Source organism: Arthrobacter ginsengisoli, assembly GCF_031456935.1.
In the GTDB taxonomy this organism is placed as follows: domain Bacteria; phylum Actinomycetota; class Actinomycetes; order Actinomycetales; family Micrococcaceae; genus Arthrobacter; species Arthrobacter ginsengisoli.
Genome location: NZ_JAVDVQ010000004.1, coordinates 1 through 55,760 on the forward strand (window position 1 = coordinate 1; position 55,760 = coordinate 55,760).

Sequence of the window (55,760 nt, forward strand, 5' to 3'; positions counted from 1 at the left end):
GATCCGGCAGGACGTGGTCATCCAAGTAGACGTAAAGTGTGGTCAGGAGAGTGTTTAGTTGAGTGTTCACAAACCCGGCTTAACACTCTCCGCCTAACTTTAAAAGCCTCCACGCCCGTTCCCAGCAATAGGACTTACTCATCTAGAACAGTTGGTGGCCATCAAGAAGACGAGTGATGTTGCCGTCAGGCCTGATGGCTTGTTGGCTGCAGCGCTGGTCGATCCTTCCAACAACAAGGTGGCGGTCGGGTGGCCGCACGAGAATGCCGAAGAAAACGGAACCCCCGAGTCATTCATAATCAAGGGCCGGGCTCCAGGACGGTGCGCGCCGGCATTCCAAGTCTGGCGCCAAAAATGTCCTAGTCAGCCCGCGAAACCACCTCATTCACCATCAACCCATATTCTCATCCATTTACGCATGCGTGCGTTCCGCCAGGGCGGACAATGGGATCCGCACTCCTCACACTCCGGTTCGTCGACAAGATCACCCCTGAGTACTGGCCGGCTCAGTCTTCCTGCAAAATCCCGTGCCCCCACCGAAGTCGGCGCCACGCAACCAAAGTGACCGATCACATCGCTGCCGCGCAAATTTGCGGTTCAGGAGGAGGAATGCTGTCGAAAGCCGGAACGATTATCAGTCTCGCAACACATTCTCCGGACTCCAGTTCTCACGTCTTGGAAAATCCAATTTCGGCACTCAGCCCCTCGAAGTTCCCGAGTGCCTTGCTTTCTGGCCTCAGCACGCCGCTCAGGAAGTGGCATCCCATAACTGGCTTTTCACCGCGGCTATTAGAGTCAGAGCCGCGTGCGTCAATGACGGATGGGCCGATGTACCACTCGGTCGGGGGCGGGAAGCCGCCAGGTCACCTCGGTTGAATCAGCTGCCTTGCAGTGAAGGTCCCGAGAGCGAATCGATGAGTTTTAGCCCTCGCTTGCCCCATTCAATTTCTGTTTCCGCGCGTGCGATTAGACCCTCGTAGGTGAAGATCTTGTATTCAATGGTTCGCCTACGGTCCGCTTCAGGGGTGGCAGCCAGGCGTTTATTCAACATCTCGTTGGTGCCGGCCCGCAGCCCGGCGATCATCTCTGCCCATTGATCGCGGCGCAGTGTGTGATAGTCGATATGCGCCTGCATGTGCTTCCGAGCGGTGACCGGCTCGGTCCACTCCAGGTATGCGGCCTTCAAGTGGACCGGATCACGCTCGCGGGAATACTCCACCGGGGCATTCATCCATTCACGGAAGGCCGCCCGCCCCTCCTGGGAGATCCGGTACTGCGTCTTCTTGCCGCGTTGGCCCCAGGAAACTTCTTCCGCCCGCAGCAGCCCCTCTTTGGCCATCTTCCGCAGCTCCGGATAGATCTGGGAATCCGGGGCATGCCACACGAAGGCCACGGAGGACTCAAAACGTTTTGCAAGGTCGTAACCGGTCATCGGCTCGACGGCCAGCAAAGCCAAGAGCGCGTAACGAAGACTCACGGAGAAGTTTCCTTTCTAGGTCTTGCCAACTAACTATATCTATAGATAGTCTGTGATCCAAGCCACCATCTATGAACATAGATAGTTGAGGGTTCCCAATAATATCTTCATGCGTATGGCATGCAGCGTCAGCGGAGACGTCGCCCAGCCACCGGAAAGAGGTCAAAGATGACTGTGCTTCAGTCCAGCAATTCCACCACCAACAAAGTCCTCGGCCATCCACTGAATGCCTGGTACGTCGCCGCCTGGGACCTCGAAGTGACCCGCAAACCTATGGCCCGCCGGATCGCTGACCGCCCGCTGGCGCTGTACCGCACCGAGGACGGCAAGGCCGTGGCTCTGGCGGACGCGTGCTGGCACCGATTGGCCCCGTTGTCCATGGGGAAGACCGTGGGCAAGGACGGGATCCAGTGCCCGTACCACGGCATCGTCTACAACTCCGCGGGGCGATGTGCTTCGATGCCGGCGCAGGAGAGCATCAACCCCTCCGCCACCGTCCCGTCCTTCCCGGTGGTCGAGCGCTATCGGTTTGTCTGGGTTTGGCTGGGCGATCCGACCAAGGCGGACCCCGACCTTGTCCCGGATATGCATCAAATGGACAGCCCGGACTGGGCCGGCGATGGGGAGACCATATTCGCTCCGTGCAATTACCAGTTGGTCCTGGACAACCTGATGGACCTTACCCACGAGGAATTTGTTCACGCCTCCAGCATCGGCCAGGAAGAACTCAGCGAATCCGACTTCGTGGTCACGCACGATGACCGCACGGTCACCGTGTCGCGATGGATGCTGAACATCGATGCCCCGCCGTTCTGGCTCAAGAACCTCCGCGACAAGTTCCCCGGCTTCGAAGGCAAGGTGGACCGTTGGCAGATCATCCGCTTCGAGGCGCCCTCCACTATCCGCATTGACGTCGGCGTTGCCAAGGCCGGCACGGGCGCCCCGGAGGGCGACCGGAGCCAGGGCGTCAACGGCTACGTCATGAACACGATCAGCCCGGAAACCGCCAAAACCTGCCACTACTTCTGGGCCTTCATGCGCAACTATTGCCTGGACAGCCAGCTGATCACCACGCAGCTTCGCAACGGCGTCCACGGCGTGTTCGGTGAGGATGAAGCCATGTTGACGGCTCAGCAGGAGGCCATCGACGCAAATCCGGATTACGAGTTCTACAGCCTGAACATCGACGCCGGCGGCATGTGGGTCCGCCGGCTGATCGAGCGGATGCTGCAGGCAGAGGGCCGCCTGGTGGCGGCACTCTGAGCGGCCCCGGACTCCAAGGGAAAGACAATGGCAGCAACCAACAACGAAGTCTGGCAGTCCGCAACGGTCGTGGCTGTCTCTGATGTGGCCGCAGGCATCCGGCGCATCGAACTGGAACCGGCATTGCCGAAACACGCAGAGCCCGGATCGCACATCGACCTCACCGTAACGATTAACGGCCAGCAGGAGAAGCGCTCCTACTCGGTAGTTGAATCCATCGACGGCGGAAAAACCCTGGCGATCAGCGTCTTCAAGGCTCCCGTTTCCCGGGGCGGATCCGTCGTCATGCACACGCTCCAGCCCGGTGACACACTGCGCATCACCCAGCCCCTTCAGAATTTTCCGCTGCGGGTCGGGGCAGAGCGCTACGTTCTGCTGGCAGGTGGCATCGGAATCACCGCGATCATGAACATGGCGGCGGTGCTTCGCAACGTCAAGGCAGACTACACCCTGGTCTATGCCGGCCGGACCCGACCGGCGATGGCCTACCTGCAGGATCTGCAGGACCTCCACGGGGCCCGGCTGCAGGTCCACGTCGACGACGAACAAAGCAGCTTAGACGTAAACGCCCTGATTGGCGGTCTCGACCCGGAAACCGAACTGTATATGTGTGGACCGATCCGGCTGATGGATGCGGTCCGCCGTGCCTGGACCGAACGTGAACTGGCGCTGCCTGATTTGCGCTACGAAACGTTCGGGAACTCCGGCTGGTACGACCCGGAAGAGTTCCTCGTCCGCATCCCGCGGCTGGGGGTCGAGGCCAGGGTCGGGCAGGGCCGCTCCATGCTCGAGGCGCTTGAGGACGCCGGCGTCGACATGATGTTCGACTGCCGCAAGGGTGAGTGCGGCCTGTGCGAGGTCCGCATTTTGGACCTGAAAGGTGCCGTTGACCATCGCGACGTTTTCTACAGCGAGCGACAGCAACATGCTGAAGAAAAGATGTGCTGCTGCGTCTCGCGGGCCGTCAGCTCCGCTACAGTCTCTCGGACCAACGTTGATTCTTCAGGCTCCCCTGCGGTCGTCACCATCGACGTGTCCTGAACTCCCCTGCTTGGCACCACACGCGCTGCACACATCTGTTGCAGCCCGAAAACAGCATTAGCTCCCCAAGGGAGCTCCTGAGTCTTCAAGGAACACTTCATGGATCTACGCGAACGTATAAACAGCTCCAGGATGTCGCCATACCAATGGGCAATCATCGGAATGTGCGTCCTGCTCAATGCCCTCGATGGCTTTGACGTACTGGCAATGGCCTTCACCGCCAACGGAGTCACCAAGGAGTTCGGCCTTACCGGCTCCGAATTGGGCGTCCTGCTGAGCGCGGGCCTGATCGGCATGGCCATCGGATCCCTTTGCCTCGCCCCACTGGCTGACATCATCGGACGGCGCCCAATGATTATCGCCTCAGTCGGCGCAGCCGGCGCCGGCATGCTGTTGGCAGCAACGGCCGGCAACATGGCGCAGCTGGGCATCTGGCGCTTCCTGACAGGACTGGGCGTCGGCTGCATCCTTGCCTGCACCAACGTCATCGCCAGCGAATACTCCTCCAAACAACGCCGAGGACTGAGCATCAGCATCTATACCGCCGGTTACAGCATCGGGGCGACCCTTGGAGGTGCGGCAGCCGTCTACCTCCAAAGCCAGTACGGCTGGCGTTCCGTCTTCGTTTTCGGCGGCATCATCACCCTCAGCATTCTGGTTGTCCTGCTGTTCCTGCTACCCGAATCCGTTGACTTCCTCGTTACGAAGCGGCCCCGCAACGTCCTGGACCGCCTCAACCGGATCGCCCGCAAGACGGGGCACCCCGAAGTCACTGCCCTCCCGGATGTCCAAGCCGTCTCCAAGTCAAAAACCAACCCCATTTCCGATCTGTTGTCCCCTACCAACCGGCGGTCCACCCTTCTGCTCTGGGTGGCGTTCTTCACCACAATGTTCGGCTTCTATTTCATCAACAGCTGGACCCCACGGCTGCTGGTCACCGCAGGTATGACGGAAAGCCAAGGCATTACCGGCGGGCTGATGCTGACCCTAGGCGGAATATTTGGAGCCGTCCTCTACGGCGTCCTCGCGACCAAATGGAACAGCAAGATCGTCCTCGTGGGATTCACCGTTCTCTCGGCCGTAATGATGGTCGTCTTCATTTCTTCCGCCTCTGTGATCGTGCTGGCCTTGGGTGCAGGCGTCCTCGTGGGCATGCTGATTAACGGCTGCATCGCCGGCCTCTACACGCTTGCTCCTTCCCTCTACCCCGCGTCCGTCCGCAGCACAGGCGTCGGATGGGGCATCGGCATCGGACGAATCGGAGCCATCATTGCCCCGCTGATCACCGGGGCCCTGCTAGATGTATCCTGGTCAGCCGTACAGCTCTACCTCGGCGTCGGTGTCGTCGTGCTAATCAGCGCCGCCGCTGTTGGAATGATCCGATCCAAAGAAGCGGTCAAGAGTGTGCCATCCGTAGAAGAACTCACAGAAGCTTGACCACTATTGAGGATCCGGGACACAAATGAAAAGCCGCCGACTGAGCTCGATCGTCGTGCCCCGCGTGCCCCAACCCTGGTCGGACATGCCGGCAGGTCATTCATCAACCTGCCACCTAAATCCCAGCCACCGTTGCGGCGCTGGCTCTCGATGCATCCACTCGCGTCGAGAGCCAGCACCGTTAGCTGTGGGAAGTCTGCGCTTTGCCCTCGCTCACCGATCTCGAACCGACCATGGCCGAATCGAGGACGTCAGTTTGAGTTCTAGCGGTCGACTCTTCTATGTCTGTCAAGCCGCTTTCATCGCCGTTGCCGAGGTGTTGAGCGTGCGGTAGATACGGCGAGCCAGGTAGCGTTTGATGCAGCGGCGGATTTCCTTGTCGGTACGTCCTTCGGCGCGTCGCTTCTCCACGTACTCGCGGGTTTCGCCGTCATGGGTCATCCTGGTGATCGCGACCAGGTGCAGGGCGCTGTTCAGGGTCCTGTCACCGCCCCGGTTCAACCGGTGCCTGACCGTGTTCCCGGAGGACGCCGGGATCGGATTCACCCCGGCGAGGGAGGCGAACGCGGCCTCGTTACGGACCCGGCCCTGGTGTGACCACGCGGCGAGGCACTTCGCGGCGCTGATCGCCCTGAACCCCTTCTCCTCCAGCAACGGTGCGGCCTCGCTGACCTTGACCAGCTCATCCAACTGCTTCTCGTTGGCCGCCAGCTGCTCATCGAGCTCCAGGACGTGTTTGGCCAGCCGCACGGCCTCGTCACGGGCAATGGACAAGGAGATTTCCTCGTCGCGGGACCGCCACTTGGAGACCTCGGTGATCTGGGCGCCGGTGAGTTTCTTGCGGGCGTCGATGCCCAGGTCGTTGCTGCGCACCAGGGCGTTGAGCGCGTTGACCGACCGGGTGCGGTCCTTGGCCATGGATCCCCGCGCCGTGACCAGGATCCGCACGCCCTGGCGGACCCCGTCATGCAGGCGGGGTCGGCGCAGCTTGTCCACCGGCAGGGGCAGAACGGCCATGGCGATCTGGTGGGCGTCCAGGGCATCGGTTTTGCCCACGCCACGGCGCTTCTTGGCGTCCATGCCCGGCGCCTCGGCGACCGGGAATCCGTGGGTTGCCACGGTGCCGGCGAGGATCGCTCCGTAGGATGCGGCGCCTTCGATCACCCAGAGGGTATCGGCATTGCCATCGGTGCGGCGGGCGACCCAGGCAATGGCCCGGTTGATCCCGGCGGCGGTGGTGGGGAACTCGCGGGTTTCCAGCAGGGCGCCGGTAGTCGCGGCAAGGATCGCGTAGACGTGGTTGCGGGCGTGAGTGTCGACACCCACGACAAATGGGTGGGCATGCGCGACGATAGACATGGCGGTCATTCGTACCTTCCTCTTCACGGATGTGGTCATGGCCGCTGTCGGCCGGCACCAGTCCGGGTAGAGGTCACCAAGGGAACAGCACTGTGATGGGTCACGCCCCGCAAGGGGCGGACAATCTTCTGATCAAGCTACCGAGGTGGGCCGGACGGGTACCGGCCGGCCCACCACCGTGGACGGACAAGTCGATCGAATGACACCTGAGGGTCAGTTGCAACATGAGTCACGTCCACGGGGTGGAAGGGCCGGTACCTATCCTGCCAGCCAGTCCCAGACCAGCTAAGAAAAGTCTCACAGTTGCAACACACCGAGATTTGCGAGTTGCAACGACCCTGTTGTTTTTACGAATGAACCGTCCGGAAACAGGAAGTACGCGCCTAAGTAGAAAGTTCACATTATTCGGATTCAACCGTGGCGGCAGCGCGTCTGATGAAAGACACTCGGGACCCGGTGCTTGTGGGGTGTACGTGTCTCAACCGATCGTCTCGCAGTCCTCGGCTTGCGAGACGAGGTGCAATCCGATGAGGTTGCCTAAAGCGCATCTGCCTTGGGGCAGGTGTGGCTGCGGAACGCATCAAGAGCGGTCCCTGCCGCTAGCGGAAGCCTGATGCGAGACAGGGCAGTAGGGGCCGTCCAATTGGACCGCCCCTACTGGCATCTGATCACCGCTGCTTTGGGCGGCGGAGGAGAAAATACTTCCCAGCTCCACGTCATAGGCGGAACGGGCTGTCCTTGCCGAGCTTGGCGCCCACCTGCGCCCGGGCGCAGCTTCACGCATTGACGGAAGAATTGGTGAGGTTGCTCTAGCGCCTCCTTCCCACCATGAAAGGCGAACCCGGTGTGGCCCGCGGAGGTAGTTCAACCAGATCCCGGATACAACGGGCCTAACCTGGATTGAAAAAGTTGTGATTGAGTGGAGCATGGCTTCCCCCATAGAGGACTATGCGTTGCTATCGGATCTTCAGACTGGGCCTCTCATCTCCCGGGATGGCAGCGTGGACTGGCTCTGTTTCCCGCGCTTCGACTCACCGTCCGTGTTTAGCCGAATCTTAGGCACCGATGAGCACGGCCGCTGGCTGTTGGCGCCCAGCGAAGCAGGCGCTGCCGTTGTCGATCGGCACTATATTGACTCGACATTTGTACTCCAAACCATCTGGAAGACCAGTCGCGGAATCGTCCTAGTTACCGATTTCATGCCGTTGGGGGATAACGGTTCCTCCCTTGTCCGCCGTGTTACCGGGTTGGAAGGCAGCGTTGAAATGCGCCAGGAGCTTCGGATCCGCCCAGGATATTCAACGGTCTTGCCGTGGATGAGTCGTGTACGCGATAACGCGCAGACGGCGGCGCCAGTCCTGTTGGCCATGGCCGGTCCGGATGCTCTCGCACTGAGAGGACCTCATCTTCCGCATGCCCACGCGCACGGGCACGAGGGAGAATTCCCCATTTCTAAGGGCGAGCAGCTTGATTTCGAACTAACGTGGTTCCCTTCGCACCGCCCCTTGCCAGCAGCGGTTGACGTTGATGCCGCCCTCGAAGAAGCCACAGACTACTGGAGCCGCTGGGGAAGTCACTGCCGGCAGGACGGCGCCTACGGGGGTGCGGTAAAACGTTCGTTGTTAGTGCTGCGGGCCCTCACACATTTTGAAACGGGCGGCATAGTCGCAGCGCCCACGACGTCCCTCCCCGAGGATTTCGGCGGGCCGCGGAACTGGGACTACCGATACTGCTGGCTGCGCGACGCGGCCCTGACACTGGAATCGATGCTGACCCACGGCTACGAAACGGAGGCACTTCAATGGCGCAACTGGCTCCTGCGGGCACTCGCCGGCGATCCCGAACAGATGCAGATCATGTACGGGGTGGGGGGAGAGAGGGAACTTCCTGAACGCGAGCTGGCCCACCTCCCCGGCTACGAAGACTCCAAGCCTGTGCGGATTGGAAATGCCGCCGTATCCCAGTTCCAGGCTGATGTTGTGGGCGAAGTGATGGTGGCATTGGAAAGACTGCGTATGGCCGGAGGTAAAGAAGACCATTTCTCCTGGGCCCTTCAGCGGGCACTCTTGGGATTCGTCGAAAAACACATCGATGACCGGGACTTCGGTCTTTGGGAGATGCGCGGCGCCGCACAGTACTTCACCCACTCCCGAGTGATGATGTGGGCCGCGTTCAACAGCGGAATTCGGGCGGTTCGCATCCACGGATTATCTGGAGATGCTAAGAAGTGGGAGCACCTCCGTGAGCGGTTACGTGAAGAGATCATGCGCGAGGGCTTCAACCCGAGCATCAATTCCTTCACGCAGACCTATGGCGGAACGCAAACAGACGCGGCCCTGCTCGTTATGCCCCAGGTCGGTTTTCTCCCCTACAACGACAAGCACATGCTCAGCACAGTCACGCGGCTGGAACAGGAACTCCTGACGGACGACGGCCTGCTGCTGCGCTACCGGACTGAGAGCGGCGTGGACGGCCTGGAGCCGGGTGAGCATCCTTTTCTCGCCTGCTCTTTCTGGCTCGTGGAGCAGTATGCGCGCACAGGTCGACAAGTCGAGGCAAAGATCTTGATGGACAAGCTCGTGGGGCTTGCCAATGAGCTTGGTCTGCTTAGCGAAGAGTACGCAACGAACGAAAGGCGGATGGCTGGCAACTTTCCACAAGCATTCTCACACTTGACTCTGGTCAGGGCGGCCGATGCGATGCACGGGATCGACCGCCTCAGTCTGGCCGTCGACGCTCCGGTTTAGTGGCACATCGTCGGAGGTGCCTCGTTTTGGAGTAGAAACCAGCTCACGTGTTGCCAGCATTCTCGAGACAGAGTAGGAGCCAGCAGCGTGGTTGCCCGCAGGCTTGGGTACGACCGGCCCACCTACCGGGTTCTGCAGGGAGCGGCCACGATTGTGTTGATGTCGAGTTCTTCAGCTAACGCCTAGGCCAGCGCCAGAATGTGGTCTCGACTCAGACGCCCCCTCTTGTTGCCACGCTGCCTGGTCGAGACCTTCCAACACCAGGGTGTGTTCGCCCATGCGTATGAAGTGGTTTTCGCCCTTGACCTGGTGATGGATGGTGTCCTGTCCGAAGTGATGCTCTTCCAGGACCGAGTCCTCCTCCAGGAGCCCGAAAGGATTGTCAAGGTAGATCCGGCCGCCGTCGTTGGCGTCACGGTAGTTGCCAAAGGACACGACATGAGCCGGCTCCTGCCCGGTGACCATCCGGCTCATGTTGACGCAGTAACAACCAGCATCGAAAAGTGCGCCGCCGCCGAGCCCGGCATACCAGCGGATGTTGTCGTCACCGGCCGTATCGAAGGAGTGTGCGACGTGGACAAACGTTAGTTGGCCCACCGCGCCGGCTGCGAGCAGCTCCTGCAGTTTCTCGAACCGCGGGTGAAAACGGTACATGAAGCCTTCCAGGACGTGGAGCCCGGTCTCGTCGGCCTTGCGCGTAATCTCCTCGCACTCGGCGGCGCTCATCGCCAAAGGCTTTTCAGAAAGGACGTGCTTCCCTGCGTCCAGGGCTTTAAAAATCCATTCGAGGTGGAGCGCGTTCGGCAGCGCAATGTAGACAGCGTCGATGTCCGGGGAAGCGAGCAGCGCCTCATACGAACCAAACGCCTGTGGAATGCCGTGCTTATCAGCGTATTCCCTGGCCTTTTGCTCCGTGCGGGACGCAATACCTACAACCTCACCGTTTTTCGTTTCCTGCAACGCCGGAATTGTCTTGCGGACGACGCGGGCGGTGCCCAAGACGCCCCAACGCAATTTCTCGCTCATTGAACTCTCCATTTTTACAACCGACCCCGCCTTCGCAGCGTGCTGCGGCTGCCAAGCACAAAGTCCGCACCGCATTGCCGCGATCTCCAATGGATTGGGGTTTCGCCTGAACCTTTCGCAACGTACTCGCCGTGTACTTACCCAGCGTCAGGGCAGACTTCATTCGCTACCGACCGCCGCCACCGCAACCTGAACCCCCGCGTCGCCAAGACGTGAACATTGTTCCCGCGCCGGGCCATGAGTTCCTTGAGCAGGGTCTGTGCGTGGTCGGCCTCGCAGATGCCGTCCACGGCGGTGACGGCATCGAGGCATCATCCGCTCCAGGGCGGCTTCGGGAGCGGTCCAACGAAGCTCTAGCTGACGCTGCGCGGCTGGCCGGCCAGGTGTCCACTTCGATGCCCTCGGACCAGTTGGGCTGTCATAGCTGCCCACATCCGTGCAAGTGCATCCTGGCCATCATTGAGGTTAGATCAGGCCAGAGCATGCTCCATTTTGCTGGAGCCGGTGGTACGACGAACCCTTCGACGGCTGGTTGTCCACAGTGCAGGCTATGTGTGGAGCGATCATTCGAGGCGCGCGGTCGCGGTAGAGGTGCCCACGAAGAGTTTCCAAGGCATGGCTTGGAGGGCTATCTGCTTTCCGGCATATTTTGTGGGTGAGTAGATCCCCCCCATGAAGCGGCCGGTGTTAGTTGCGATGATCACATCGTTCTGGTCGACGAGGCACGTATTCGGAGGTAGTGCCCGAAGGGGCGATTCGAGCTGGCTCTGGATTCCTCGGACAAGTACATCTGCAGCCACGATCCCGACCATTTGCTCCCCCACGAAAGCCGCTTTGCTGAAGGTGATGATGTTTTCGTTGCTCCCATTGGCGTCCAGATATGCATGGCTGATGTGGATGGCGCCGTCGCCGTAGTCCTCGGGCCGCCAAGTCGCGGTACCACCCTCATATAGGTCCCAGTCAATCACGAGCCGCTGAAGTGAGTGAGGTCCTGTCGGCGCGTGGCACCACGCGGCGCCCGCAGGGCTGAATGAGGATTCAGGCAGGAAGCCTGCTCCGTACAAAAGTGGAACAGCCCCCTCGAGAGTCCGTCGCGAAGCGTCGTAGATAGCGTCCAGGTCAGAGATGTCCCCTTGGCGCTGTGAGCCGAGCTGAACGCGAACCGCGTGTTCAATCGAACGGATCGAAGATGAGGCCGTATCTGCCAGTAGCTCAGTGAAGGATTCGATAGACGCTACTTCATGTTCCTCCCTGTCGGGGTCAGGAAATGATTCTTCGCGTGATGCATCGGCGCCCATGCGCAGGTCGAGAACCCGGTTCATATCCGAACGTACATGCTCCTCGGCCAGAGCCCGGGCGAGAATCCCATCTCCGGACCGAATCGCCTCCACGATTGCGACATGCTCTGCTGCCGCGCTGCTGTGTCCGCCAGGGACCGCCCAGATCAGCGGCCCGACCTCGGATTGCATCGCCATCTCCTCGCGTGTGAGCCTCACGGAGCCCGAGCTTGCAGCAAGCTCGATGTGAAACCTGCTGTCAGCGCGAGTCGCATGCGCAGAATCTTCAGACGACTCGACCTTTACCGCCATGGATGCCAGGCGCCCAAGAGAAAGCCGCCCACTCCGCTCCGCAGCGGCAGCAGCTGCCGAGCCCGCCAAGAAGGCCCAGTAGTCACGGATGTCTCGCAGGTCATCAAGAGAATAGGCCATGAGCGACTCGCGCTCCGCCTTGATGATGTCGCCGGTATTGGCCTTGACGAAGCTTCCGCCGCCCTTGCCCCGCCGCGTCTCGAGCAAGCCGCGCCCCCGCAGCTCGGCCAACGCCGCGCGAAGGGTTAGAGTCGACACGCCCATCTTGGCTGCAAGCTCGCTTTCGCTGGGCAACTGGGTCCCGTCTTCAAGCACTCCGAGCTCGATGGCATGCCTGAGGCGCCTCCCGACCTCCTCCCCTCGATCAAACGTGGCCAAGGGCGCGAATGCGAGTTGCTCTCTCCACGTGGTCATGGACCACTGCTCCTTCGTCTAGGCACGCTTCGCTCCGCCACCTTCATTATCTGTCCTTTAACCGCCAATGTCCATTGACATGTAAGGTTAAAGGTATGATAGTTAGGGTATAGCCGCAGAATCGAGACCAACCTTCACCGGGTTTGAAAGGAATGTGATCCGCATGACGCGAGACGAAGCCTATGCCGGTTGTCCTTCGGACTCCTACGTGGAGTTCTACGGAGGCCAATGGCTTGTCGTTCCGCTCGAGCCTGTTGAGCAGCCCTCCTTTTTCACCTGTCTGCCTGGCAACAGGCGGGGCGCGCGTTACTAAATCTGACGTCTTTGACCAACCGACCAACTCGGCCTGTCAGCGGTAAGTGCAGAAAGCCCCGTCTATCCGTCACACTTGCGGATTGAACGGCTGCGGCCTTTGGTCGAACGCTCAACGCCATGATGCTGTCTACCGGAGTGGCTCCGGGACCGAAGCCAGCGAAGAGACCGTCCCCGCGGAGTCCTACCGGAGTCTTCCGAATGCGGTGACAGCCTCGATGAATCCGCTAGCAGGGCATGTGCGAGGTCGGCGACTAACGTCTCATCGTCCCAAAAACTGCGTCCAATGAGGTGGTCAGATCGATGAACACCACAACCATGCGTGTGGTGACGCGTTCGCCCACGCGAAGGTTTTCAAATGTGGGATGGCCGGGGGGTTTGGTTTCAGGAAGTGCGGAAGTGCGGGACGGCGCCGGCTCTGAGGCCGCCCGGCTGCACATCGCCACTCCCATGCAGCCAGAACTGTGGCCCTAGAGGAACTCAGCTCGGCCTTCCATTGCAGAGGACGCCAGTGCATGCTCGCGGCGCGGGATCCGCCCGGCCGCTTTCGCCTGCCTGCCGGCGATAACGGCGTGTTTGAAGGCTTCTCCCATGAGCGCAGGGTTCTGCGCCCGGGTCACTGCCGTGGCCAGCAGCACGGCGTCACAGCCCAGTTCCATCCCAAGGGCGGCATCAGAGGCGGTACCGATGCCCGCATCCAGCACCACAGGCACAGAGGCGCGCGACACGATCAGTTCGATGTTGTGCGGGTTGAGAATTCCCAGGCCCGCACCGATCGGGGAGCCGAGCGGCATGACGGCTGTGGCTCCCAGGTTCTCCAGACGCAGCGCCAGGACAGGGTCGTCGTTCGTGTAAGCGAAGCCTATGGAGCGGCGCCGTCCCTAGTCAGGAGCCTGATGCGGGTTCAAAATACGCGCAAGAAGTCAACCAGCCCCGTAAGCGTTGCGTGCGTAGTTCAGACGCCGGCCTTGAGGAGAAGTGCGTCAATCATCATGAAGAACTGGGCGCGGTGACCGGTGGCCTTCGGGTCGGTCATGTATTGGATGGCGGCGCCGTCGTAGATCATGAGAAAGAGCCTCACCAGCGTGGGGAAGTCGATGAGGCAGTTGTCACCGTTGCTTTGGGCGGCGGCGGAGAAGATGTTTCCCAGTTCCACTTCATAGGCGGGATAAATTTTCGCGGCCAGCGGGCTGACGGCGGCATTGCGTGTTGCCCACAGAATGAGTTCGATCTCGGACAGTATGCTTGCGGGCTCTTCCTCCAGTGCGCGCCAGTAGCCTTCGGCCACCTGTTCCAGGGCCTTACGGAGTCCCAGATGGATCGCGGCGTCACTGGAAAAACGGCTCAAGTTCTTAAACCAGGCCTCTGCGGCCGCGTCCATAAGTTCTTCTTTATTGCTAAAGCAATAATACGCCGTAGCCAAGGGAGCGTTAACCTCCTTGGCGATAGCCCTAATGGTCACCGACTGAACACCCTCACGGCGCATAAGTTCGACCGTCGCTGCAATCAGCTGTTCTTTTCGTTCTTCAGCGGATACCCGCATAGCTCACTCTCCAGTCTCCCGTTTTGACCCGACAGGGACACTTCCTTAAAGACTATTGCTTGAGTGTCAAAAAGATGTTCAAGATCTCTGTTCAGAACGATTGACTTGAACATTCGTCCATGGAAAAGTAAGCACACTGCAGTGATCTACATCACGATGATGCGATGTCACTTAGATCCAGCAAAGCATGTAGTAGTGCAGACTCCCCACTGAAGAAACGGTGAAGACACAATGGCCACAGCCACCCCTCAGCCCCCGACGATGACGACGGGGGAAGCGATAGATTTCTGGCCAGCGCAGGCCCTGGCTCCTATGAAGGACCGGTGGCAGGGCCTCCGCTGCAGGTTCATCAACTCCCATCCTGAAGGCCCCTGGGACGACTTCATACTTTCGGAGTGGGAGCTGGAGGCCTGCGCCTGGGAAGACTTCCACCCCCACACCGAGACAAACTACGTGCTTGAAGGTGAACTCCACATCGAGAGTGGAGGAGAGGTCGTCATCCTCAAGCCGGGCGATTCGGCACGCGTAAATCCCGGACGAAAGGGCAGATACTGGGCACCCGTCTATGCGCGGATGGTCACCATCTACGGCCCCAACCCCGAAGGTGCGGAATCGCATTCCTTCCAATACCTCGAAATCTGAGCCCGGGCAATTATCTCCGACCTCATTGGTCACTACACCTACAGTAACTACACCTGCCCCGCGATAAGAACAAGCTAAAACCTCTTAGCCGGCAACTGGGACTGTGGCGCACCACCCCTCTCGCTGGGTGCTTGAGACAAACGTGTTCACGCCAACCGAAAATAGAGCCAGCGACCATTGTGGAAGCACTCGATGCGGTAGCTCGTCAGGATCGTGGGTGTTTCCCGCGGAGCGGTTGATCAGGCGCCGAAGTACCGGCGGGCAGCGGGTGTGTCGAGTTTTGATGCATTTTCTCCCGGGGTTCGGGAGTTGTTGGTGAAGACGCCGACGATGCCGGCCGCGACGCGGACGGAGCAGGTGGCTGCTCTGGTTCCGCCGGTGCTGTGAATGAGAACCCGGTCCCTGCGGCGCGGCGTTCTTCCGGGTTCCGTGCATGCGGCCGGGCTGCTGGTGCATCAGGGCAAGGGCTGTGAGCGTGGGGGCAGGCTAGTGCGTGCGGCGAAGAGGCCTCCCATTGCTCTGGATCCTGGCCAAGTGACCGATTCATCGCCGATCTGCTGACCGCCCGCGATCGTTCGATGGCGCTGTCGATGCAGCTGGGCGGACTGCGCGCGTCAGAGGTACGACTGCTGCCACTGCCTAGTTGATTTTGGTCTGCGGCGGGTCAGGGTTACGAGCAAGGGCGGAAAGGAACGAGTCGTGCCGGTCGAACCGTCATTATTCACGGAACTGGCGTCTTACCTGGCGCCGAGCATCCGGCCGGCCGCACTGCCGGTGAATGCTTTGAGATGTTGAGCGGACCCACCACCGGCCATGCCCTGACCGAAGACGGGTTGCTGCTGACCTTCCGCACCCACCGGCTGAGGCCCGACACCCCGCACGGGCGTCGGCCGGCTGCACTATACCCATGGCACGGAACTCGCGTGCCCGGGGACCGAACTGCTGGTGCTGCGCGATCTCATGGGCCGCACCAGCTATGTCCATCCGTCGGCAACAACGCTGGCCGACGAGTACGCGGCGCCCAGATCTCGATTGAAGTCATGATGTCTACTGCCAGAAAACCCGTCCTCTCGCCGGCGCCCGGAGGACAGATCTGTGCGAGGACCACTTCCGGTTCGTCGCGCCCATACGGAAACCTGCCCGGAGCGGCGATGACCAACTTGTTCCGTGTCGGGGAGCGTGCTTTCCGCGCTCTCAGGCCTTGGGCTGGTAGCCATGAAACGGGGTGAACATCAAAACGCAAAAGACGAACAGGGTGGGCGACTTCGTCGCCCACCCTGTTCGTCTTGCTGTCGACACTCCGTGGCGCGGACGACCGTCCTGCCGCCATCTCCACAGGTGCTACATCGCAGGCTCCGCCTATACGGGGGAACCGGTCGCCGGTGGTACCGGCGGGGTGATGAGCGAAGGGTGGTCGTACTCGTTCGAGAAGGCCAGGAAGCCCAGGTGGGCCTCGTAACGGACGAGGACGTCTTCCATGATCTGCTGCTGGGTCACGCCCATCAGGTCATAGCCCTCGGAGCCAGTCTGCGCGAAGACTTCCACACGGTAGTAGACGTCGGATTCACGGTGCATGCCCCGGCCGAATTTCGGCACGGAAGCTTCTACAGCCTGGAGCTGATAGTGGAAATCGCGGTGGTCCGGGATGGTGACCACGAGCACATGGCTTGAGACACCCGTGTTTTCGTCCGGGATGGTGTCCAAGGTTGCGTCATGGCCCTGCTTGGTGAACTCCTCGAGGGCTTCGGCCAGCGCCGGCTGCGCCGTGACTTCGATGAACCGTGCGGCCTCGTCCTTGGACGGGTAGGAACGAATCCGTGCCAGCCGCTGGCCCCAGGTGCGGTCCGCCACATGGCCGCCGTGCACCGCCATCGACTGCCGACGCAGCACCCGACCCTCACGTTCGGTCCGCTCCATCCGCAACGCCTTGGTGAAGGAGACCATGACCAACCAGGCGATGATCGTCACTGGCAGGGCGAAGATCAGGGTGGCGTACTCCATGGTGGTCACGCCGCCGGCCACCAGCATGGCGATGGTCAGCAGAGCGGTGACCAGCGCCCAGAAGATTCGCAGCCACTTGGCGCCGTCCTGGGACGGATTCTGGATGGTGGACGAGAAGTTGGACATCATCATGGCGCCGGAGTTGGCGCTGGTGAGGTAGAACAGCATGCCCGACAACGTGCCAAGCCCGATCAGGAGAGGGGCGCCGGGGAACATCCCGAGCAGCGCGTACCAACCCTGCTCCGGGCTGTCCACCGCCAGTTGGGCGAACGCTGTGTTGCCGCCCAAAACCTCGTGCATGGCGCTGTTCCCGAAGATGCTCACGACCAGGAAGTCGCACAGCACCGGGAAGGTGATGGCGGCGATGACAAACTCCCGCAGCGTCCGGCCCCGCGAGATGCGGGCCAGGAACAGTCCCACAAAGGGACCCCAGGCCAGCCAGAAGGCCCAGAAGAACAGGGTCCAGCCGCCCATCCACTCCGAGCCGCCTTCCTGGTACGCGAACGTCTGCAGGGTGCGTTCGGGCAAGGTGAAGACAAAGCGGCCGATGTTTTCCACCAGGGAGTTGAGCAGGAACGAGGTCTGGCCGGTCACCAGGATGTACAGCAGCAGGGCCGCCGCGCTCCAGATGTTCAGCTCAGCGATCCAGCGGATCGCTTTGTCCACGCCGGACGTGCACGCCGCGATGGTGAGCACGACGGCGACAATCACCAGCGCGATCTGCAGGGCCAGGCCCTGCTCGAGACCGAACATAATGGCGAAACCAACGTTCAGCAGCACGACGCCGATCCCCATGGCCGTGGCCACACCAAAGACGGTGCCCACCAAGGTGACGATGTCGATCGCGTCCCCGAGCCCGCCCCGGACCCGTTTGCCCAGCAGCGGATACAAGGCCGACCGGATGGACAGCGGCATTCCCCACCTATAGGCGAAATAGCCCATGGCCATGCCAAGGAGCGCATACATGGCCCAGCCCGCCACGCCGTAGTGGAACATGGTCCACACCACGGCTTCGTGGGCTGCCTCGGCCGTCTGGCCTGCGCCCGCCGGCGGTTTCATGTACTGCGTGATGGGTTCGGTCACGGAGTAGAACAGCATGTCGATTCCCACACCAGCGGCGAACAGGTAGGCCACCCAGGTGAAAAGCTTGTACTGCGGACGCGAGTGGTCCGGGCCCATCCGGACCGAGCCCACCTTTGACAGCGCCACCCACAGCACAAACCCGATCACCGCAGTGACGGTGACGACGTAGAACCAGCCGAGGTTCTCCGCGATCCAGAAAACCACCGTCTTCATGGTTCCCTTCGCACTGGTGGGCGCCAGCATCGCCCAAATAGAGAAAGCGATGACGATGGCTGCAGCAATGATAAGGACGCGCCAGTTAACCCTGGGGCCGCGGTCCTTATTCAGTTCGGCGGGGGCCGTGTCAGGTTCTTGGTCGATGATGCTCATACAAAGGTCCAACTCCAATTCTTGGTCTCTGCTGCGTGAAACGCAGCACATCATGATGGTGTTCGCGGCCTTTTGCTGGTCGGTCAGGTTGAAATCCCGAGGCAGAGGTGCCGCTCGAAGTACTGGCAGGGAGCAGCCACCCGCAGATGCCTTCAAGGCACAGGCCGGGGACGCCTTTCCTGCTTATTCGAGGGTCTCCAGCAACGAGACTTCGGCCGGAACTTCCAATCTGATGCCGCTACGAGCCAGGTTCACAGCGAACCGTTGGCCCTCGTCCATTTCGGCCACGCCGAAGGCGTATATATGCAGCGGGCCAGTCAGCCAACCAAAATCCCGGACATGCGGGAGGATACTGTCCAGGAGGGCAGGCCAGCCCACAGACGTAGAAGTCGGTTCCGTCCGGGTCGCGAAATCTTAATGCGGGAGGTGAAAACTGAACCCGGTCACCGACAACAGGATGCACCGCCAGGGAGCGGCCAGCACCGCCTTTGGTTTGACGACGGAGCTGACCTATTCGGAAGGGGCGCTGCCTGAAGCGTGAGCGAGTGGGCAGTTAATACGGAACAAAAGAAGGCAGCGGATAACGGCCACCCGATTCGGGCACCGCGCCTGTTGCCGGCGGCATGGACGCGGAACGCATGGGTGGTCCTTACGGGTTGAAGGTGCGGTCGCCGGCGAAGAACCCCAGGCCGTACTCGGGGGTCTCGAACTTCACGGTGGTGCCCTTGGGGAAGAACAGCACATCGCGTTCCTTGGCGTGCGTGACTTCTCCGGTGGTCTGGTCCGTGAGGATGAATTCGCCCTTGATGACAACCTTCATCTCGTCGTAGGTGTACGTGTACACCAGCGGCTCGGACGCCTTCAGCTCGAAGAAGCCGGCGCACATGACCGAGCCCTCAGGGTTGTGCAGGGAGTCGCCGATCGCGGCGACCGTCCCCGGCTCGTTCATCGACGGCAGGCCGATGAAGCCGTTCTCTACCTTGTGGATGGATCCGGCCTTGCTCAGTGTTCCTACGAGCGTGGTTTCCATGGTCTCTCCTACTAAGAGTGTTGTGAAATATTCGTCAGCGCTGTTCGTCGTCGTCAGAGCTGGTCAATCTTGGTTGATATAAGACTGCGTTGAAGAACGGGGCTGGAACGCCGCTGGGGGGCTCCGTGAGGGATCGCCTGCAAACCCGAAGTTTGGCTTTTGTACCGACCGGCCGAGCTCTGCTTTGAGCCCTGCCGATGTGAGGCCAGTCACTTTGTTCGTCCCACAAACTTTGACATGAACAGAAGTTCAAGTCAATCGTTCAGTGCAAAGATTTCAAACCTCTTTCTGCCCAAGCAATGGCGGCAAAGAAGGCTGCAGATGGTCGCGCCGCATCGCGGATGGGATCCGACTCAGCTCGGCCAGTTGCGCGCAAGGACGCGCAAGGAGCTGCCGCCGAGAGCATTACGTTCCGCAAGAAGCCACCTCCGGACGCTGGCGACAGCAAGGGCAGCCCCGACCCCGGACGAGTGAAGACTCTAAACCTGATTGTCCGGGCGCCTCTTCAGCCGATGTGATGACCTCGCCCCTGTTCAGCTTTTACAGACGAAATCCAGGAGCAGTGGGGGACGGTCCGCCGACGCTCCCGCCGACATCCTTCCCGGCAAGACTCCGAACGATGCTGGAGCAGACTTGACCACTGCAGCATTGAGCAAGGCCGAGCAGAGCGCCGTCCATCGTGGCCCTCACCTTGGGCGAGGGCCACGGTGCGGGACTGAAGGTGGTGGTGGCCGCAGTGCCGGATACGCAGAGCACTGCCGAGTGGCCAGCCCGTGGCGGTCGGGCTGGTGGGTAGCCGAGCAAACCTCTCCAAACGAGGGGGGCCGCGCTGTATTTCGCCGAGCAACTCCTTTCGCCTCGCCGGCAATCAAGAGCACAGCGACCCCTTCACGCGGGCCAACCCAAGCTTTACGGCTGCAGGTCAATTTCAAAAAATCTAACATGAACGCTTGACTAGAACATTTGTCCATGTAACTGTTGTCACAGCACGGTGATCCACCTCACTATGACGCGATGTAACTGACATTCACCGGGCAAGTCTTTAGAGAAGATTTCCGACTATTGAAACGGTTGAAGCCATGAATGATGCAGGCACCATTCAGTCCCCGACAGCGACGACGGGGACTGCAATTGATTTCTGGGCCGCGAAGCCCATGGAGGCTCTGGGCGGCGACTATGGGCGGCTGCGCTGCCGGTTCATAAATGCTCATCCAGTGGGCAGTTGGGATGACTTTGTCCTCTCGGAATGGACGCTGGATTCCTGCGCCTGGGAGGACTTTCACCCGCACAGTGAAACCGCTTTCGTACTGGAGGGCGAACTCCATATTGCGAGCCAGGGCAAGACTGTCATCCTGAGGCCGGGCGATTCGGCCCGGGTCAATCCGGGCAGCCTGGGCCGGTACTGGGCACCCGTCTATGCGAGGATGATCACCATTTATGGCCCCAACCCCGAAGGCCTCGAATCGCACTCCTTCAAGTACTCCGAAGTCTGAGCCTGACGTACCCCTAATGACCGCACGCCCGGCAACGCCGAAACCCTTCAGCGCCGCGTCTCAGGGCGCTCCGGCCTGCAATGCAACAAAACTCTGTCAGCAGCAGAAGTTCCCCTAGCTCCTCGAAAGGCAACAAAATGACACATCAGACAGCCTCAATCTCCGCAACCCTCATCCGCGACGCGCAGAACGTCACGGAGCTGGAGGCCTGGGGCCCCTGCCCCGAAGCGACCGGCCAGCAGATGGACACCCGCGGAATCTATCTGTGGAAAGACGGGAACGGTGCCGAATCCGGTATCTGGGAATGCACCGCAGGACCCTCCCGCTGGGTACTGGAGACGAACGAATTTGTGCACGTTCTTTCAGGCTCGATGACCATCACGCCCGACGGCGGCGAGCCCGAGTTCGTTGGCCCCGGGACTACCGTCTTCATCCCCCGTGGCTGGAGCGGTAACTGGGAGATTCACGAGGCGCTGCGCAAACTCTACGTGATCTTCTAATCACGAATAAAAGCTATCAACAGAGAACCATTCCAAAACAAAGATGAACGGTTCCGGCAAAGATAAAAAGTTCTGACAAAGACTAGTCAGAGTTTCATAACACCACTCACAGGAGAGATCATGGAAGCCACAGCACTAGGAACGTTCACCAAGGCCGGATCCATCCACAAGGTGGAAAACGGCTTTATCGGACTGCCGTCAATGAACGTCCCGGGAGTCGACGCCGCCATCGGCGACTCCCTCACCCACCCCAACGGTTCAGTCATGAGCTCCGGATTCTTCGAGCTCAAGGCCTCCGAGCCCTTGGTCTACACGTACACCTGTGACGAAATGAAGGTCGTCGTGAAGGGCGAGTTCATCCTCACCGACCGCGCGACAGGCGAGGTGACCCACGCCAAGGAACGCGACGTACTGTTCTTCCCCAAGGGAGCAGAGATTACCTTTGAAACCCCCAACTACGGTCTCGGCTTCTTCACCGCTCACGGCTCCATGTCATCTTAAGGAGCCCTACGCGACCGGGGCATAGCCGGGCCATCAGGCGGCGGTTATGAACCAGATCGCAGGCATCGCCACGTTGGCCCTGCAGCAACAGCTATCCATCACGTGCTGTTGCTGCAGGGGCAACGGCGTCCGCGGCGCGCATCTGGCGGTGATCCTCGCTAGGACCACAGAAGAACACCTGACTTGAACAAGTGTCATATCAAAGTAATTACAACATAGCGAGCCACGTCACAAGAAAGTGTTGACCATGAGTAGTCAGACAATCGAGTCCCTGGAAGTCCTCGTCGACAGGCCTGAGGAACTTTACGAGTTGCTCAACGAGGCAGAGGCCCTGCTCCGGCAAGCAGCAATGGCCCGTGGGTCTGCCGGCATTAGGGTCACCCGGCATGATCTTGCCCGGTACACATTCGAACTCAGCGACACGGTTCCGTTTGGCGAGACCTGGGAGCAGACCGGCCGGTGACCCGTCGTCGCGGGCCTCGCTACCCGATTGGTCCGTGCCGCAACGATGACCCCCTCCTAGCGGACACGCCCGGGCTCAGCCTGCGTCCCGTCCACCCTTTCAGCCATCGTCATCGAACTCAAAACAGGCAAGTTCCAGCCTGAGTACGCTGGCTGACTCAACTTTCGCTCTTACGGGGATTGACAGTGGCACAGCCATGACCCATTTCACCGGCAACTCCTCCATTGAGAGGTTCCCCGCCCGCCTTCCGCTTGAGTCAGTCCACTAGATGCTGCAAAACAAACAACGAGGAGAGAATTGTGACTTCAGGGATGAATCGAGTAGAAGTTTCCGGCTGGGACGATGTCCAAGTTGGAGACAAGGTGCAGCTGGTCGGCAGCGGTCGCCCAGAGCATGTCGGATTAGTGGACGCCCGGACAGCGGACGGTGACATCATTTGGGTCCACGACCCTCTTGACGGCCGCCGTCTGTTCCACATACAGGATGGCTACGAATTACAGCTGGCCGCATCATGACCGAACCGTGTTCTGATAACCGTCACTACTGCTCAGGACCGGAAGCCGGCTAGCTGCCATGCCGGTTAACGCAATGCCTCTTTCCAGAATAATTATGGCTTGGCCTAAGGTCAGGCGGCGTCCGCGCCTCCCAGCTTGGGTTTTAAGGGATGATTCGACACTGAAATTCGCGTCTGTGGTGCAGGAACTTATACCGCCATGGCAAATGGCGCCCTCTGACCTCGGCATAGTCAGACGATAGGTCATTTCCTTGCAGGGTGTGGTGTCCCATACGGTGTGACGGGTTTGGCCAGCCAGCCCGCTAATCCCATCATGGCGATTCGGATGGTAGTAAAAATTGCATCTACGGAAACCGGCTGGCCCGTTTGTCTGCGGAAGCAGGTTCCAACAGTACTGTTCTCAGTCAGGATAGTCGTAGAAATGGAGAGTTCGATGAGCGAGAAATTGCGTTGGGGCGTCTTGGGCACCGCCCGCGTCGTCCGCAAGACAATTCCGGCGTTGCAGGAAACGAAAAACGGTGAGGTTGTAGGTATTGCGTCCCGCACGGAGCAAAAGGCCAGGGAATACGCTGATAAGCACGGCATTCCACAGGCGTTTGGTTCGTATGAGGCGCTGCTCGCTTCCCCGGACATCGACGCTGTCTACATTGCGCTGCCGAACGCGCTCCACCTCGAATGGATTTTTAAAGCCCTGGACGCAGGGAAGCACGTCCTTTCTGAAAAGCCTTTGGCGATGAGCGCCGCCGAGTGCGAGGAGATTACGCGCAAGGCCGACGAGACCGGGCTCCACGTCCTGGAAGGCTTCATGTACCGTTTCCACCCGCGGTTCGAGAAACTGCAGGAGCTGCTCGCAGCCGGCGCGGTGGGCCAACTAACGTTTGTCCACGTCGCACACTCCTTCGATACGGCCGGTGACGACAACATCCGCTGGTATGCCGGGCTCGGCGGCGGCGCACTTTTCGATGCTGGTTGCTACTGCGTCAACATGAGCCGGATGGTCACCGGGCAGGAGCCGGCTCATCTCGTGGCCTTTGGCAACTACCGTGACGCCAACGACGGCGGCCGGATCGACACCAGCATTGCGGGCATGCTGCGCTTTCCCGGCGGCGCAACCGCGCTATTTGATACGGGGCTGAACCTCGAGCGCCGCAACTTCCTGGAACTCACGGGCACCGGGGGCCGGCTCTACCTTGACAATCCTTTTGGGCTCCTGGAGGAGGACTCGGTCCTGGAGGAGCATCACTTCGGACAGGACACCATCCATCACCAGGTCAAGGGCGAAAACCACTTCATACGCATGGGCGAACACTTCGCCGACAGCGTCCTCAACGGAACACCGCTCCGCTACGATCTCACGGACGCGGCAAACAACGCGCGGGTGCTGGAAGGTCTCGACCAGGCAGCGAGGAAGCAAGAGGAGGCGTGATCCAGAGCTCCTAGCACTCACCGCTACCGGGATCGGGGCCAGATCGCTGGCCTCAGCGCAGACGCCATTACCCAAGTCTTCGATCTGAGCATTGGCCTGCTCATCCTCCCCGTGCTTGTGCCCAGAGCAGCAAGCGCACCACAGACTCGACTCCCGCGACCTACGCGGGAACCCCAGTTAGCAAAGGACCCACTATGGCGTCTCATGACCACTTCGCCCGGCCCATTAAAGAGCGCACGTCGGAGCTGCGCAGCGCGACGTTCGGGGCCCGCACCGTGACTGTCCTGCACTGCACTGCCGTACTGTTCGACTGCGACGGGGTGCTCGTCGATTCGGACAGCGCCGTTGTGCGTTCCTGGACCCGATGGGCGCATGAGATGAACCTGGACCCAGAAGAAGTCCTCCCTACCGTTTATGGACGACGATCGCTCGATACCGTCGCACAATTCATCTCCCCGTCGAAGCGCTCAGCCGCCGTGGAGCTGATCGACGCACTGGAAATCGAAGACGCAGCTACCGCCACCGAGATCCCCGGCGCCGCCGAGCTTCTGGCAGCAATACCCCCTGGCCGGTGGGCTACAGTGACCTCCGCGTCACGCGACCTGGCCCACGCCCGCCTGTCGGCCGCCGGGCTCACCGCTCCCGAGGTACTGGTAACGGCCGGCGACGTCAGACACGGCAAACCGCACCCCGAAGGCTACCTGGCCGCAGCACAACGTCTTGGCGTGTCGGCAGATCAGTGCGTCGTGGTGGAAGACGCCCCGGCCGGCATTCGCGCGGCGCGCGCCGCTCAGGTGCGACACGTCCTTGGCGTCGGCAGCCGTGACATCGGCGAACACCAGCCGGACGCCTTAGTCCCTGATCTGCGGTCCGTGCGCTGGACCAGTGCCGGCCTCGAAATCCAGTAAAAAAAATATTAGGTACACCCCACCCTGACGTCAGGAAGTCCCGCAAACATCGTCAGAATAGGGTCCAAAAATCGATTCCTGCACACTCATGCTGGGCAGTCTCAGAAGCAAATCTGACAGAAAAGCCCACACGAACATCAAGGGACCACTCCCCTGAGTCCGCTGTCGCGCTGTCACTAGGTCTATTCACCACCTCCAGCCAGCCCCGCCGCCCACCGAAGGACCGCGGCCAACGACTGAGGTACGACCGGGAGACCCTCAAATGGTGAAGCTCCGGTCAAATAGCGGTTGACCGGAGCTTCGGTGCGTACCTGAACCTTATGAATCCCTGTGAAGAAACCGGATAGCACAACGTCCCCTGCAAAGACGATCTAAGCGGCATGCAGCAATGTCGACCGGCGAGGCCTTTCTAATCGCTTTGTATCAACTCGGAGTCCGGTTCGGCCCATTCGAGGACGGCGACAATGGGTCCCTCGTTGGGGAGAGCCTCTTGTTCGGCCGGGGGAAGCTTGTCGTAGGTGTAGGCGGCGACGGCCATCGGTGAGGTGGAACGTCCCAGGCTGTACCGGACGCTCCGGTCATTCTTGGTGCCGCAGATGATATTCGGGCTGGAACTTGCCTGTCTTGAGCTCGATGACGACGCAGCCTGTTAACCGCACTAACGACCCGCGACCCGGGTCGAGGGATCTAGGCGCAGCCTGCCTGGCATGAGGACCCCTGTCATAAGACCGGAAAGTCTGTCACTACCGGAGTCTGTGAGTCCCTTCCTGCAAGCCGATAGCGGTCGTTATGACAGTCGAAGGATGTGGTCGCATCGATCGAGCGAGTCGCCTGGCCGTCCCGGCCCCGTGTAGAGGCACGCTGTCCGATCCGCATCCCGGTCAGTGCGAAGAGAAGGATCGGGGCAGGCTGGCCACATCCGGGGCCGCGGCACAAAACCAACACCGGCAGGCATTGCTTGGATCACATTTCGTCTATGGTTGTCCGGGGCGCCACAGCGTCGTGGCACCCGACTTAGAGCGGAGAGACTTCGTGACGACAGACAAGCTTCGAGTACTGGTCCGGGTGGACCTCGAGTGCGCAACGGCCCAGGTTTCCGCGCAGGGCCATGTCACTTCCAAGAGCGTCCGCGGCCTGTACGACGTGATGAAGCGCGCCAACTCGCTCACTGCGGGCATAACCCTGGAGCTCGATATGACCCGGGCCCGGATCGAGCCCGACGCGTTGGAAGAACTCCGGACCTGCTCGCGGTCCCACCATCTGCCTGCCCGTGTCGATCCGTTCCAGTCCGACTACAGACTGAGCATCCTCGCCCCCGACAATGCTGCGGCCCCGGCAACAATGGCCGCCCAGGCGGCCTGACCCACCACACTGGGATCATCGGAGCCATCCGTTGACTGAACGCACCGCACGCTCGTGGATGGTCCCGGCGCTGGTCCACGCGGCGCTCTCCACGGCGGTCGTCAGTTCGCGGGGCATGCTGCTGGTTCCCGGGCCGGCTGCCGGGCATCCTGACACTTCCCAATCGGATCGAAGTGGCAGTCCCGGCTGACCTGGCCGGGCCCCTCCCCCTGCCTTACCGACCCACCGGGGCCGTCCACCGCCCCGAGCCCCGCAGAAGGACCCATATTGGGCAAGTACTTTCCAAATGGAAAGTACTTACGTAGAGTGATCCCAGTTCCAGGGCCTACTACTGAGGAGAACCCAATGACCAACGAAGCGCACCCCAACCTGCATGAGCAACTGGAGGCAGCCGAAGCTGGCGGAGGCGGGGGAGCACGCATATCGCGCTCGGCCGACCTATTCGGAGGCCGCTTCGCCCTGATGATCGGTACTCTGATGGCGCTGTATCTTCTTGTCGTCGTCTACATCTACCCGCAGCGCAGTGTCTGGCTGAGTGCCGTCGCCACCGCAGCCTTCGTTGCCGGCATGGTGGCGACAGTCCGCTGGCATGCGGTGCGGCGGCGCGCGTCCAGCATCGGCTGGTCCAACCGGTATTCCCTGGCCTTCGCGGTCACGGCCGGACTCTTCGGCGCCGGAATAGCGCTGCTGGAGATGACAGACAACCGCGCCTGGTGGCTGTGGATTCCCTACGCCGCGCTTACCGCACTTCCCCTGGCTACCTCCCGCCTTTGGCGCGGTACAAAGTGAGCCCCGACGGCGCCTCAGTACACCCCCGGCTCGAACTTGACGAGTATTTGAGCTTGCCGGTGCGCCTGAGCATCGTGGCGGCGCTGGCCAAGGTGGACGAGGCCGAATTCGGAGTGGTCCGGGACATCATCGAGGTCAGCGACCCGGTGCTGAGCAAGCAGGTCAGTGTGCTCGAGAACGCGGGCTACGTGAACGCAAAGAAGGGTTACGTGGGAAGGCGGCCCCGCACCTGGCTGAGCCTGACCAATGACGGCCGCGCGGCGCTGGGCCGGCACCTGACAGCCCTCCACGCTCTCATCCGGGACCTCTGACCCAGCACCGTCATCCTCCATTCAACCCGTGAGTCGGAACCCTGCATGACGGAGATCTTCAGTTGGTCAGGAAGTCCATGACCTGGCAGTTTTCCCGACATTCAGGGCGACGGCGTACTCTTCGCCGGGCAGTCGCCGGTAGGACAAGCCTTCCATCCATGGCACGAAGGCCTAACCGGATGACCATGAGACGGGGAACCAGACGACAACTCCCGGATAAAGCCCCTCGAATCCTACGATTGGACGGTCACGACCCGCTGTTGATTTTGCTGTTCCTCCCGGCATCTGGAGCGGGATTGTTCTATCCCTCGCACTCGATGCAGTACGAGTGGCCGTCCTTATCGCGCGCGAGCTGGGACCGGTGCCGGACCAGGAAGCAGGAGTAGCAGGTGAACTCGTCCGAGGCCTGGGGTACCACCTGAACGATCAGTTCCTCGGCGACGAACTCTCCGCCGGGGGTCATCGCGTCATCCAGCGCGTCGGCCTCGTCGAGGTCGCGGACGACGCTACGGGCATCCGGTGCGTTCGCGGATTGCAGCGCCTCGAGGGAACGATCCTGCGATTCCTTAACGTCGGAACGGACTTCGTCGTAATCGGTAGCCACTGCGGTGATTCTCTTCTCTAACGTTCTTACCGGACCGCAATGCAACCTACACCATGGCTTCGGCATTCCCCTGCCGCGGACGTGACAAAGCCTTGATATGACGTTTCGATCGTTGGCGTTCCCTAAGGTGGAATCGTTCGCAGTTCCGCCGGCCTTTGACGGCCAGCAGCAGCCGGACGAACGGCGATGGCCCTGAGACTTTGTCATGAAGGACGAACCCGGAGACCTAATCCAACGGTGTCAGGTCGGGGTCGTGGCCGAGGACCGTGAGCAGATCCCGGAGCGAGATCCTTAATTGCTCATATCCGTGTTGATAGAAAAGCGGAGTCATCTCGTGCAAGCCGGTGCCGTCGAGTTCTTCGATCATTTCCACTGTCTCCAGGATCAAGGCTTCGACCTCAGGTGGCAGCCGTCCCGGCCAGTCGGCAGTGGCGTGGTCTGGTCACGATGTCGTCGTGCCTTTCTCGTTCAATCTCCTCCCATCTCAGGCGTTCAGGCGGCGGGTGAGGGCGGTGTTGAGGCGGCGGACGGCGTCCAGTGCCTTGTCACGTCTGCAGCGCACCCACGGTATCCGGGCAACACGACGTACCGATGGGCCGCGGTTCACCAAATTCACCCAAATTCACCTGCTGGGCTGGCTCCATGTTTTCCGTGGAAACTCCGTTCCGCCCCACTGCCGGGGCTACCCCGCCCGAGGTCAACTAGCACTTTGATCCCCTCGCTGATGAAGTAGAGACCATGATCTAGGCTTCGCCCCGAACGGGACGGTCCCGCTTTCGAAGACCCCACCTAGGCAGGCGCAGTCACACGCTCACCGCCGGCACATGGAAGTATTCACCTATGACTATCAACAATGATGATGCCAACCTTCCGGCACCAACGGACCCACAGGGCAAAGACGCCCCGCTCGAAGAGAGCCGCGGTTGGGACCACATCGGGGCCATCATTGTCGATGCGACGTTGCAGCGACGGCAGAACTACCACGCGACCGTCAAACCCCGCGTTGTCGCCCTGGTTGAGGCGTGGCCGGACGCCGCAACGACCAGCGGGTTCCGCACGCGCCTCGATACTGGCAAACTCTCGGAAATTATCGACTGGCCCTCCCCTGGCCGTCTCGCCCAGGTAGAGGACATCACCGCAGTGTTCGAGCGCCAGGGCATCGAAACGGTATCGGAACTCCGAGACGCCCTCAGCGACCAGGCCAGGCGAACCGTTGTCAGGGAGGCCCTAGCGGCTGTGCGGCACGTCAGTCCCAAAACGCTTGAATACATCGATACGCTGAGCGGAGTTTCCACCGACGCCCCCGGAGCCTAAGGGGTAGCCCGCGACGCCGGCTGGCTAGTCCCCCCGATGTGAGGCCGACAGCCGCCCGCGCAGGGAAGCGATGCCCCAGACCGACAGCAGGCACCCGACCAGCATCAGCCCGGCGTCGCCGAGGTCAATCCCACCGAGCCAGCTGGTCACGGGATCCTCGAGGCCGAAGGCGACGTTGAAGAAGCCGCCCAGCGTGATGAATGAAATGAACAGGGCGGACGCGGCGGAAATCCCGGTGATCAGCGCATTGAAGCCGAGTCTCCGTTGGGGATTGTGGAGAGCGGAGCTGTACATGCGCATCATGGCAACGCCGTTGGCCGTGTCGCACAGCGTCATGGCCGCGGCGAACGCCAGCGGCAGCGCCAGCAGTGCCAACGGTGAGACGCCGGCCAGGGATGCCGCCGTCGCCATAACCAGCAGCCCAATCGTGGTGGCCGTGTCGAAACCCAGCCCGAAAAGGAACCCGATCACGTAGATGTTCCGCGGCCGCCGGACGCCCGACAGGGGTTTCGCCAGCAGCCGGGCCATCAAGCCCTTGGCCTCAAGATCCTCATCCCGCACTGTCCCGCCGGCTCGCACGCGACGGTAGGCCTGCGCCGCGCGGACGAAGGCGAATCCGTTGAACAACCCCATGGACAGCAGGAAGATCCCCGAGACGCCACTGCCGATCAGCCCCAGCACGAGGTTCCCGGCCGTGCCGTCCGCCATAAACTGGCCCACCACCGCGGCACCGCCCACCACAAGAACCCCGGCCAGGATCACCACCGAGCTGTGGCCCAGGCTGAAGGCGAACCCAACGCTTACCGGGTCCTTGTGCTGGGCCACGAACCTGCGGGTTGAATTGTCAATCGCGGCGAGGTGGTCCCAGTCGTAGCTGTGTTTGATGCCCGCCGCGTAAGCAGTCAGCACCAAGCCGAGGGCCAGAGGCTCTCCGGTCGTCATCGCACCGGCGAAAAGAAGCACGACGACGGTGGCGTGCAGGGCCGCCACCGCACCGAAAGTTACAACCAGCCGCGTCCGCAGCGGGAGTTGCTCGCGCCGACGATACAGGTTGGCAAATTCGGCCAGGGTGCTCATCAGTATTTCCTGAGGTTCAGCGGCGCCGTGCCGTGCCACCGCTGACGGAGGAGGGCGCTGCAGGCACCCAGGAGCCGGTTGAGTTCTTCGGTGCTGTTCGAGAGGGAGCGGAGGACAAGTCCGCTGATGCCCTCCACCGTGGTAGTCAGCGAGACTCCCGTATGGGCGTCGTATGCGTCGGTCAGAAAGTGGAGCTCGTCCGCGAGGGCCTGGTCAACACGCGCATCCACCACGATCAGCGATCCCATGTGGCTGAAGCCCTCCATAAACCCCAACCCGGTGACATCATGCAGCGGCGGCCGGATCAGCACGTTGTCGAGAGCCAGCAGTCTGCTCCCCGCCCCGGATTCGACCTGGATTTCGGTCCGGAGCCGAAGTTCTTCGTAACGGAACGAGGCCCCGTCGGGTGACCAGCCCGGGGTGATGACCTCGGACATCACGAGGCTCGACGTCGGGTGCATGATGATGTGGGTGTTCTGCCGGTAGCTGGCCTCGCGGTAGGCGATCAGCTGGTCCGGAGCCAGCTCCAGCTGTGCCCCTGCCCCCAGCCGCAGCCGCATCCGCTGTTCCGCGAACGAGCCCGGCGTCCGGTAGATCTTGGTGGCCGACTGCGTCGTGAGCAGCAGCTTCGCCTCCTCGGCCACCTCCACATCCATGACATAAAGGTCAGCTCCCAAATAGGCCCCGCCAGGATTCACCACGACATAACAAACCTGCCCCGACTCATCCAGGTAATGCGGCCGCAAGACCCGCAATGCGCCCCGATGATACTGGCTCACAGCCACCGATCTGTCCCCGCGCACGGCGACAACGAGTTTGAGTTCGCCCATGGGTGAGTTGACCGGCGCAGCCGCCGGACTCAGCCTGAGACTGCTCATGGCGCCAGGTCGAGCATCAGGACATCATGACGCATCCAGTCGATGACCCGATCCAGACCTTCGTCGGTTTTGAGGTTCGTGAAGCAGAACGGCTTTTCGCCCCGGAACTCGCGGGAGTCCCGTTCCATCACCGCGAGGTCAGCGCCGACGTGCGGGGCGAGGTCGGTCTTGTTGATGATAAAGAGGTCGGACTTGATCATGCCCTGGCCGGCTTTGCGCGGGATCTTCTCGCCCTGGGCCACGTCGATGATGTAGATGGAGAAGTCCACCAGTTCGGGGCTGAACGTGGCTGAGAGATTGTCCCCGCCGGATTCCACAAAGATCACCTGCAGATCCGGGTGCCGCTTCTTGAGCTCCTCGATGGCGGCCGTATTCATGGAGGTATCCTCGCGGATGGCGGTGTGCGGGCAGCCGCCGGTCTCGACGCCGATGATCCGGTCGATGGGGAGGATGCCGTTGGCGGCAAGGATCTTGGCGTCCTCGATTGTGTAGATGTCGTTGGTGATGGCCGCCATGGAGATCTCCCGGCTCATGTGGCGGGTGAGGCGCTCCACGAGCTGGGTCTTGCCGGCACCCACCGGGCCGCCGATGCCGATTTTGATGGGCTCAGACATATTCTTCTCCAGACATATTTCTTGGTGGCTGACTTAGCTCATGAACATGCGGGCGCGCTGGCGCTCGTGCCGCATCTGCGAAATTTCCAGCCCGGGGCTGACGGCCCCGAAGTCGGACCGGCCAAGGCTGCCGGCCCGTTTCGCCGCGGCAGCGACGTCGTCGGCCGCCTTCCGCAGGATCCGCTGGCCGGCGTTCTGGCCCAGTGGGATCGCCCGGACGGCGTTCTGCGTCAGCGACGTGACCGCGGCGAACAGGTAGGAGGCGAGGGCCTCGGGCAGCGGGACCCCCAGCGAACGGGCGACGACGGCGAACGCCAGCGGCTGGTGGCCGGCAGCACCGCCGGCCCCCACCAGCTCCCGGTATTCCGCCAGCTCAGCAGACGGAAAGATCTCGGCGCCGATCTCCAGCAGGCGCCCGCCCATCTTGATGCTGGCCTCGCGCAGCTGCCGCGGCAGCAGCTGTGCGGTCAGCAACGCATCCAGTTCAGCAACGGGAATGTCCGCGTAGAGGAACCGGATGGCGAGGGCGTCCGAGTAGGTGAGCTGCTGGAACACAAACGCAGCCAGCCACACCCCAAACGACTCCTCATCATGCACCTGCCCGCGCTCGATGTAGCTCTCGAACCCCAGCGAGTGGGCAAACGCCCCGGTCGGCAGCGCGGAATCACACAGCTGCTGGAGCGCCAGCTGGTAGGGCGCGGAACTAGTGCGTGTGTTCGGCATGGCGGAAGGGGACGGGCATCACGCGCTCCTGGCGGTCGTAGGGCACCCCGACGTGTAACAGAAAGTCCTCGACCGTGTGGTCGTACTGGCAGACCATAACTTCGGCGCCGTAGTCGGAGGAGGCATCGAAAAACTGGGCCTGCAGATGCCGGTTGCCGAGGGAGTGCGCCACGACGCCCATCTCATGGATGGAGCGCGGTGCGATCACGAGGACGTCGGTGGGCAGCACCGACACCACGATCATGTCCGTCGGGGCCACATGCAGGATGTCGCCGTCGCGCAGGTCCCCGGATCCGGCGGGGAGGCGGATGCCGAGTTCCTTGCCGTGGTCGGTGGTGACGCGCTGGATGCGCTTGACAAGCTGGGCGCTGGGCAGCACAACCATTTCCCGGTGCAGCCCGAAGTACGGGTCCGGCCCGGGAGGAAGGTCGTGGATGTTGCCGAGGACCTTTTCGATGATCATGGCCGTCTCCTCTGGATGGCTAGAAAAGGAAGTAGCGCTGCGCCATCGGCAGCACGTCGGAGGGTTCGCAGGTCACGTCCTCGCCGTCGACGCTTACCCGGTACGTTTCCGGGTCCACCTCGATTTTCGGGGTGGCGCCGTTGTACTTCAGGTCGGCCTTGGTGAGGCTGCGGATGCCGGACACCGGCCGGATGACCTTCTCCAGTCCGAGCTCCGCCGGGACCCCGGCGTCGATCGCGGCCTGGGACAGGAAGGTGATGGAGGACTGCTCCAGGGCCTTGCCGTAGGCGGCGAACATCGGCCGCATGGTGCGCGGCTGCGGGGTGGGTATCGAGGCGTTGGCATCGCCCATGAGGGCGTACGCGATCTGGCCGCCCTTGAGCACCAGCTCCGGTTTGACCCCGAAGAACGCCGGGTCCCAGAGCACCAGGTCGGCGAATTTGCCGACCTCCACCGAGCCGATCGAGTCGGCCATGCCCTGCGCGATGGCCGGGTTGATCGTGTATTTCGCCACGTAGCGTTTCAGCCGGAAGTTGTCGCTCTCCGCGCCCCGGCCGGACGCGGCGCCATGGACTCCCCCGTCCGGGTCGTGGAGTACCCCGCGCTGGCGCTTCATTTTGTCCGCCACCTGCCAGGTGCGGATGATGACTTCGCCCACCCGGCCCATGGCCTGGGAGTCCGAGGACGTGATGGCGAAGATCCCCAGGTCCTGCAGCACGTCCTCGGCGGCGATGGTTTCGGCGCGGATGCGGGAATCGGCGAACGCCACGTCCTCCGGGATGTCCGGGTTGAGGTGGTGGCAGACCATGAGCATGTCCAGGTGCTCTTCGATGGTGTTGCCCGTATACGGCAGGGTGGGGTTGGTGGAGGCCGGCAGGACGTTGGGCAGCCCGGCGATCTTGATGATGTCGGGTGCGTGTCCGCCGCCGGCGCCCTCGGTGTGGAAGGTGTGGATCACGCGCCCGTCGATGGCCCGGATGGTGTCCTCGACGAAGCCGCACTCGTTCAGGGTGTCGGTGTGGATGGCCACCTGGACGTCGTACTGGTCGGCGACCTGGAGCGAGGTGTCGATCGAAGAGGTGGTGGAACCCCAGTCCTCGTGGACTTTCAGTCCGATGGCACCGGCGCGGATCTGCTCGGCGAGGGGTTCGACGGCGGATGCGTGCCCCTTGCCGAACAGGCCGATGTTGATGGGGAGTCCTTCGGCGGCCTGCAGCATGCGCTGGATGTGCCATTTGCCGGGCGTGACGGTGGTGGCCTTGGTGCCTTCGGCCGGTCCGGTGCCGCCGCCGATCATCGTGGTCACGCCACTGCACAGGGCGGCAGGGACCTGGTCCGGGGAGATGAAGTGGATGTGGGAGTCCACGCCGCCAGCGGTCAGGATCTTCCGTTCGCCGGCGATGATCTCGGTGCTGGCACCGATCACGATGTCCACGCCGTCGGTGATCTGCGGGTTGCCTGCTTTGCCGATCCGGAAGATATGGCCGTCCCGGAGCGCAACGTCGGCCTTGTAGATCCCGGTGTAGTCCAGCACGACGACGTTGGTGATCACGGTATCCGGGACGGCTCCCGCCTGGACGTCCCCGTCCCTGGTCACCTGGCCGTTCTGGCCCATGCCGTCGCGGATCACCTTGCCTCCGCCGAACACGACTTCCTCGCCGTAGACGGTGAGATCCTTCTCGATCTCGAGGAAAAGCTCGGTGTCGGCAAGACGGATGGCGTCGCCCGTCGTCGGGCCGTACAAATCGGCATATTGTCTGCGGGACAACTCGAAGCTCATTTGCCTGCTCCTTCGATCGGGGCAAGCGCGCCGTTGACCGCGTTGCTGAGGCCGTACACCTCGCGCCGGCCCGCGAGTTCGATCAGCCGGACCGTCCTGCTGTCCCCCGGCTCGAACCGGGCCGCCGTGCCCGCCGGGATGTCCAGCCGCCGGCCGTAGGCGGCCCGACGGTTGAACGTCAGGGCGGCGTTGGCTTCGGCAAAGTGGAAGTGCGAGCCCACCTGCACGGGACGGTCGCCGGTGTTGGTCACCACGACGTCGATCGCCTCGCGGCCCGCGTTGACCAGCACAGGCTCGGGGTTGAGAACGTATTCTCCGGGAATCATCTCAGCTCCCTAACGGATCGGATCGTGGACGGTGACGAGTTTGGTGCCGTCCGGAAATGTTGCTTCGATCTGGACGTCGTGGATCATCTCCGGCACGCCCTCCATCACGTCCCCGCGGCCCAGGATGGTGGTGCCGTGGCTCATCAGCTCCGCCACCGTCCTGCCGTCCCGGGCGCCCTCGATCAGTTCATAGCTGATAATGGCCACCGCTTCCGGGAAGTTCAGTTTCAGCCCGCGCGACTGGCGGCGGCGGGCGAGGTCGGCGGCGACCACAATCATGAGCTTTTCCTGCTCACGTGGCAGAAGATGCATGACGGAATCCCTTCAACACCGGCGATCGCGGGCCAGACGGCGCCGCGGTGTTGCCAGCGTAGACCCGGAACGTTTCCTGCAGGTTACCGGCGTCACATTGTGGAACGCGGCCGCGGACCCAAGTCCGGGCGCCATCCGGGCATGCTGCCGGCCCGCCGGCTGCCAGCTATCGTTCAGGAGCGGTTGGTAGGGTGGACGGATGAAACTTCGCCTCACCGCCCTGTCCGCAGCCGCCCTCCTGATCGCCCTGACCGGCTGCGGCCAGGTGCAGGACGCCGCGAACAAGGCGGTCAGCGACGGGGCATCCCAGGTGGCCACGGCGGCCGCCAGTGAAGTGAAGAAGCAGGCCTGCACGCTGGTGGCGGACGGCCTGGTCAGCATCCAGGACAAGGAGCTCCTGGGCGGTCTTGTGGCCGGCGCGGAGACCGCAGGTGTTCCCGCCGAGATCACCACCCCGCTGCGCCAGATCGCCGACTCCGGCGACCAGGTTCCGGCCGAATCCGTCAAGGCCCTGCAGGACGCCTGCGCCCAGTAATCCCTCGTGGACCGGGCAGCGGACTAGCGCTTCCCCTTTTTCCGTGATCCCTTGCCACGGCCTTTGTCAGGGTTCGGCGCATAGCGCTGCGCCACCTTGGGCTTCTTGACCGCCGGTCCCCGCCGGTCCGGCTTTGGTTCCTTCTTCGGCTTCTCCTGCTGGGCGGAAGGCTGGCGGGAGCTCGCGGCGGTGCGGCCGCGGACAATCCCGATGAACTCCTCAATCACTTCGTCCGTGCTGTCGCTGGGCCACGCCAGCGCGATCTCCGTAGCGGGCGCCCCGGTCAGCTTGCGCGCCACGGTGTCTTTGACGTTGAAGTGGCGGGCCACGGAAATCGGCAGGATCACCAGGCCGGCCCCGGTGGCCACGAGCTGCAGCGCCAGTTCCGGGCCGCCGAGTTCCGTCACGTCCAGGAACGTCTCCTGGGTGAGATCGGCCAGGTCCACCTCCTCGAACAACGAGATTTCGTGGCCCTTGGGCGCCACCACCACGGGCTGCTCCTCGTACAGCGGGATGACGCTCAGGCCCTCCCGCTCCACCGGCAGCCGGACGAAGCTGAGCTCCGCGGACCCGTCGCGCAGGACTGTGAGCTGCGCGCCGTCTTCGGCCATAAAGGAGTGCAGCGGGACATCCGGCATCCGTTCTTCCCAGCGCCGGGTCCATTTGCCCGGGGTCACGCCGGCCACGTAAGCGAAACGCAACCCGCGCACTTCTGCTTCGGCCGGGACAGCGGCGGTTTCGTCGGGGGTCTGGGATGATTCTTCTGCTGCGGACACATCTTCACAGTACCGTCCGGGCCGGCGTAGGCTTCCGCCCGGCCGGCTGTTTGGTGCTGGTTTCGTGCCCCGCCGGATACCCTTGAAGCATGACCTCTGCAAACTCCCAGTCCATGAAGCCGGCCACCGTTGCCAAGAAGCTTGGCATCTACCTGCCCGCAACACCTCAGGAGTTCCAGGACTCGGTCATCAGCCGCGCCGATTTCGCCGAGCTCCAGGCCAACCCGCCGGAGTGGCTGGCCGAACTGCGCCGCAACGGCCCGCACCCCCGTCCGGTGGTCGCGCAGAAGCTGAATGTCTCCATCAGCGGCCTTGCCCGCGGCGGTGTTGAGGAAGCACTGACGACGGCGGAAATCACCGCGCTGCTGCAGGCTCCCCCGGCGTGGCTGGTTGCCGAACGCTCCACCCACGCCGCCGTCCGCGCCGAGGCCCAGCGGGTCAAGGACGAGGCGGCAAAGAAGGACTCCAAGAAGGCACGCCCCTCGACGGAGTAGCCGTGGCCAAACCTGTCAGGTTCCCCGGCTGTTCCCAACGCGAACATGCCCGGACTAAGCTCGCGGCATGAGTCGGATCCGCCGGGCTGCGCCCGCGACCAAACCGGTCAGACGCAGTGTCGGCACTTCGGAAGGAATCCTCGCATCGGCACCGCCGTGATGCAGTCCTCGTTCCGCAGCGTGCTGAGCTTCCTCGATGCTCCGCAGCTCAATGCCCCTGAGGCCTACATCCGGTTCGTCCCGGAGATCTACGGCGACGACGGCGAGGTCAGCGACGCGTCCACCGCGGACTTCCTGCGGCACTACATGGAGGAATACGCCGCGTTCGTCGCGCGCGTCCTCGCGGCGAACGCCCCCGGCCACATTGGCGACGAGCACCCTGACGAGAAGAAACTGACCCGCTGAGCCGCACCGGCCGGCTCCAGTGGCCGTCAGTCCCGGCTCAGTCCTGGTGGAGCTGGACGAAGTTTCCGCACCCGTCGTCGAAGACCGCCGTTGTGCCGCCTGGGCCCGTCGAGGGCTCGTCCTGGAAGATGACTCCCTTGGCCGTGAGCCGCTCGAACTCCGCCCGGACATCGGTCACCCCAAAGACGATCGCGGGTATCCCGGCGTCGTGGCATCCGTTCATGTAGGCAGCGCCGATCGGATTGTCGCTGGGCTCCAGCAGCAGCCCGACGGTTCCACCGCCGACTCCGGCGGGGTCCTTCACGATGAACAGGTTGTGCTCCGGGAGGGCCATCAGGCTCTCGAAGCCCAGGATTCCGGTGTAGAACTCGAAGGCGGAGGAAGGGTCCTTGACGTGGATGCTGCACATTTTCAGTCGCATGGGGCCTAGGTTACGCCGGTGAGGCCCGTCCGCGAACCGGACACCCCGCAACGGCCGCAGCACCATTGACGGCCCGCGTCCGATGGATTCCAATGGAATCAGCGGAACCGCGCCCGCCCCGGGCGGGTTCCCTGGAGGTGTTGGAATGCCGTCTCTGTTCGAATCCGTCCCCTTCCCGCCAGTGCAATTACTTGCCCTGGCCGCCGTTGTCGCCTGCGCGGCGGGGTCCTGCGTCTATTTGCTCCGGAAGCATCTGGCCGACGACGACGGCCTGCCGGACGCCGTCTTCTGGGACGGTTTCGCCGGATTCGCGATCATTGCACCGGCCATCATCCTCCCCGCCCTGGTCGCACCGTGGGCAGGGCTGTTCCTTGGTGTTGTCGCCGCGGGCGCGGCGGCTGCCTCGTATCTCTGGACCCCCCGGGTCTTCAGCTGGCAGGCAGACCGGCGCTTCTCCAAGGAAACGGCTGCGAGCCACGAGGAGGCAGCGGCCCGGCACCGCAGCGCCCTGGCCAGGTGGCAGCGCTACGAACTGGACCCTGCGCACAGCATCGACTATCCCGCCATGAGTGACCCGCGGCAGCCGGAGACCGCAGCCATGATCCGGGCGATGAAGGCCGCGGAGCGGCTCCGCGGCGGCACCGAGGCCGGTTATGCCCCGGCGGTTGACCAGCTGGAACGGGCCCTCGCCGACGCCGAACGGGCCGCGGGTGTGGGACGCGAAGCCCCGACCCGTCCGGCCGGGTTCCCGGCCCTGGGCTGAATGCGAGCCACCCGCCTGGCATTGTCCCTGCGCTCACAGTCATCCCTGGAAGGAAGCACACCATGACAGACATCACCATCATCGGCGGCGGCAACATGGCACGGGCAATCGGAACCCGCGCCGTGGCAGCCCGACGTACGCTCCAGATCCTGGACCGGACCCCGGAACACGCGGCCAAGCTCGCGGCCGAGCTGGGCGGCGACACCACATCCGGAGGCCTGGGTGACATCCCGGACGGGGACATCGTGGTGCTGGCCCTCTACTACGGCCCGGCCAAGGAAGTTGCGACGCATTACGGCGACACCCTGAGCGGCAAGACCGTCGTGGACATCAGCAACCCCATTAACGTGGCCACTTTCGATTCCCTGGTTGTCGAACCCGGGACGTCGGCCGCCGAGGAGATCGCCGCCCTGCTGCCCGGGGCCAACATCGTGAAGGCGTTCAACACCACGTTCGCCGGTCCGCTGACGGCCGGAGTGAGCGGCGGCCTGCCGCTGGACGTCTTCGTCGCCTCGGACTCCGAGGAGGCCAGCAACCAGGTCGCCTCGTTCGCGGCAGCCGCTGGCCTCCGTCCCCTGCGCGTCGGCGGGCTCCGGCATGCCCGGGAGCTGGAGGGCTTCCAGCTCCTGGTGATGGCACTACAGGCCAATCCCGCCTATGAGTCGTTCAACTGGGGCACGGGGCTCAAAATCATCGACTAAATCTGGCCGCCTGTCGCACTCCTGACCTAGAGTTCGACAGTGCCGCTTTCGCCGACGCTCATCCGGTTGTGCAGAACCTTTGATTTGACCCACTGCAGCACCGTCGCAGCGGTTCCGCCGGGGCTGGTCCAGTATTCGGCGGAGTCTGAGTCGACGCGGAGCAGCACCACCTCCGGGGTGTCCGGGCCGTCAGGGAACCAGGCTTCCACCACCTGGTTCCACATCTCGTGGATTTTCTGGCGGTCCGTGACCACTTCTGCCGTTCCGGCCACCGAGACCCATTCCGTTCCCTTGCCGAAGGAGACATTCACCCCCGGGTGCGCCCGGACATGGGCCACCTGGGACGTGGTGCTGGAGGTGAAGAACCACATGTCGCCGTCGTCCAACACGTCCTGGACGGCCAGCGGACGGCTCACCAATGCACCCTCTTCATTGACCGTGGTAAACATTCCGATCCGCGAATCGTTGATGATGTCCGTAACTTTGCTGATGTTTTCTGCGTCCGACATGCTGTCACCTCGTACTGGTTCCGAACGGGGGAAGGTCCCCCTCCCGCCAGCCTATTGGTAAGTTTGCTTACTTTCTAGTGGCTGCCGGAAGGAGGACCTTCCCGGTGTGGAGCGGCGCGGACCTAGTACCCCGTGGGCAGGACCTTGCCCTTGAAGAACTCCGGGCGGATCCTGGCCATGACGAGCATGAGCACCACGCCCAGCAGGATCACTCCCATGCCGAGGACGAACACCAGGCCGATGCCGCCGACGGATGATCCGGAACCGTACGCCGGATCCATGGAGTCATAGGCGGTCTTGAAGAACATCACCAGCAGGATGACGCCGCCCAGGAGCGGGGACAGGAACTTGAAGAAGAACGCCCGTGCCCCGCTGAACGCCTCGGCCCGGAAGAACCAGACGCACGCCAGTGCGGTGATGCCGTAGTAGAAGCAGATCATCATGCCGAGCGCCGTGATGGTGTCCCACAAGGCGTTCTCAGAGGCGGTCCGGGTGATCACGTAGAACCCCGCTGCGGCGATGGCCGCCGCGATGGTGGCGTAGCTCGGGGACTTGAAGGTCGGACTGATCCTGCCGAACTTCGCCGGCAGCGCCTTGTAGTGGCCCATCGCCAGCAGCGTCCGGGCCGGTGAAACGAATGTCGACTGCAGGGACGCTGCCGAACTGCTGAGGATGGCCAGGGACATCAGGATGGCGAACGGTCCCATCACCGGGCCGGCGAGGACGGCAAAGATGCTGCCCTGGTTTTCCGGGTTTCCGGCGCCCAGGCCCTCCTGGCCGATGCCGGCGTACGCCAGCGTGGCCAGAGCGACGGTCATGTAGATGATCACGATGACGAGCACGGTGAGCGTGGCCGCGCGGCCCGGCGTCTTTTCGGGGTTGCGGGTTTCCTCGTTCATGGTCAGGGTGACGTCCCAGCCCCAGTAGATGAAAATCGAGAGTGAGACGCCGGCGGCGAAGGCCGAGAAGGATTCGACGGCGAACGGGTTGAACCACTCGGGGGTGATCGCGGTGGCATCGAAGGCGGTGCCGTTGGCGACGTGGCTGAAGGCAGCGACGGCGAACCAGCCGAGTACAAAGAGCTGGAACGCCACCAGCACATACTGCACGCCCTTGGTGGTTTCCATGCCGCGGTAGGAGATCCAGCAGGCCAGCGCGATGAACACCAGCGTGGTGGCGATGTTCAGCGGAAGGTTGAGGGTCAGGTCAGCCAGTTCCGGATTGCCGAACAGCTGGGCCAGCATGAGGTAGAAGAAGTCCACCGCCACGGCCGCCAGGTTGGAGAGCACAATGATCGTCGCGGCGACCAGGCCCCAGCCGCCCATCCAGCCGATCCACGGGCCGAAGGCGCGCGACGCCCAGGTGAAGGAGGTGCCGGCGTCGGGCATGGCGTTGTTCAATTCACGGTAGCCGAAGGCTACGAGCAGCATCGGAATGAAGCCCACCAGGAAGATCGCCGGCAACTGCACCCCGACTTCGGCGACGGTGGGGCCAAGGGCGGCCGTCAGGGTGTAGGCCGGGGCGATACAGGATATGCCGATGACGACGGCGCCGATCAGGCCCACCGATCCGGCTTTGAGGCCCTTGGCGCTCAGCCCCGCGTGCGGGTCGTGCGCGGTCTTGGCCGTCACGTGTTCAGTGCTCATTGGAGTGCCTCTCGGGACGTGTCAGTCGAAGTTGCAGGGTTCTCGTTGTTGAGTTCGTAGCCGCTGGGGACCACGAGCATCGGCACCGGCAGGGCGCGCAGGATCCGGTTGGCGGTGCTGCCCAGGAAAATGGAGCGGGCCTGGGCCAGCCGGCTGGAGCCGATCACCAGGACCTCGCCGTCTTCCCAGTCGAGGCCGTCCACGGCCTCTTCGACGCTCCGTCCCTGCGCAACGACGACTTCCGTCCGGGCGGCCAGCGGGACGCCCGCCGGGTTGACCGGCGCGGCTGCCGCGACCGTCTTCTCCGCGTATTCGCGGGCGGCCCCAACCGCCCCGGCCGGGTCGCCGCCGTCGAGCGCCAGTAGTGAGACCACGCGCAACGGGACGTCCCGGTTCGCCGCCATGCCGATGACGAAATCGAGCAGCTTCCCGGCTCCTGCCCGCGTGCCGAGTCCGCAGCTGATCCGCGTCAGGGCCTCCGTGCGGTAGTAGCCGTGGGGTGCAAGGGCAACCGGTACGGTCGATGCATGGAGCAGGGCGCTGGCGACCGACCCGATGGTGAATCGCTTGAACAGCCCGGCGGTCGTTGCGCCAATGACGAGAATGTCGGCGCCGAGCTCTTCAGCCGCCTCGATCAGCACCTGGGCATCCGAGTCCCCGGTGCGGACGTGCGCCTGCGCCGGCACGTCGGCCGGGACAAAGGTGAGGGCCTCGTCGAGCCATTGGTGTGCCTGCTCGTTCAGGAGGTTCTCGAATCCGGCTTTGGGTGCATGGGCGGCCCCGAACTGCTGGACTTCCGGCACGACCAGCACGAGGTCGAGGCTGGCACCGCGGCCGCGTGCCAGCGCGACGGCCAGATTGACCGCATCGTGGCCCCTGGCATTGGCTGAATACCCCACTACGTAGCGCATCTGGCCGTTCCTTTCTGACTGTTGGGCGGGTTGGGTGGGACGGATCAGTTCGGTGCAACGGCGGCGCGGTCCGCAGCGGCGACGATCCGTGCCGCCGTCTGGCGTCCCATCCGAACGGCGCCATCGACGTGCTGGTAGCCCTCGGCAGCGAGGTCCGAGCAGGACCAGTAGATCGGGCCAACCGGCGCGTGCTGGTCCTTGCCATAGCGGTGCAGTCCGCCGAGGTCGTAGCTGGCGGCGTAGGCGCCGCGGGTCCACTCTTCGGAGCCCCAGTCCGACTCGTAGTAGACCTCCGGCTCGAGGGCTTTGTCCCCGAGGAACCCGGCGATCGAGTCGAGGATGGCGCGGCGGCGGTCCTCGGCGCTGAGCTCGAACATGGCATCGGCCTTCTCATCCGAGACGAAGCCGACCAGGGTGCCGCGGGGGTCTTCGTGGTTGGTGTTGTCGTAGACCTCCTGGACCAGTGCGCCGGCACCGAAGCACGTTCCGGAGAGGCCGTCCCCGCGCCAGAACGGGCTGCTGTAGACGGCGTGCACCTTGATCACCAGGCCCAGTGACTGATGCTGGTGCATCTGGTGCTGGCGCCGCGGCAGTGGCGGGTTGAAGGAGACGCGGGAGTAGAGGTTCGGCGGCACGGCCATGATCACGAAGCGCGCGTTCACGGTGGCTCGTTCCGACACGGCCGTCACGCGGTGGCCGGCGCTGTTTTCCTCCGTTCCACCTGCGGAGGATGGCGCCCAGTTGATGGTGCGCACCGGGCTGTCCAGCACGACGTCGTCCCCCAGTTCGGCGGCGAGCAGCAGGGAGAGCTGCTGCATGCCGCCGATGACGCGCTTGTCCAGGATGAAGTCCTCGTCGGTGAGGTGGCTGAAGGATCCGGCGGAGGCGGCCATCAGCACTGCCTGCAGGGCGGAGAAGGCATGCGCGGGCTTGGTCAGCATGCCGCCGGCAATGAACAGGCCAATGTTGTTGCAGGCTTCCTCATCCGAGGAGTTCTCCCGCAGCCAGTGGTGGAAGGAGATCGTGTCCAGCTCGCGGGCCCTGGGGTGTGCCCACGGCTCGGCGGGGCCGATCTCGGCGGCGAGGGAATCCAGCAGAGCGGTGAGCTTCTCCATTTCGGCGGCGGTGGTTTCGCCGACCGGGAACCCGTCGCCCGTGTAGCGGGTGCGCTGTCCGTCAGAGCCGATGTAAACGGATTCGCCGTCACGGTAGCGGGGGTAGGTCTGCAGGCCGAGCTCGTCCAGGAGCGCCAGCAGTTCGGTCTGGTCCGGGGAGACCCACTGGCCGCCGATCTCCAGCATGGCACCGTCAATCGTCTCGGTCCAGGTGCGGCCGCCGACGCGGTCACGTGCCTCCAGGACCGCCACGCTCAGGCCGGCCTTCTTCAGCTCCCGGGCTGCGGTCAGCCCAGCGGGACCGGCCCCTACGATGACGACGTCTCGGTCAAGTTCCAGCATGATGTCCTCTCTGTGGCCGTAAAGGTGATGTGGACCACTAAATGAATGTCATTCATTTAGGATTGACTATAGACCCTCAGGATGGGTCAGGGAAGACCTCCTGGGCAGGAAATTTCGGCGGTACATTTGGGGGCACAATGGGAGCACCCGGACACAACAGCAGAGAGGCCAGGCATGCCGGCATCAACCAGCGCCCGAGCGGATCCACACCATGACGCGAAACCGCGACGCCGGGTGGGCAGGCCGGCCGCCGCGGTCCTCGACCAGGCCGGCATCACTGCGGCGGCTTTGCAGCTGATCGGCAAGAGCGGCTATGACGGGTTTACGATGGCGGCCCTGGCGCGGACGCTGAACGTGGCGCCGTCGGCCCTCTATAACCACGTCTCGTCCAAACGGGATGTGCTGGTCCTGGTCCAGGACCACCTGGCGTCGCTCGTTGACGTGTCCGCCTTCGAGGCCGAACCGTGGGAGCGGGCGGTGCGCGCCTGGGCCTGGAGTTACCGGGATGTGTTTTCCCAGCACACGCCGCTGATCCCGGTGATCGCGGTGCTCCCGGTGACCGATGCGCCCAAAACGCTGGCCATGTATGAGGCCGTCAGCGCGGGATTCAGCCGCGCGGGCTTCCCGCAGGGGCGGATCGTTTCTGCGATCGTGGCCCTGGAGTCCTTCATCTTTGGTTCTGCCTACGATGTCACCGCCCCGGCGGATATTTTCGATTCCGGCAGCATGGCGGAGTCGACGCCAAACTTTACGGCGGCTGTTCAGGCACAGGACCTGGAAAGCTATGGGAAACCGGCCGACGTCGCCTTCAATCTGGGCCTTGAAGCGATGATCGCGCGCTTCGGGGCACTCCGCGGCTGACCGCGGACCCTGCCAGTCCGCCCGGCATGCGGGTTAACGAAAGAACCCCGGTCCGAAGACCGGGGTTCTTTGTGTTTGCGTGCGCGAGGGGGGATTTGAACCCCCACGCCCTTTCGGACACTGGCACCTGAAGCCAGCGCGTCTGCCGTTCCGCCACTCGCGCGCAACTTCTTCCACTCAATTGTGGCCCGGACTCCGGACCGCCAACCTCGTAAAAGCAGCGAGATCAAGCATAACGGACAACTGTGGGAAAACACCAATCGGCCCTTCACGGGCCGTGCATGCTGCACTTCCGGCAGCACGATCCGGCGAACGGGGTCGCCCGGACCGGGACGTCTCCGCGTCACATGCAGCCCGCGCCCGCAGGGCCGGGCGGGCGGCGTCAGCGCATGTCAGCGCCGGTTCGGCGCAATTTTCCGGCACGGAGTGGCGACGCTCATTAAGGCCATTCCCAGACTCGCCCAGTAGTATCTGATGTAGGAGTGCCCGTCAGCTGCGGGCACCCGCAGCTTTGGGAAACCGAGTTCCGGAACGAGCGCTGTCCTGCAGCCGTCACGAAAGGAGAAGGACCATGGGATTGCTGGACAAAGTCGAGCGCGGCATCGAAAAGGCCGTCCGCGGAGTCTTCTCCACCGGTTCCCGCGCCCAGGTTGAACCTGTCGAGATCGCCAGCCACCTCCGCCGCGAGGTGGACAACAAGGCCATCACCATCGCCGCCGGGCGGACCCTCGCGCCCAACGTGTTCGACGTCCTCCTCAGTGATGACGATTTCCACCGGGCCCAGGAGTGGGGCACCCCGCTCGCCGAAGAATTGTGCGACGTTGTCATCAACCACGTGCGCAGCCAGGGCTACACCCTCCAGGGTCCCGTCCGGATCAGCTTTCGCCGTGACGGGGAACGCCGCGCCGGGGACTTCGAGATCAAGTCCCGGACCGAAAAGTCCTCGTCCCCTTCCGCGCCCGCCCAGCCGGCGGCTCACGCGGGCATGCCTGCCGCGCCGACGCGCCAGCCTTCCCGGATGCAGCCCGTGCTCGACATCGACGGGCAGCGGTACTCCCTGAACGCGCCTTCGATCGTCCTGGGACGCTCCTCCGAAGCCGACATCCTCATTGACGACACGGGCGTTTCCCGCCGCCACCTGGAAATCCGCACGGGGCCGGGCACTGCCCAGGCCGTCGATCTGGGCTCCACGAACGGCAGCTACGTCAACGGCCACAAGATCGCGGGCTCTTCGGAACTCACCGATGGCTCCACGATCACGATGGGACGGACCAAGATCATCTTCCGCCTTTTGCCCGCGAGCCCGGGTGGCCGCCGGTGAGCGAACTGACCATCACTGCCCTGCGCTTCGGTTTCCTCCTGCTCCTGTGGGTCATGATTTTCAGCATCGTTGCTGCCATGCGCCGCGACCTTATGATTGGCCGGAAGGCGGCTGCGGGCGCCCCAACGGCTCGGGAAGTACGCAAAAACCCTGCCCTGGCCGAACCGGCCGCCCCGGTCAAGCAGCAGCCCCGACAACTGGTCGTTACCGAAGGCCCGCTTAAGGGCACCACGCTCCCGCTGGCTGCGAGCCCCATCCTGCTCGGCCGCGCCCAGGAAGCCACCCTTGTGCTGGAGGATGACTATGCCTCGGGCCGCCACGCGCGCCTGTTCCCGCAGGGCAGCCGCTGGTTCATCGAGGATCTTGGCTCGACCAACGGCACCTATCTGGCCGATCAGCAGCTCACCAGGGCGTTGCCCGTTGAGCTGGGTGTCCCCGTGAGAATCGGCAAGACGGTCATCGAATTGAGGCCGTAGCCGTGCCTGCCCCGGATTTTCCCGCAGACAAAGCCGACGGCGAAACAACTGCCCCGCTGCCGCTCATTATGCGTTACGCCGCACGCTCCGACGTCGGCCGTGTGCGCGCGAAGAATGACGACTCCGCTTACGTTGGCCTCCACCTCGCCGTCGTCGCCGACGGTATGGGCGGACACGCCGGAGGCGACGTCGCCTCTGCCGCCACAGTGCTGGACATGATCCATCTCGACAAGGATGACTACGACGGAGACGCCGAAACTGTCCTGGCCGATGAGATCCAGACCGCCAACTCACTGCTCTCCGAGCTCGTCCACATGAATCCCAAGCTGGCGGGGATGGGCACCACGGTCACAGCCTTGCTGCTGGCCGAAGGCAAGCTGCACTTCGCCCACATCGGCGACTCCCGCGCGTACCGGCTCCGGAACGGCGAATTCGAACAGGTCAGCGTGGACCACACCTTCGTTCAGCGCCTCATCGACGAAGGCCGGCTCCGTCCCGAAGAAGCGGAAACCCATCCGCACAAGAACGTCCTCATGCGCGTCCTCGGTGACGTTGACGCCAGTCCGGAACTGGATCTGGCAACGCTCGACGTCGAACCGGGTGAGCGCTGGCTGCTCTGTTCCGACGGGTTGAACTACGTCGCCGGCCACGTCGTGGAACGCACTGTCCGGGAGACCCCCAACCTGCGCGAATGCGCAGAACTGCTGGTTGAGCTCACGCTTGAGGCCGGCGCTCCGGACAACGTCACCGTGGTAATGCTGGAAATCGCCGAGCAGACGACCGACGAGGCGCGGACCGACGCCGTCGACATTGTCCCGCCGCCGACGGCTTCCACCGTGGCCGCCGCGGTGTCCGAAAGCCCCGCCCGTCCGGGCGGAAGCAGCTTTGGTGCGGCGAAGACTCCCGACGCCGAGCCGAAGTCCGGCGACGCCGACAAGGCTGAGGGCCAGCCGGCCGGCGACGCCACCGGCGAAACAGAACCTGGGACGTCCACCGACCCTCATCTGGGCGAGCATCTTTCCGCCGAAGTGCTCCGCGAGGACCTGGCCGGCCGCCCCCACGAACTCGTGGGCGCAGCCGCCACCGCCGCGGAAACCGGATCGATTCCCACCATCGCGGGGCGCACCCTGGCCCGCCGGGCAGCAACGGTGCTGACCCACAAGTCTGAACAGGCAAGGGACGACACCGAGGACTACAAGCCTGCCAGCCCGCCCCGCCGCTGGGTGACTGTCTCCATCGCCGCTGCCATCCTGGCCCTTATCGCGCTGGGCCTGTGGCTGGGCTACGCCTGGACCCAGACGCGGTACTACATCGGGGAGCAGGACCAGCACGTCGCCATCTTCAACGGGGTCTCACAGCGCCTGGGACCCATCCAGCTTTCCACCCTCGAAACGGTGACCGATATCCGGATGTCAGATCTTCCCGAATTCTCCCAACAGCGGGTGCGCCAGACCGTGCCGGCCCGGGACCTCTACGACGCCCAGCGCATCGTAAAGAATCTAGAGCGTACGGGAACCACTGCCCCCGCGGGGGAATGCATAACGCCGTCGGCGACCCCCGCAACACCGGACGCAACAGCAACGCCCGACGCATCGTCAGCACCGGCAACCCCCGGTGAAACAGCGAGCCCCGGCGCAGCACCAACGCCCGAAGCGTCGCCGGCCCCAACCGCGCCCTTCTGCGAGGTGGCGAAATGACACCCCTCGATCCCACGCCCAGATCCCGGCGGAATGTTGAACTGGTGCTGCTGGTGCTGGCCCTCGCAGTCGGCATTGGAGCCAATGCCCTCGTCGGCGTGGACCAGCAAAAGGCTTTTGACACCGACTTCTGGTTCCAGTCGAGCCTGCTCGCCGCCGCTGCGCTTGCGTTCCACATTGTGCTTCGCATCCGCGCAAAGTATGCCGACCCGGTAATACTTCCGCTGGTGGTGGCTCTCAACGGTCTCGGGCTCGCCATGATCCACCGGCTGGACCGGGTCGGGGAAGACACCGGCAACAACCAGCTGCGCTGGACCCTGGTGGCCATGGCCGTCTCGATCGCCGTCATCTGGTTCCTCAAGGACCACCGGATCCTCCGCCGCTTCACCTACATCTCCCTGGCCGTGAGTGCGGTCCTCTTGATCCTGCCGCTGGTGCCGGGCATCTCCGCCGGCGAAATCCTTGGCGCCCGGGTTTGGATCCAGATCGGGTCGATGACCTTCCAGCCGGGTGAAATAGCCAAGATCACTCTTGCTATATTCTTCGCCGGGTATCTTTCCTCCAACCGGGATCTCATCCTCCTGGCCGGCCGGAAAATCGGTCCCATCCAGTTCCCCCGGTTCAAGGACATGGGCCCCATGCTCGCCGCCTGGCTCGTGAGCATCGGCGTGCTCATCTTCCAGCGGGACCTGGGGTCCTCCATCCTGTTCTTCGGTCTTTTCCTTGTGATGATCTACGTCGCCACGAGCCGCATCAGCTGGGTAATTATCGGCGTCGGCCTCATCGCCGCTGGCGGCTTCGTCGCATCCCGGGTCTTTTCGCATGTCGCCCTGCGGATTGACGGCTGGATCAACGCCTTCACCGACGAGGTCTACGGGCGGGCATTCGGTGGCAGCCTGCAGATTGTCGAAGGGCTGTTCGGCATGGCCAACGGGGGCCTCGTGGGCACCGGCCTCGGTCAGGGGCGTCCCAATCTGGTCCCCTTCGCCAACAGCGACATGATCATTGCCTCCTTCGGCGAGGAACTGGGGCTGATTGGTCTCTTCGCGATCGTGCTGATGTACCTGCTCCTCTTCACCCGCGGCTTCCGTGCGGCGCTCGGCGCCCGGGACGCGTTCGGGAAGCTGCTGGCCACCGGGCTCTCCTTTGCGATTGCTCTGCAGTGCTTTGTCGTTATCGGCGGTGTCACCAGGCTCATTCCGCTCACTGGCCTCACCACGCCGTTCCTGGCTGCCGGCGGCTCCTCGCTGCTCGCCAACTGGATCATCGTCGGACTCCTGCTGATGATCTCGCACACGGCGCGTGGCCCGGTGGACACCACACCGCTGGCTCCCGGCGAAGAACCCGACCCACAGAAAGTAATTCCTGCCATGCCCTCGAAGCCGGCCGCCTTCCCCGGCACCGGACGCAACAGTCCGGACGCGCCCACCGAGGCGGTGAAGCTGTGAACCAAGCCATTCGCAATGCCTGGATCGCCGCGATCGCGATGTTCGTGCTGATCTTCGGCGCCCTCAGCTACGTCCAGGTGATCGGCGCGGACGAACTGGAGGCCAACGCCTGGAACAAGCGCACCCTGTTGCAGAATTACTGCAACGACCGCGGCGCGATTATCGTCGGCGGCACGCCGGTCGCCGAGTCCGTCGCGGCCGACGAGAGCTGCATGTTCCAGCGCACCTACACGCAGCCGGAACCCTACGCCGGGATCACGGGCTATTTCTCCAGGAGCTACGGCGTGACCGGGCTGGAGAAGACGATGAACAAGGAACTCGCGGGAAGCTCGGACCAGCAGTTCCTGGACCGGGTCGGCCAGCTCTTCCTGGGCAACCAGCCCAAGGGCGCCTCGGTGGAGCTCACGCTCGACCCCAAAATCCAGCAACTCGCGTACGACCTCATCCCGGACGGCCAGCGCGGATCGATCGTCGTGACCAATCCGAAAACCGGCGCGATCATCGCCATGGTGTCCAAGCCCTCTTATGACCCCAATCTGATCGCCACTCAGGACCCGGCGGCCGAGGCTGCCAACTTCGCCGAGCTGAACCAGGTCCCCGGGATCAACCTGAACCAGAACGTCAGCGGACCGACGGGGGCGCTGCTGGCACCGGGCTCAGTTTTCAAACTCATCGACACAGCAGCCGCCCTGAACTCAGGCAAATACAACAAGGACAGCATCCTGCCCAACCCGGCGGAAATGTCCTTCCCCGGCATCCAGTACACGCTGCCCAACTACGCTGGCGGCAATTGCTACACCCGCGACACGGCCAGTTTTGCCTTCGCCCTGCAGCAGTCGTGCAACACGCCGTTCGCCAGCATCGCCCTGGATCTCGGGCAGCAGGCCATCGCGGACCAGGCGGAGAAATTCGGTTTCGGGCAGGACTTCGGCGACCAGCTGAAATTAGACTCCGCCCCGAGTTTCTTCCCTGTCGACCCGCTGGATGACGCCAGCCTGGCGCAGTCTGCGATCGGCCAGCGCGACGTCCGGGCTACGCCGCTCCAGATCAACCAGATGACGGCCGCGATCGCCAACGGCGGAGTACAGATGCAGCCGAACCTGATCAAGGCAGTACGTTCCCCGGACCTCCGGCCGATCAGCGAACCGAAACCCCAGGTCCTTCAGACGTCCACGACGCCGGAGATCGCGCGGCAGATCAATGAGTGGATGGTCAGCGTCGTCAGCGACGGCATCGCGAGCAAGGCGGCCGTGCCCGGGGTCAAGGTGGCCGGCAAGACCGGTACCGCTGAACTCGGCAACGGCCTCAACAATTCATGGTTTACCGGGTTCGCCCCGGCGAATGACCCGCAGGTGGCCGTCACTATCGTCATGGAAGGCGTAGACATCTCCACCGGCGCAAAGCTAACCAGTCCGAACGCAAAAAAGATTTTTGAGGCGGTGTTGAATAAGTGAGGCCTTCATCAGGAATCACCCTCGGCGGCAGGTTCCAGCTGACCACACGTATTGCGATCGGCGGCATGGGGGAAGTCTGGAAGGCCAAGGACCTGATCCTTGGCCGCATCGTGGCGATTAAGGTGCTCAAAGAGGAATACACAGGCGATCCCGGTTTCCTCCAGCGGTTCCGCGCCGAAGCCCGCCACACCGCGCTCCTTAACCACGTGGGCATTGCCAATGTCTTTGACTACGGCGAGGAGGAAGGCTCCGCCTACCTTGTCATGGAGTTGGTTCCGGGCCAGCCGTTGAGCAGCATTATCGAGCACGAACAGGTGCTTTCCCCGGACCGCACCTTGTCCATGATCGCCCAGACGGCTCGCGCCCTCTCGGTTGCCCATGCCCAGGGCCTGGTCCACCGCGACGTCAAGCCGGGCAACCTGCTGATTACTCCGGATGGCCGGGTCAAGGTGACGGACTTCGGCATCGCCCGCCTGGCGGACCAGGTCCCGCTCACGCAGACCGGTCAGGTGATGGGCACCGCCCAGTACCTGGCTCCGGAGCAGGCCACCGGCCAGTTGGCCACCGGCGCTTCGGACATCTATGCCCTCGGTGTGATCGGCTACGAGTGCCTCACCGGGCACCGCCCGTTCTCCGGCGAATCCCAGATCGCCATCGCGCTGGCCCAGGTCAACGATGCCCCGCCACCGCTGCCGGAAACCCTGCCGAAGCCGGTCCGTGCCCTGCTGATGTCCATGCTGGCCAAGGACCCCAAGAACCGTCCGGCCGACGCCCTCAAACTCTCCGAGGCCGCCGAAGCCATCCGCAACGGCGACATCGCCGCAGCCCACGCCGCCGTTCCGGGCATGCTCCTTTTCGAGGCAGCCACCGGCCCCATTACAGCGCCGGTGGACGTGCCCACGGCTGCAACCGGTGTCATCGGCTCAGGAGACAGCGCGACGTCGGCGACCTCGGCGTTGCCGGTGGTCGGTGCCGCCGGCGCGGGCGCCGCGGCTGGCTTGGCTGCCGGGGCTGCTGCCGCCAGCGCGTACGGCGCCCGCAACACACTCTCGCGCGCCGACGCCCTCGCTGCGGAACGCGATTGGGTCCAGGAGGACGACGATTACGACGAGGAGCCTGTCGATCAGCCCAAACCCCGCTCCCGCAGCCCCTGGACCTGGCCGCTGATTGCCCTGATCCTGCTGGTCCTCTTCGCCCTGGTGGGGGTCATGCTGAGCCAGGCCGGAATCCTGTCCCCGCAGGCACCCGCCAGCAGCAGCGCCATCGCCACCACCACTGCGGCACCGAGCAGCACCAGTGCCACGCCGACCTCTGCAAGCCCCAGCCCCACCATCAGTTCCGCGGCACCCACCCGGTCCACACCGGCTGCCATCAACCTGATCCCTGAGGCCTATCTGGGGCGGCCGTACAACGAGGTCCGCAGCGAACTGGGCAACATGAATCTCAAAGTCACCGGGGTCGAGGTCTTTGACGATTCCGCTCCCGGAACCGTCGTCGATATTAACCCGTCCGGTCAGGTCCAGCCAGGTGACACCATTATCGTGAGCTATTCCAAGGGCCCGGAAGCCCCCGAGACCGTGCCTGTCCCGACGCTGCAGTCCGGTGCGAGCGAATCGGCCGTCCAGCAGGCCCTCCAGAACGCCGGTCTCCGCTGGGCCAAGGGGGCGGACGTCAATCCGACCAGCAAGAAGGAACCGGCCGGCACTTACGTCAGCTCCGAGCCCGCTTCCGGCAGCAAGGTGCCTGCCGGGTCGGTTGTGACCTACCACCTGGCCAAGGCTGTGGGTTCAACCCCCAGCCCCACGGGATCGTAGGACACCATGCCCAATTCACCCCGCACCCCATCGCACCGGGAGGACCGCGGCCCCGTGCACACGCAGCGCGTCCTCAGCGGGCGCTATGAGCTGGGTGAGCTGATCGGCCGCGGCGGCATGGCCGACGTTTTCCGCGGCACTGACACCCGGCTCGGACGCACCGTGGCCGTGAAGCTGCTGCGCCCCGACCTTGCCCGGGACCCCCAGTTCCAGGCAAGGTTCAAGCGCGAGGCACAGGCGGTGGCCGCGCTGAACCATCCCTCGATCGTCGCCATCTATGACACCGGTGACCACGCGGTCCCCGGCGACCACGCGGACACGGTCCGGGTGCCGTACATCGTGATGGAGTTCGTCACCGGACGGACCATCCGCGACCTGATCCGGGCCAAGGAAGTCAGTATCGACCAGGCGATCGATTTCACGCTGGGAGTGCTCGCCGCCCTGGACTACAGCCACAGGGCCGGGATCGTGCACCGCGACATCAAACCGGCCAATGTGATGTTCTGCCCGGAAAATAACAGCGTAAAAGTGATGGACTTCGGGATTGCCCGCGCCATGGCCGACTCGGCCGCAACCATGACCCAAACCCAGGCCGTGGTCGGGACTGCCCAGTACCTGTCACCCGAGCAGGCCCGCGGCGAGACCGTGGACGCCCGCAGCGACCTCTACTCCGCGGGCTGTCTGCTGTACGAGATGCTGACCGGACGCCCGCCGTTCATCGGCGACAGCCCCGTTTCCGTTGCCTACCAGCATGTGCGCGAGATCCCCGAACTGGCCAGCAGCCTCAATCCCGACATCTCCGAGGCACTGGACAGCGTGCTGATGAAAGCCCTGCAAAAGAACCGTGCGGACCGTTTCCAGGATGCGGCAGCATTCCGCCGCGCCCTGCGGGCAGCGCGGAGTGGGGTCGGCGTCCCCGCTCCGCTCGCGAGCGAGGCTCCCACCCACCCCAATGACACCATCCCGACCCCGGCCGCCACACCGACGGCCGCCTTCTCGGTGACCGGCGCGAAGTTCCTTGACGAGACCCCCGCGGGCCGGCTCCGGCCCGAGCACGACACCTCGGTCGATGAGGAGAACACCCTGTTCTCACTCGGGGTGGCTTATGGCGCCGAGGACTCCGGCGACCTTCCGCTGGTCCTGCCGACCGAGCGCGAACACGCCGCGCGGCAGCGGTTGCGGCGCCGTACCGGGATCACGGCACTGATTTTTGTGACAGTCCTGGTGCTGGCGGGCGGCGGGCTGTGGCTCTACAACCTGATGAACCAGGCGCCGCCGCCCGTCGCCAAGATCCTGGTGCCGTCGGTGACGTCGCTGACCGAGACGGAGGCCCTGCAGAAGCTCTACAACGCCGGGCTGAAACCGCAGCTCAGCCGGATGCAGCACGAGACGATCGCCAAGGGCATCGCCGTCGGCACCGTCCCGGCCACGGGGACCTCCCTGGACCCGAATTCGGCCATCACGCTCAACATCTCCGAAGGACCCAGCGTCATCACCATCCCCGCGGACCTGCCCGGGCGCACCGAGGCAGCCGCCCGCGATGTCCTGCGCCAGAAGGGTCTCGCCGGAGCACCCGGCACCACAATGGCCAACCATCCCACGGTCCCGGCCGGCATCGTGATCACGACCAACCCTGCGCCGGGCAAGAACGTGGCCGCGGGCAGCACGGTGGAAATCATCGTGTCCACCGGCAAGGTGGCGGTTCCTCAGCTCGTCGGACTCCCGCGAGCCGAAGCTGAAGCAGCACTGAAGGCGCTTGGCCTCGGCATGAACGCCACGGAAGTGGAAAACTCCCAGGTCGAGCCGGGAAAGGTCACCGGACAGGCTGACGCCGCGGAGGCCCTGGTGGAACAGGGAAAGATGGTCACGGTCACCGTGGCCAAGGCTCCGCCGCCCCCGCCGGAACCGAGTCCCACTCCCACGCCGACCCCGACGTCGACGAAGGGCGCCAAGGAAGACGGCGCTTTCCTGGGCGGGCTCCTGCGTTAGTGCTTGATGAGCGGGCTTAGCGCCGCTGCACGCTGGGCGGCGCCGGACATGCCAAGGGATTCGAGCCAGTTCCCGAGCATCTGGTAGCCGCCTTCGGTCAGCACGGACTCCGGGTGGAACTGCACGCCGCAGAGCGGTGCGGTGCGGTGCTGCAACCCCATCACGACTCCGGTCCCCGTCTCGGCGGTGATCTCCAGGACGTCCGGGATGCTCTCGCGGACGGCGGCGAGGGAATGGTAACGGGTCGCAGTAAAGGGCGACGGCAGCCCGGCGAACACGCTGCCGCCGCGGTGTTCCACGAGGGACGTTTTGCCGTGCATCAGCTCAGGCGCGTGCGTGACTGTTCCCCCGTAGGCCTCTGCCAGTGCCTGGTGCCCCAAGCAGACGCCCA

51 protein-coding genes, 1 tRNA gene and 3 pseudogenes (1 of these 55 running past the window's edge) are annotated in these 55,760 nt (G+C 63.4%); 28 read left to right on the forward strand and 27 right to left on the reverse strand.

What is annotated here, in order from left to right:
- Window positions 1–877: 877 nt before the first annotated feature.
- Window positions 878–1,477, reverse strand: coding sequence for a PadR family transcriptional regulator (locus J2X01_RS05840; protein WP_310051711.1), 600 nt, complete (start codon window positions 1,475–1,477; stop codon window positions 878–880).
- 168 nt (window positions 1,478–1,645) lie between these two features.
- Here J2X01_RS05840 and J2X01_RS05845 point away from each other — a divergent pair, with 168 nt between their 5' ends.
- The 3 genes from J2X01_RS05845 (at window position 1,646) to J2X01_RS05855 (ending at window position 5,218) form a co-directional block, all read left to right on the forward strand.
- Complete coding sequence (locus J2X01_RS05845; RefSeq protein WP_310051714.1) at window positions 1,646–2,740, forward strand: aromatic ring-hydroxylating oxygenase subunit alpha; 1,095 nt, start codon at window positions 1,646–1,648, stop codon at window positions 2,738–2,740.
- Window positions 2,741–2,767: 27 nt separating this feature from the next.
- Window positions 2,768–3,781, forward strand: a complete 1,014-nt coding sequence (locus J2X01_RS05850) for a PDR/VanB family oxidoreductase (protein ID WP_310051716.1) — start codon at window positions 2,768–2,770, stop codon at window positions 3,779–3,781.
- A 132-nt stretch (window positions 3,782–3,913) separates the two neighbouring features.
- Complete coding sequence (locus J2X01_RS05855; RefSeq protein ID WP_310051719.1) at window positions 3,914–5,218, forward strand: MFS transporter; 1,305 nt, start codon at window positions 3,914–3,916, stop codon at window positions 5,216–5,218.
- Between the two features lie 288 nt (window positions 5,219–5,506).
- Here the strand turns inward: J2X01_RS05855 and J2X01_RS05860 are convergent, their stop codons facing one another.
- Window positions 5,507–6,586 carry an IS110 family RNA-guided transposase gene (locus J2X01_RS05860; protein ID WP_310051721.1) on the reverse strand — a complete coding sequence of 360 codons (1,080 nt, stop codon included), beginning with the start codon at window positions 6,584–6,586 and terminating at the stop codon, window positions 5,507–5,509.
- Window positions 6,587–7,503: 917 nt separating this feature from the next.
- Here J2X01_RS05860 and J2X01_RS05865 point away from each other — a divergent pair.
- Complete coding sequence (locus tag J2X01_RS05865) at window positions 7,504–9,324, forward strand: glycoside hydrolase family 15 protein (RefSeq protein ID WP_310051724.1); 1,821 nt, start codon at window positions 7,504–7,506, stop codon at window positions 9,322–9,324.
- Window positions 9,325–9,495: 171 nt separating this feature from the next.
- Here the strand turns inward: J2X01_RS05865 and J2X01_RS05870 are convergent, their stop codons facing one another.
- The 5 genes and pseudogenes from J2X01_RS05870 to J2X01_RS05885 all read right to left on the reverse strand — a co-directional run bounded on the left by J2X01_RS05870 (window position 9,496) and on the right by J2X01_RS05885 (window position 14,208).
- On the reverse strand, window positions 9,496–10,350 hold the full coding sequence (locus J2X01_RS05870) for a Gfo/Idh/MocA family protein (RefSeq protein ID WP_310051728.1): 855 nt from the start codon (window positions 10,348–10,350) through the stop codon (window positions 9,496–9,498).
- A gap of 203 nt (window positions 10,351–10,553) precedes the next feature.
- Window positions 10,554–10,756, reverse strand: a pseudogene (locus J2X01_RS21995) (DeoR/GlpR family DNA-binding transcription regulator); the annotation flags it as partial.
- A 157-nt stretch (window positions 10,757–10,913) separates the two neighbouring features.
- A complete protein-coding gene (locus tag J2X01_RS05875) occupies window positions 10,914–12,353 on the reverse strand; it encodes a GntR family transcriptional regulator (RefSeq protein ID WP_310051730.1) in 1,440 nt (479 codons plus the stop codon).
- Window positions 12,354–13,135: 782 nt separating this feature from the next.
- Window positions 13,136–13,525: pseudogene (locus J2X01_RS05880) on the reverse strand (thiazole synthase); the annotation flags it as partial.
- Window positions 13,526–13,620: 95 nt separating this feature from the next.
- Entirely contained in the window at window positions 13,621–14,208 is a 588-nt protein-coding gene (locus tag J2X01_RS05885) for a TetR/AcrR family transcriptional regulator (RefSeq protein WP_310051731.1), read from the reverse strand.
- Window positions 14,209–14,469: 261 nt separating this feature from the next.
- On the opposite strand from J2X01_RS05885, the gene J2X01_RS05890 reads away from it, so the two are divergent.
- A complete protein-coding gene (locus J2X01_RS05890; protein ID WP_310051734.1) occupies window positions 14,470–14,850 on the forward strand; it encodes a cupin domain-containing protein in 381 nt (126 codons plus the stop codon).
- Window positions 14,851–16,209: 1,359 nt separating this feature from the next.
- Here the strand turns inward: J2X01_RS05890 and betT are convergent.
- Entirely contained in the window at window positions 16,210–18,303 is a 2,094-nt protein-coding gene (gene betT / locus J2X01_RS05895; RefSeq protein WP_310051736.1) for a choline BCCT transporter BetT, read from the reverse strand.
- Window positions 18,304–18,952: 649 nt separating this feature from the next.
- Complete coding sequence (locus tag J2X01_RS05900) at window positions 18,953–19,333, reverse strand: cupin domain-containing protein (protein ID WP_309816045.1); 381 nt, start codon at window positions 19,331–19,333, stop codon at window positions 18,953–18,955.
- Between the two features lie 1,214 nt (window positions 19,334–20,547).
- On the opposite strand from J2X01_RS05900, the gene J2X01_RS05905 reads away from it, so the two are divergent.
- From J2X01_RS05905 to J2X01_RS05945, 9 genes are all read left to right on the forward strand, one after another.
- Window positions 20,548–20,826 carry a cupin domain-containing protein gene (locus J2X01_RS05905; RefSeq protein ID WP_310051738.1) on the forward strand — a complete coding sequence of 93 codons (279 nt, stop codon included), beginning with the start codon at window positions 20,548–20,550 and terminating at the stop codon, window positions 20,824–20,826.
- 137 nt (window positions 20,827–20,963) lie between these two features.
- A complete protein-coding gene (locus J2X01_RS05910; RefSeq protein ID WP_310051740.1) occupies window positions 20,964–21,326 on the forward strand; it encodes a cupin domain-containing protein in 363 nt (120 codons plus the stop codon).
- Between the two features lie 120 nt (window positions 21,327–21,446).
- The gene (locus tag J2X01_RS05915; RefSeq protein WP_310051742.1) at window positions 21,447–21,827 is read left to right on the forward strand and encodes a cupin domain-containing protein; all 381 of its coding nucleotides are present in this window, start codon (window positions 21,447–21,449) and stop codon (window positions 21,825–21,827) included.
- Window positions 21,828–22,074: 247 nt separating this feature from the next.
- Window positions 22,075–22,290, forward strand: a complete 216-nt coding sequence (locus tag J2X01_RS05920) for a hypothetical protein (protein WP_310051745.1) — start codon at window positions 22,075–22,077, stop codon at window positions 22,288–22,290.
- Between the two features lie 947 nt (window positions 22,291–23,237).
- Window positions 23,238–24,230: a Gfo/Idh/MocA family protein gene (locus J2X01_RS05925; protein WP_310051748.1), complete on the forward strand. Its 993-nt coding sequence runs from the start codon at window positions 23,238–23,240 to the stop codon at window positions 24,228–24,230.
- A gap of 194 nt (window positions 24,231–24,424) precedes the next feature.
- Complete coding sequence (locus J2X01_RS05930) at window positions 24,425–25,138, forward strand: HAD-IA family hydrolase (RefSeq protein WP_310051751.1); 714 nt, start codon at window positions 24,425–24,427, stop codon at window positions 25,136–25,138.
- Window positions 25,139–26,170: 1,032 nt separating this feature from the next.
- On the forward strand, window positions 26,171–26,500 hold the full coding sequence (locus J2X01_RS05935) for a hypothetical protein (protein ID WP_310051753.1): 330 nt from the start codon (window positions 26,171–26,173) through the stop codon (window positions 26,498–26,500).
- 345 nt (window positions 26,501–26,845) lie between these two features.
- A complete protein-coding gene (locus tag J2X01_RS05940) occupies window positions 26,846–27,289 on the forward strand; it encodes a hypothetical protein (RefSeq protein ID WP_310051756.1) in 444 nt (147 codons plus the stop codon).
- Window positions 27,286–27,600, forward strand: a complete 315-nt coding sequence (locus J2X01_RS05945; protein WP_310051758.1) for a winged helix-turn-helix domain-containing protein — start codon at window positions 27,286–27,288, stop codon at window positions 27,598–27,600. The genes J2X01_RS05940 and J2X01_RS05945 overlap by 4 nt, the downstream gene beginning before the upstream one ends.
- Window positions 27,601–27,901: 301 nt before the next feature.
- On the opposite strand, the gene J2X01_RS05950 is transcribed toward J2X01_RS05945, so the two are convergent.
- On the reverse strand, window positions 27,902–28,204 hold the full coding sequence (locus J2X01_RS05950) for a DUF4193 domain-containing protein (RefSeq protein WP_310051760.1): 303 nt from the start codon (window positions 28,202–28,204) through the stop codon (window positions 27,902–27,904).
- A gap of 226 nt (window positions 28,205–28,430) precedes the next feature.
- Entirely contained in the window at window positions 28,431–28,571 is a 141-nt protein-coding gene (locus tag J2X01_RS05955; protein ID WP_310051762.1) for a hypothetical protein, read from the reverse strand.
- Between the two features lie 473 nt (window positions 28,572–29,044).
- Here J2X01_RS05955 and J2X01_RS05960 point away from each other — a divergent pair, with 473 nt between their 5' ends.
- Window positions 29,045–29,518: a hypothetical protein gene (locus J2X01_RS05960; RefSeq protein WP_310051766.1), complete on the forward strand. Its 474-nt coding sequence runs from the start codon at window positions 29,045–29,047 to the stop codon at window positions 29,516–29,518.
- Between the two features lie 24 nt (window positions 29,519–29,542).
- On the opposite strand, the gene J2X01_RS05965 is transcribed toward J2X01_RS05960, so the two are convergent.
- The 8 genes from J2X01_RS05965 to J2X01_RS06000 are packed head-to-tail and all read right to left on the reverse strand — an operon-like array spanning window position 29,543 to window position 35,691.
- Window positions 29,543–30,595: a HoxN/HupN/NixA family nickel/cobalt transporter gene (locus J2X01_RS05965; RefSeq protein ID WP_310051768.1), complete on the reverse strand. Its 1,053-nt coding sequence runs from the start codon at window positions 30,593–30,595 to the stop codon at window positions 29,543–29,545.
- Window positions 30,595–31,473 (reverse strand): urease accessory protein UreD, encoded by an 879-nt coding sequence (locus J2X01_RS05970; protein ID WP_310051770.1) that lies wholly within the window; start codon window positions 31,471–31,473, stop codon window positions 30,595–30,597. Before J2X01_RS05970 ends, J2X01_RS05965 begins: the two co-directional genes overlap by 1 nt.
- Complete coding sequence (gene ureG, locus J2X01_RS05975) at window positions 31,470–32,087, reverse strand: urease accessory protein UreG (RefSeq protein WP_310051771.1); 618 nt, start codon at window positions 32,085–32,087, stop codon at window positions 31,470–31,472. Before ureG ends, J2X01_RS05970 begins: the two co-directional genes overlap by 4 nt.
- A gap of 33 nt (window positions 32,088–32,120) precedes the next feature.
- Entirely contained in the window at window positions 32,121–32,810 is a 690-nt protein-coding gene (locus J2X01_RS05980) for an urease accessory protein UreF (RefSeq protein WP_310051774.1), read from the reverse strand.
- Window positions 32,791–33,273: an urease accessory protein UreE gene (ureE, locus tag J2X01_RS05985; RefSeq protein WP_310051776.1), complete on the reverse strand. Its 483-nt coding sequence runs from the start codon at window positions 33,271–33,273 to the stop codon at window positions 32,791–32,793. Before ureE ends, J2X01_RS05980 begins: the two co-directional genes overlap by 20 nt.
- A 19-nt stretch (window positions 33,274–33,292) precedes the next feature.
- Window positions 33,293–35,053 carry an urease subunit alpha gene (gene ureC, locus J2X01_RS05990; protein ID WP_310051778.1) on the reverse strand — a complete coding sequence of 587 codons (1,761 nt, stop codon included), beginning with the start codon at window positions 35,051–35,053 and terminating at the stop codon, window positions 33,293–33,295.
- Entirely contained in the window at window positions 35,050–35,379 is a 330-nt protein-coding gene (locus J2X01_RS05995) for an urease subunit beta (RefSeq protein ID WP_310051780.1), read from the reverse strand. The genes ureC and J2X01_RS05995 overlap by 4 nt, the downstream gene beginning before the upstream one ends.
- 9 nt (window positions 35,380–35,388) lie before the next feature.
- Window positions 35,389–35,691: an urease subunit gamma gene (locus J2X01_RS06000; RefSeq protein ID WP_310051783.1), complete on the reverse strand. Its 303-nt coding sequence runs from the start codon at window positions 35,689–35,691 to the stop codon at window positions 35,389–35,391.
- 199 nt (window positions 35,692–35,890) lie between these two features.
- Here J2X01_RS06000 and J2X01_RS06005 point away from each other — a divergent pair, with 199 nt between their 5' ends.
- Window positions 35,891–36,226 carry a hypothetical protein gene (locus tag J2X01_RS06005; RefSeq protein ID WP_310051785.1) on the forward strand — a complete coding sequence of 112 codons (336 nt, stop codon included), beginning with the start codon at window positions 35,891–35,893 and terminating at the stop codon, window positions 36,224–36,226.
- Between the two features lie 23 nt (window positions 36,227–36,249).
- Here the strand turns inward: J2X01_RS06005 and J2X01_RS06010 are convergent, their stop codons facing one another.
- A complete protein-coding gene (locus J2X01_RS06010; protein WP_310051787.1) occupies window positions 36,250–37,002 on the reverse strand; it encodes a LysR substrate-binding domain-containing protein in 753 nt (250 codons plus the stop codon).
- 113 nt (window positions 37,003–37,115) lie between these two features.
- On the opposite strand from J2X01_RS06010, the gene J2X01_RS06015 reads away from it, so the two are divergent.
- A complete protein-coding gene (locus tag J2X01_RS06015) occupies window positions 37,116–37,496 on the forward strand; it encodes a DUF5997 family protein (protein WP_374724944.1) in 381 nt (126 codons plus the stop codon).
- A 144-nt stretch (window positions 37,497–37,640) separates the two neighbouring features.
- Window positions 37,641–37,901 (forward strand): annotated as a pseudogene (locus J2X01_RS06020) (ACP phosphodiesterase); the annotation flags it as partial.
- 37 nt (window positions 37,902–37,938) lie between these two features.
- On the opposite strand, the gene J2X01_RS06025 reads toward J2X01_RS06020, so the two are convergent.
- Window positions 37,939–38,322, reverse strand: a complete 384-nt coding sequence (locus J2X01_RS06025; protein WP_310051792.1) for a VOC family protein — start codon at window positions 38,320–38,322, stop codon at window positions 37,939–37,941.
- 145 nt (window positions 38,323–38,467) lie between these two features.
- On the opposite strand from J2X01_RS06025, the gene J2X01_RS06030 reads away from it, so the two are divergent.
- Window positions 38,468–39,085: a hypothetical protein gene (locus J2X01_RS06030; RefSeq protein ID WP_310051795.1), complete on the forward strand. Its 618-nt coding sequence runs from the start codon at window positions 38,468–38,470 to the stop codon at window positions 39,083–39,085.
- Window positions 39,086–39,147: 62 nt separating this feature from the next.
- Entirely contained in the window at window positions 39,148–39,786 is a 639-nt protein-coding gene (locus J2X01_RS06035) for an NADPH-dependent F420 reductase (protein ID WP_310051797.1), read from the forward strand.
- Window positions 39,787–39,812: 26 nt separating this feature from the next.
- On the opposite strand, the gene J2X01_RS06040 is transcribed toward J2X01_RS06035, so the two are convergent.
- The 4 genes from J2X01_RS06040 to J2X01_RS06055 form a co-directional block, all read right to left on the reverse strand.
- Window positions 39,813–40,295, reverse strand: a complete 483-nt coding sequence (locus J2X01_RS06040; RefSeq protein WP_310051799.1) for a pyridoxamine 5'-phosphate oxidase family protein — start codon at window positions 40,293–40,295, stop codon at window positions 39,813–39,815.
- 122 nt (window positions 40,296–40,417) lie between these two features.
- On the reverse strand, window positions 40,418–41,941 hold the full coding sequence (locus tag J2X01_RS06045; RefSeq protein WP_310051802.1) for an APC family permease: 1,524 nt from the start codon (window positions 41,939–41,941) through the stop codon (window positions 40,418–40,420).
- Window positions 41,938–42,852: a universal stress protein gene (locus J2X01_RS06050; protein ID WP_310051804.1), complete on the reverse strand. Its 915-nt coding sequence runs from the start codon at window positions 42,850–42,852 to the stop codon at window positions 41,938–41,940. Before J2X01_RS06050 ends, J2X01_RS06045 begins: the two co-directional genes overlap by 4 nt.
- A 44-nt stretch (window positions 42,853–42,896) precedes the next feature.
- Window positions 42,897–44,309, reverse strand: coding sequence for a flavin monoamine oxidase family protein (locus J2X01_RS06055; protein WP_310051806.1), 1,413 nt, complete (start codon window positions 44,307–44,309; stop codon window positions 42,897–42,899).
- 174 nt (window positions 44,310–44,483) lie between these two features.
- Between J2X01_RS06055 and J2X01_RS06060 the strand changes: the two genes are divergently transcribed.
- Window positions 44,484–45,170, forward strand: a complete 687-nt coding sequence (locus J2X01_RS06060) for a TetR/AcrR family transcriptional regulator (protein WP_310051809.1) — start codon at window positions 44,484–44,486, stop codon at window positions 45,168–45,170.
- 80 nt (window positions 45,171–45,250) lie between these two features.
- Here J2X01_RS06060 and J2X01_RS06065 read toward each other — a convergent pair.
- Window positions 45,251–45,333 (reverse strand) — tRNA-Leu (locus J2X01_RS06065).
- 408 nt (window positions 45,334–45,741) lie between these two features.
- Here J2X01_RS06065 and J2X01_RS06070 point away from each other — a divergent pair.
- The 7 genes from J2X01_RS06070 to pknB all read left to right on the forward strand — a co-directional run bounded on the left by J2X01_RS06070 (window position 45,742) and on the right by pknB (window position 55,369).
- Entirely contained in the window at window positions 45,742–46,491 is a 750-nt protein-coding gene (locus J2X01_RS06070; RefSeq protein WP_310051810.1) for an FHA domain-containing protein, read from the forward strand.
- On the forward strand, window positions 46,488–46,967 hold the full coding sequence (locus J2X01_RS06075; RefSeq protein ID WP_310051813.1) for an FHA domain-containing protein FhaB/FipA: 480 nt from the start codon (window positions 46,488–46,490) through the stop codon (window positions 46,965–46,967). The genes J2X01_RS06070 and J2X01_RS06075 overlap by 4 nt, the downstream gene beginning before the upstream one ends.
- Window positions 46,968–47,035: 68 nt before the next feature.
- Window positions 47,036–48,664, forward strand: a complete 1,629-nt coding sequence (locus tag J2X01_RS06080; RefSeq protein WP_310052338.1) for a PP2C family protein-serine/threonine phosphatase — start codon at window positions 47,036–47,038, stop codon at window positions 48,662–48,664.
- Entirely contained in the window at window positions 48,661–50,112 is a 1,452-nt protein-coding gene (locus tag J2X01_RS06085) for an FtsW/RodA/SpoVE family cell cycle protein (protein ID WP_310051816.1), read from the forward strand. Before J2X01_RS06080 ends, J2X01_RS06085 begins: the two co-directional genes overlap by 4 nt.
- Window positions 50,109–51,566 (forward strand): peptidoglycan D,D-transpeptidase FtsI family protein, encoded by a 1,458-nt coding sequence (locus J2X01_RS06090; RefSeq protein WP_310051819.1) that lies wholly within the window; start codon window positions 50,109–50,111, stop codon window positions 51,564–51,566. Before J2X01_RS06085 ends, J2X01_RS06090 begins: the two co-directional genes overlap by 4 nt.
- Window positions 51,563–53,380: a protein kinase domain-containing protein gene (locus tag J2X01_RS06095; RefSeq protein ID WP_310051823.1), complete on the forward strand. Its 1,818-nt coding sequence runs from the start codon at window positions 51,563–51,565 to the stop codon at window positions 53,378–53,380. The genes J2X01_RS06090 and J2X01_RS06095 overlap by 4 nt, the downstream gene beginning before the upstream one ends.
- A 6-nt stretch (window positions 53,381–53,386) precedes the next feature.
- Entirely contained in the window at window positions 53,387–55,369 is a 1,983-nt protein-coding gene (gene pknB / locus J2X01_RS06100) for a Stk1 family PASTA domain-containing Ser/Thr kinase (RefSeq protein ID WP_310051825.1), read from the forward strand.
- On the opposite strand, the gene J2X01_RS06105 is transcribed toward pknB, so the two are convergent.
- Window positions 55,366–55,760 carry the 3' portion of an anthranilate synthase component II gene (locus tag J2X01_RS06105; protein WP_310051827.1) on the reverse strand. It continues 247 nt past the right edge of the window, so only the last 395 of its 642 coding nucleotides appear in the window; its start codon lies off the right edge, out of view; its stop codon occupies window positions 55,366–55,368. The two genes, pknB and J2X01_RS06105, sit on opposite strands and share 4 nt — an antisense overlap.

What these genes read in the sequence shown, in the direction of transcription:
- J2X01_RS05845 (WP_310051714.1), top strand. Translation starts at nt 1,646, where the DNA reads ATGACTGTGCTTCAGTCCAGCAATTCCACCACCAACAAAGTCCTCGGC.
- J2X01_RS05850 (WP_310051716.1), top strand. Translation starts at nt 2,768, where the DNA reads ATGGCAGCAACCAACAACGAAGTCTGGCAGTCCGCAACGGTCGTGGCT.
- J2X01_RS05855 (WP_310051719.1), top strand. Translation starts at nt 3,914, where the DNA reads ATGTCGCCATACCAATGGGCAATCATCGGAATGTGCGTCCTGCTCAAT.
- J2X01_RS05860 (WP_310051721.1), bottom strand. Translation starts at nt 6,586, where the DNA reads ATGACCGCCATGTCTATCGTCGCGCATGCCCACCCATTTGTCGTGGGT.
- J2X01_RS05865 (WP_310051724.1), top strand. Translation starts at nt 7,504, where the DNA reads ATGGCTTCCCCCATAGAGGACTATGCGTTGCTATCGGATCTTCAGACT.
- J2X01_RS05870 (WP_310051728.1), bottom strand. Translation starts at nt 10,350, where the DNA reads ATGAGCGAGAAATTGCGTTGGGGCGTCTTGGGCACCGCCCGCGTCGTC.
- J2X01_RS05875 (WP_310051730.1), bottom strand. Translation starts at nt 12,353, where the DNA reads ATGACCACGTGGAGAGAGCAACTCGCATTCGCGCCCTTGGCCACGTTT.
- J2X01_RS05885 (WP_310051731.1), bottom strand. Translation starts at nt 14,208, where the DNA reads ATGCGGGTATCCGCTGAAGAACGAAAAGAACAGCTGATTGCAGCGACG.
- J2X01_RS05890 (WP_310051734.1), top strand. Translation starts at nt 14,470, where the DNA reads ATGACGACGGGGGAAGCGATAGATTTCTGGCCAGCGCAGGCCCTGGCT.
- betT (WP_310051736.1), bottom strand. Translation starts at nt 18,303, where the DNA reads ATGAGCATCATCGACCAAGAACCTGACACGGCCCCCGCCGAACTGAAT.
- J2X01_RS05900 (WP_309816045.1), bottom strand. Translation starts at nt 19,333, where the DNA reads ATGGAAACCACGCTCGTAGGAACACTGAGCAAGGCCGGATCCATCCAC.
- J2X01_RS05910 (WP_310051740.1), top strand. Translation starts at nt 20,964, where the DNA reads ATGACACATCAGACAGCCTCAATCTCCGCAACCCTCATCCGCGACGCG.
- J2X01_RS05915 (WP_310051742.1), top strand. Translation starts at nt 21,447, where the DNA reads ATGGAAGCCACAGCACTAGGAACGTTCACCAAGGCCGGATCCATCCAC.
- J2X01_RS05920 (WP_310051745.1), top strand. Translation starts at nt 22,075, where the DNA reads ATGAGTAGTCAGACAATCGAGTCCCTGGAAGTCCTCGTCGACAGGCCT.
- J2X01_RS05925 (WP_310051748.1), top strand. Translation starts at nt 23,238, where the DNA reads ATGAGCGAGAAATTGCGTTGGGGCGTCTTGGGCACCGCCCGCGTCGTC.
- J2X01_RS05930 (WP_310051751.1), top strand. Translation starts at nt 24,425, where the DNA reads ATGGCGTCTCATGACCACTTCGCCCGGCCCATTAAAGAGCGCACGTCG.
- J2X01_RS05940 (WP_310051756.1), top strand. Translation starts at nt 26,846, where the DNA reads ATGACCAACGAAGCGCACCCCAACCTGCATGAGCAACTGGAGGCAGCC.
- J2X01_RS05955 (WP_310051762.1), bottom strand. Translation starts at nt 28,571, where the DNA reads ATGATCGAAGAACTCGACGGCACCGGCTTGCACGAGATGACTCCGCTT.
- J2X01_RS05960 (WP_310051766.1), top strand. Translation starts at nt 29,045, where the DNA reads ATGACTATCAACAATGATGATGCCAACCTTCCGGCACCAACGGACCCA.
- J2X01_RS05965 (WP_310051768.1), bottom strand. Translation starts at nt 30,595, where the DNA reads ATGAGCACCCTGGCCGAATTTGCCAACCTGTATCGTCGGCGCGAGCAA.
- J2X01_RS05970 (WP_310051770.1), bottom strand. Translation starts at nt 31,473, where the DNA reads ATGAGCAGTCTCAGGCTGAGTCCGGCGGCTGCGCCGGTCAACTCACCC.
- ureG (WP_310051771.1), bottom strand. Translation starts at nt 32,087, where the DNA reads ATGTCTGAGCCCATCAAAATCGGCATCGGCGGCCCGGTGGGTGCCGGC.
- J2X01_RS05980 (WP_310051774.1), bottom strand. Translation starts at nt 32,810, where the DNA reads ATGCCGAACACACGCACTAGTTCCGCGCCCTACCAGCTGGCGCTCCAG.
- ureE (WP_310051776.1), bottom strand. Translation starts at nt 33,273, where the DNA reads ATGATCATCGAAAAGGTCCTCGGCAACATCCACGACCTTCCTCCCGGG.
- ureC (WP_310051778.1), bottom strand. Translation starts at nt 35,053, where the DNA reads ATGAGCTTCGAGTTGTCCCGCAGACAATATGCCGATTTGTACGGCCCG.
- J2X01_RS05995 (WP_310051780.1), bottom strand. Translation starts at nt 35,379, where the DNA reads ATGATTCCCGGAGAATACGTTCTCAACCCCGAGCCTGTGCTGGTCAAC.
- J2X01_RS06000 (WP_310051783.1), bottom strand. Translation starts at nt 35,691, where the DNA reads ATGCATCTTCTGCCACGTGAGCAGGAAAAGCTCATGATTGTGGTCGCC.
- J2X01_RS06005 (WP_310051785.1), top strand. Translation starts at nt 35,891, where the DNA reads ATGAAACTTCGCCTCACCGCCCTGTCCGCAGCCGCCCTCCTGATCGCC.
- J2X01_RS06015 (WP_374724944.1), top strand. Translation starts at nt 37,116, where the DNA reads ATGAAGCCGGCCACCGTTGCCAAGAAGCTTGGCATCTACCTGCCCGCA.
- J2X01_RS06025 (WP_310051792.1), bottom strand. Translation starts at nt 38,322, where the DNA reads ATGCGACTGAAAATGTGCAGCATCCACGTCAAGGACCCTTCCTCCGCC.
- J2X01_RS06030 (WP_310051795.1), top strand. Translation starts at nt 38,468, where the DNA reads ATGCCGTCTCTGTTCGAATCCGTCCCCTTCCCGCCAGTGCAATTACTT.
- J2X01_RS06035 (WP_310051797.1), top strand. Translation starts at nt 39,148, where the DNA reads ATGACAGACATCACCATCATCGGCGGCGGCAACATGGCACGGGCAATC.
- J2X01_RS06040 (WP_310051799.1), bottom strand. Translation starts at nt 40,295, where the DNA reads ATGTCGGACGCAGAAAACATCAGCAAAGTTACGGACATCATCAACGAT.
- J2X01_RS06045 (WP_310051802.1), bottom strand. Translation starts at nt 41,941, where the DNA reads ATGAGCACTGAACACGTGACGGCCAAGACCGCGCACGACCCGCACGCG.
- J2X01_RS06050 (WP_310051804.1), bottom strand. Translation starts at nt 42,852, where the DNA reads ATGCGCTACGTAGTGGGGTATTCAGCCAATGCCAGGGGCCACGATGCG.
- J2X01_RS06055 (WP_310051806.1), bottom strand. Translation starts at nt 44,309, where the DNA reads ATGCTGGAACTTGACCGAGACGTCGTCATCGTAGGGGCCGGTCCCGCT.
- J2X01_RS06060 (WP_310051809.1), top strand. Translation starts at nt 44,484, where the DNA reads ATGCCGGCATCAACCAGCGCCCGAGCGGATCCACACCATGACGCGAAA.
- J2X01_RS06070 (WP_310051810.1), top strand. Translation starts at nt 45,742, where the DNA reads ATGGGATTGCTGGACAAAGTCGAGCGCGGCATCGAAAAGGCCGTCCGC.
- J2X01_RS06080 (WP_310052338.1), top strand. Translation starts at nt 47,036, where the DNA reads ATGCGTTACGCCGCACGCTCCGACGTCGGCCGTGTGCGCGCGAAGAAT.
- J2X01_RS06085 (WP_310051816.1), top strand. Translation starts at nt 48,661, where the DNA reads ATGACACCCCTCGATCCCACGCCCAGATCCCGGCGGAATGTTGAACTG.
- pknB (WP_310051825.1), top strand. Translation starts at nt 53,387, where the DNA reads ATGCCCAATTCACCCCGCACCCCATCGCACCGGGAGGACCGCGGCCCC.